Source organism: Dyella sp. CR10 (assembly GCF_055814425.1).
Window position 1 is genome coordinate 4,998,105 of the sequence record NZ_CP185986.1, and the last position, 57,671, is coordinate 5,055,775.

Annotated in this window: 45 protein-coding genes and 1 pseudogene (2 of these 46 cut by a window edge); 20 read left to right on the forward strand and 26 right to left on the reverse strand. The window is 66.4% G+C overall.

Going from position 1 to position 57,671, the window contains the following annotated elements:
* The 6 genes and pseudogenes from ACNR9O_RS22375 to ACNR9O_RS22400 form a co-directional block, all read left to right on the forward strand.
* Nucleotides 1-109: the 3' portion of a hypothetical protein gene (locus tag ACNR9O_RS22375; protein WP_473684576.1), read on the forward strand. 500 nt of this gene lie to the left of the window's left edge; only the last 109 of its 609 coding nucleotides appear in the window; its start codon lies off the left edge, out of view; it ends in the stop codon at nt 107-109.
* A gap of 29 nt (nt 110-138) precedes the next feature.
* A pseudogene (locus ACNR9O_RS22380) lies at nt 139-324 on the forward strand (helix-turn-helix transcriptional regulator); the annotation flags it as partial.
* 74 nt (nt 325-398) lie between these two features.
* Nucleotides 399-1,976, forward strand: coding sequence for an alpha/beta fold hydrolase (locus ACNR9O_RS22385; protein ID WP_473684572.1), 1,578 nt, complete (start codon nt 399-401; stop codon nt 1,974-1,976).
* Nucleotides 1,973-2,707: an ABC transporter ATP-binding protein gene (locus ACNR9O_RS22390; RefSeq protein ID WP_473684570.1), complete on the forward strand. Its 735-nt coding sequence runs from the start codon at nt 1,973-1,975 to the stop codon at nt 2,705-2,707. The genes ACNR9O_RS22385 and ACNR9O_RS22390 overlap by 4 nt, the downstream gene beginning before the upstream one ends.
* A complete protein-coding gene (locus ACNR9O_RS22395; RefSeq protein WP_473684568.1) occupies nt 2,704-3,909 on the forward strand; it encodes an ABC transporter permease in 1,206 nt (401 codons plus the stop codon). Before ACNR9O_RS22390 ends, ACNR9O_RS22395 begins: the two co-directional genes overlap by 4 nt.
* Nucleotides 3,910-3,953: 44 nt before the next feature.
* Nucleotides 3,954-5,666 carry a dipeptidyl-peptidase 3 family protein gene (locus ACNR9O_RS22400; protein WP_473684566.1) on the forward strand — a complete coding sequence of 571 codons (1,713 nt, stop codon included), beginning with the start codon at nt 3,954-3,956 and terminating at the stop codon, nt 5,664-5,666.
* A gap of 91 nt (nt 5,667-5,757) precedes the next feature.
* Here the strand turns inward: ACNR9O_RS22400 and ACNR9O_RS22405 are convergent, their stop codons facing one another.
* The 3 genes from ACNR9O_RS22405 to ACNR9O_RS22415 all read right to left on the reverse strand — a co-directional run bounded on the left by ACNR9O_RS22405 (nt 5,758) and on the right by ACNR9O_RS22415 (nt 7,286).
* The gene (locus ACNR9O_RS22405) at nt 5,758-6,366 is read right to left on the reverse strand and encodes a YdcF family protein (RefSeq protein ID WP_473684564.1); all 609 of its coding nucleotides are present in this window, start codon (nt 6,364-6,366) and stop codon (nt 5,758-5,760) included.
* Nucleotides 6,367-6,447: 81 nt separating this feature from the next.
* Entirely contained in the window at nt 6,448-7,044 is a 597-nt protein-coding gene (locus ACNR9O_RS22410; protein WP_473684562.1) for a GNAT family N-acetyltransferase, read from the reverse strand.
* A gap of 35 nt (nt 7,045-7,079) precedes the next feature.
* Nucleotides 7,080-7,286 carry a YdcH family protein gene (locus tag ACNR9O_RS22415; RefSeq protein ID WP_473684559.1) on the reverse strand — a complete coding sequence of 69 codons (207 nt, stop codon included), beginning with the start codon at nt 7,284-7,286 and terminating at the stop codon, nt 7,080-7,082.
* 115 nt (nt 7,287-7,401) lie between these two features.
* Between ACNR9O_RS22415 and ttcA the strand changes: the two genes are divergently transcribed.
* A complete protein-coding gene (gene ttcA, locus ACNR9O_RS22420) occupies nt 7,402-8,280 on the forward strand; it encodes a tRNA 2-thiocytidine(32) synthetase TtcA (protein ID WP_473684557.1) in 879 nt (292 codons plus the stop codon).
* Here ttcA and ACNR9O_RS22425 read toward each other — a convergent pair.
* Nucleotides 8,273-12,478, reverse strand: coding sequence for a cytochrome P450 (locus tag ACNR9O_RS22425; protein WP_473684555.1), 4,206 nt, complete (start codon nt 12,476-12,478; stop codon nt 8,273-8,275). The genes ttcA and ACNR9O_RS22425 overlap by 8 nt on opposite strands.
* A gap of 254 nt (nt 12,479-12,732) precedes the next feature.
* On the opposite strand from ACNR9O_RS22425, the gene ACNR9O_RS22430 reads away from it, so the two are divergent.
* Nucleotides 12,733-13,935: an amino acid aminotransferase gene (locus ACNR9O_RS22430; RefSeq protein WP_473700685.1), complete on the forward strand. Its 1,203-nt coding sequence runs from the start codon at nt 12,733-12,735 to the stop codon at nt 13,933-13,935.
* Between the two features lie 69 nt (nt 13,936-14,004).
* Here ACNR9O_RS22430 and ACNR9O_RS22435 read toward each other — a convergent pair whose 3' ends face one another.
* Nucleotides 14,005-17,043 (reverse strand): TonB-dependent receptor, encoded by a 3,039-nt coding sequence (locus ACNR9O_RS22435; protein ID WP_473684551.1) that lies wholly within the window; start codon nt 17,041-17,043, stop codon nt 14,005-14,007.
* 461 nt (nt 17,044-17,504) lie between these two features.
* On the opposite strand from ACNR9O_RS22435, the gene ACNR9O_RS22440 reads away from it, so the two are divergent.
* Together ACNR9O_RS22440 and ACNR9O_RS22445 are read left to right on the forward strand one after the other, a co-directional pair.
* Nucleotides 17,505-18,422 carry a recombination-associated protein RdgC gene (locus tag ACNR9O_RS22440; protein ID WP_473684549.1) on the forward strand — a complete coding sequence of 306 codons (918 nt, stop codon included), beginning with the start codon at nt 17,505-17,507 and terminating at the stop codon, nt 18,420-18,422.
* Between the two features lie 248 nt (nt 18,423-18,670).
* Nucleotides 18,671-19,441: a M48 family metallopeptidase gene (locus tag ACNR9O_RS22445; protein WP_473684547.1), complete on the forward strand. Its 771-nt coding sequence runs from the start codon at nt 18,671-18,673 to the stop codon at nt 19,439-19,441.
* A 47-nt stretch (nt 19,442-19,488) separates the two neighbouring features.
* Here the strand turns inward: ACNR9O_RS22445 and ACNR9O_RS22450 are convergent, their stop codons facing one another.
* From ACNR9O_RS22450 to ACNR9O_RS22470, 5 genes are all read right to left on the reverse strand, one after another.
* The gene (locus ACNR9O_RS22450) at nt 19,489-20,688 is read right to left on the reverse strand and encodes an MFS transporter (RefSeq protein ID WP_473684545.1); all 1,200 of its coding nucleotides are present in this window, start codon (nt 20,686-20,688) and stop codon (nt 19,489-19,491) included.
* A gap of 125 nt (nt 20,689-20,813) precedes the next feature.
* Nucleotides 20,814-21,245 (reverse strand): GFA family protein, encoded by a 432-nt coding sequence (locus ACNR9O_RS22455; protein WP_473684543.1) that lies wholly within the window; start codon nt 21,243-21,245, stop codon nt 20,814-20,816.
* A gap of 21 nt (nt 21,246-21,266) precedes the next feature.
* A complete protein-coding gene (locus tag ACNR9O_RS22460; protein WP_473684541.1) occupies nt 21,267-22,274 on the reverse strand; it encodes an alpha/beta fold hydrolase in 1,008 nt (335 codons plus the stop codon).
* 82 nt (nt 22,275-22,356) lie between these two features.
* Nucleotides 22,357-24,219, reverse strand: coding sequence for a M1 family metallopeptidase (locus tag ACNR9O_RS22465; RefSeq protein WP_473684539.1), 1,863 nt, complete (start codon nt 24,217-24,219; stop codon nt 22,357-22,359).
* 85 nt (nt 24,220-24,304) lie between these two features.
* The gene (locus tag ACNR9O_RS22470; protein WP_473684537.1) at nt 24,305-24,937 is read right to left on the reverse strand and encodes a glutathione S-transferase family protein; all 633 of its coding nucleotides are present in this window, start codon (nt 24,935-24,937) and stop codon (nt 24,305-24,307) included.
* A gap of 165 nt (nt 24,938-25,102) precedes the next feature.
* Here ACNR9O_RS22470 and ACNR9O_RS22475 point away from each other — a divergent pair, with 165 nt between their 5' ends.
* Nucleotides 25,103-25,843, forward strand: coding sequence for a hypothetical protein (locus ACNR9O_RS22475; protein ID WP_473684535.1), 741 nt, complete (start codon nt 25,103-25,105; stop codon nt 25,841-25,843).
* Between the two features lie 12 nt (nt 25,844-25,855).
* On the opposite strand, the gene pip is transcribed toward ACNR9O_RS22475, so the two are convergent.
* The gene (gene pip / locus ACNR9O_RS22480) at nt 25,856-26,812 is read right to left on the reverse strand and encodes a prolyl aminopeptidase (RefSeq protein ID WP_473684533.1); all 957 of its coding nucleotides are present in this window, start codon (nt 26,810-26,812) and stop codon (nt 25,856-25,858) included.
* A 49-nt stretch (nt 26,813-26,861) separates the two neighbouring features.
* Nucleotides 26,862-27,368 carry an Lrp/AsnC family transcriptional regulator gene (locus ACNR9O_RS22485; protein ID WP_473684531.1) on the reverse strand — a complete coding sequence of 169 codons (507 nt, stop codon included), beginning with the start codon at nt 27,366-27,368 and terminating at the stop codon, nt 26,862-26,864.
* A gap of 110 nt (nt 27,369-27,478) precedes the next feature.
* Here ACNR9O_RS22485 and ACNR9O_RS22490 point away from each other — a divergent pair, with 110 nt between their 5' ends.
* Entirely contained in the window at nt 27,479-28,408 is a 930-nt protein-coding gene (locus ACNR9O_RS22490; protein ID WP_473684529.1) for a DMT family transporter, read from the forward strand.
* A 10-nt stretch (nt 28,409-28,418) separates the two neighbouring features.
* The gene (locus tag ACNR9O_RS22495; RefSeq protein WP_473684527.1) at nt 28,419-28,715 is read left to right on the forward strand and encodes a cupin domain-containing protein; all 297 of its coding nucleotides are present in this window, start codon (nt 28,419-28,421) and stop codon (nt 28,713-28,715) included.
* A gap of 30 nt (nt 28,716-28,745) precedes the next feature.
* Here the strand turns inward: ACNR9O_RS22495 and ACNR9O_RS22500 are convergent, their stop codons facing one another.
* Nucleotides 28,746-29,183: a type II toxin-antitoxin system HicB family antitoxin gene (locus ACNR9O_RS22500; RefSeq protein WP_473684525.1), complete on the reverse strand. Its 438-nt coding sequence runs from the start codon at nt 29,181-29,183 to the stop codon at nt 28,746-28,748.
* A gap of 31 nt (nt 29,184-29,214) precedes the next feature.
* Nucleotides 29,215-29,391: a type II toxin-antitoxin system HicA family toxin gene (locus tag ACNR9O_RS22505; RefSeq protein ID WP_473684523.1), complete on the reverse strand. Its 177-nt coding sequence runs from the start codon at nt 29,389-29,391 to the stop codon at nt 29,215-29,217.
* Nucleotides 29,392-29,596: 205 nt separating this feature from the next.
* Here ACNR9O_RS22505 and ACNR9O_RS22510 point away from each other — a divergent pair, with 205 nt between their 5' ends.
* Nucleotides 29,597-30,283 (forward strand): glutathione S-transferase family protein, encoded by a 687-nt coding sequence (locus tag ACNR9O_RS22510; protein ID WP_473684521.1) that lies wholly within the window; start codon nt 29,597-29,599, stop codon nt 30,281-30,283.
* 44 nt (nt 30,284-30,327) lie between these two features.
* Here ACNR9O_RS22510 and ACNR9O_RS22515 read toward each other — a convergent pair whose 3' ends face one another.
* From ACNR9O_RS22515 to ACNR9O_RS22525, 3 genes are all read right to left on the reverse strand, one after another.
* A complete protein-coding gene (locus ACNR9O_RS22515; RefSeq protein WP_473684519.1) occupies nt 30,328-30,987 on the reverse strand; it encodes a Pr6Pr family membrane protein in 660 nt (219 codons plus the stop codon).
* 16 nt (nt 30,988-31,003) lie between these two features.
* Nucleotides 31,004-31,639: a TMEM175 family protein gene (locus tag ACNR9O_RS22520; protein ID WP_473684517.1), complete on the reverse strand. Its 636-nt coding sequence runs from the start codon at nt 31,637-31,639 to the stop codon at nt 31,004-31,006.
* Nucleotides 31,640-31,848: 209 nt separating this feature from the next.
* Nucleotides 31,849-32,844, reverse strand: coding sequence for a hypothetical protein (locus tag ACNR9O_RS22525; RefSeq protein WP_473684515.1), 996 nt, complete (start codon nt 32,842-32,844; stop codon nt 31,849-31,851).
* Nucleotides 32,845-33,035: 191 nt separating this feature from the next.
* Here ACNR9O_RS22525 and ACNR9O_RS22530 point away from each other — a divergent pair, with 191 nt between their 5' ends.
* A complete protein-coding gene (locus ACNR9O_RS22530; protein WP_473684513.1) occupies nt 33,036-33,470 on the forward strand; it encodes a hypothetical protein in 435 nt (144 codons plus the stop codon).
* A gap of 537 nt (nt 33,471-34,007) precedes the next feature.
* Nucleotides 34,008-35,030, forward strand: coding sequence for a sensor domain-containing diguanylate cyclase (locus ACNR9O_RS22535; protein WP_473684511.1), 1,023 nt, complete (start codon nt 34,008-34,010; stop codon nt 35,028-35,030).
* Nucleotides 35,031-35,071: 41 nt separating this feature from the next.
* On the opposite strand, the gene ubiE is transcribed toward ACNR9O_RS22535, so the two are convergent.
* The 4 genes from ubiE to ACNR9O_RS22555 form a co-directional block, all read right to left on the reverse strand.
* Complete coding sequence (gene ubiE / locus ACNR9O_RS22540) at nt 35,072-35,824, reverse strand: bifunctional demethylmenaquinone methyltransferase/2-methoxy-6-polyprenyl-1,4-benzoquinol methylase UbiE (protein ID WP_473684509.1); 753 nt, start codon at nt 35,822-35,824, stop codon at nt 35,072-35,074.
* 36 nt (nt 35,825-35,860) lie between these two features.
* Nucleotides 35,861-38,551, reverse strand: coding sequence for a glycerol-3-phosphate 1-O-acyltransferase PlsB (gene plsB, locus ACNR9O_RS22545; protein WP_473700686.1), 2,691 nt, complete (start codon nt 38,549-38,551; stop codon nt 35,861-35,863).
* 60 nt (nt 38,552-38,611) lie between these two features.
* Nucleotides 38,612-39,565 carry a hypothetical protein gene (locus ACNR9O_RS22550; RefSeq protein WP_473684505.1) on the reverse strand — a complete coding sequence of 318 codons (954 nt, stop codon included), beginning with the start codon at nt 39,563-39,565 and terminating at the stop codon, nt 38,612-38,614.
* Between the two features lie 315 nt (nt 39,566-39,880).
* On the reverse strand, nt 39,881-40,774 hold the full coding sequence (locus ACNR9O_RS22555; protein ID WP_473684503.1) for a 5'-nucleotidase, lipoprotein e(P4) family: 894 nt from the start codon (nt 40,772-40,774) through the stop codon (nt 39,881-39,883).
* Nucleotides 40,775-40,937: 163 nt separating this feature from the next.
* On the opposite strand from ACNR9O_RS22555, the gene ACNR9O_RS22560 reads away from it, so the two are divergent.
* The gene (locus ACNR9O_RS22560; RefSeq protein ID WP_473684501.1) at nt 40,938-41,969 is read left to right on the forward strand and encodes an AI-2E family transporter; all 1,032 of its coding nucleotides are present in this window, start codon (nt 40,938-40,940) and stop codon (nt 41,967-41,969) included.
* A gap of 82 nt (nt 41,970-42,051) precedes the next feature.
* On the opposite strand, the gene ACNR9O_RS22565 is transcribed toward ACNR9O_RS22560, so the two are convergent.
* From ACNR9O_RS22565 to ACNR9O_RS22585, 5 genes are all read right to left on the reverse strand, one after another.
* Nucleotides 42,052-42,960 (reverse strand): hypothetical protein, encoded by a 909-nt coding sequence (locus ACNR9O_RS22565; protein ID WP_473684499.1) that lies wholly within the window; start codon nt 42,958-42,960, stop codon nt 42,052-42,054.
* Between the two features lie 38 nt (nt 42,961-42,998).
* The gene (locus ACNR9O_RS22570) at nt 42,999-43,340 is read right to left on the reverse strand and encodes a hypothetical protein (protein WP_473684497.1); all 342 of its coding nucleotides are present in this window, start codon (nt 43,338-43,340) and stop codon (nt 42,999-43,001) included.
* 87 nt (nt 43,341-43,427) lie between these two features.
* Complete coding sequence (locus ACNR9O_RS22575; RefSeq protein ID WP_473684495.1) at nt 43,428-45,410, reverse strand: UvrD-helicase domain-containing protein; 1,983 nt, start codon at nt 45,408-45,410, stop codon at nt 43,428-43,430.
* Between the two features lie 64 nt (nt 45,411-45,474).
* A complete protein-coding gene (locus ACNR9O_RS22580) occupies nt 45,475-46,224 on the reverse strand; it encodes a phosphatase PAP2 family protein (RefSeq protein ID WP_473684493.1) in 750 nt (249 codons plus the stop codon).
* A 14-nt stretch (nt 46,225-46,238) separates the two neighbouring features.
* Nucleotides 46,239-48,530, reverse strand: a complete 2,292-nt coding sequence (locus ACNR9O_RS22585; protein WP_473684491.1) for a TonB-dependent receptor — start codon at nt 48,528-48,530, stop codon at nt 46,239-46,241.
* 393 nt (nt 48,531-48,923) lie between these two features.
* Here ACNR9O_RS22585 and gltB point away from each other — a divergent pair, with 393 nt between their 5' ends.
* From gltB to ACNR9O_RS22600, 3 genes are all read left to right on the forward strand, one after another.
* Entirely contained in the window at nt 48,924-53,375 is a 4,452-nt protein-coding gene (gene gltB / locus ACNR9O_RS22590; protein WP_473684489.1) for a glutamate synthase large subunit, read from the forward strand.
* Nucleotides 53,376-53,503: 128 nt separating this feature from the next.
* The gene (locus ACNR9O_RS22595) at nt 53,504-54,916 is read left to right on the forward strand and encodes an FAD-dependent oxidoreductase (RefSeq protein ID WP_473684487.1); all 1,413 of its coding nucleotides are present in this window, start codon (nt 53,504-53,506) and stop codon (nt 54,914-54,916) included.
* Nucleotides 54,917-55,296: 380 nt separating this feature from the next.
* On the forward strand, nt 55,297-57,671 hold the 5' portion of the coding sequence (locus ACNR9O_RS22600; RefSeq protein WP_473684485.1) for a TonB-dependent receptor plug domain-containing protein. The gene runs 400 nt beyond the window's last position; only the first 2,375 of its 2,775 coding nucleotides appear in the window; it begins with the start codon at nt 55,297-55,299; its stop codon lies off the right edge, out of view.

A 57,671-nucleotide genomic window follows, 5' to 3' on the forward strand; every position in this document is an offset into this window, starting at 1 on the left:
GGCCAAGGTGCTCGTGCTGGACGGCAGCGCGTTGTTGCTGGTGTTTCCCGCGCTGTGCGTGACCTACGGCCTCACCCTGGCGTGGGCCAAGCGTCGCTACGGCGACTGACAGACGCGGCGGAATCAGAGAATAGATCGATGGAGAACCGCGTACGCGAATTGCGCGCCGAGCACGGCTGGTCGCAGGCCGACCTGGCCACGCAGCTGGATGTCTCGCGCCAGACCGTCAACGCGATCGAAACCGGCAAGTACGACCCCAGCTTGCCGCTGGCCTTCAAGATCGCGCGGCTGTTCGGACAGCCGATCGAAGCGATCTTCCGGCCGGAAGGCGAGGCGGTCAGGGAATCGGCGGGGACAGCAGCGGCCGCAAGGCCCACTGAACGAGGGTAGACACGCACATGGCCATCAAGGGACGCACCGCGGTGCGCATCGCCGCCGTCACGCTGGGATTGGGCGCGCTGGCATGGAATCAGTTCCACGCGCGCGGCGACAGCGCCGACAGCGCCGCGGACGACACGCCGGCGGCCGCCTCGAGCGCGCCCGCCGTGCCGGCGAAACCGGAAACCTGGCAGTTGGGCTCGCTCACGCTCACTCCATGCGAGCTGGGCCAGCCCAACAGCGGACTCACCAGCGCCGCCTGGTGTGCGCCCTTCGAGGTGCCGGAGAACCGGGAGGATCCGCACAGCCGCAAGATCCGGCTGAAGCTCGGCATCATCCGCAGCAACGCGCAGGTCGCCAGCAAGGACATGCTCGTACTGCTCGCCGGCGGCCCCGGCCAGGCAGCCACCGAAAGCTGGCCGGGCGTGGCGCCGGCACTGCAGCCGTTGCTGGCGCATCGCCACGTGCTGCTGCTCGACCAGCGCGGCACCGGCGGTTCCAACCCGCTGAGCTGCAAGCCGGGCGAAGCGAAGGCCGGTGCCGACGAGGAGACCGGCTTCGACGCCGGCAAGCTGCGCGCCGAAGCGACCGATTGCCTCAAGCAGCTCGAAGGCAAGGCCGACCCGCGCTACTACACCACCACCGTCGCCGTGCAGGATCTGGAAGACGTGCGCCAGGCCCTGGGGGCGCCGACTTTCGATCTGGTCGGCGTCTCCTACGGCACGCGCATGGCGCAGCAGTACCTGATGCGCCACCCCGATGCGGTGCGCAGCGTGGTGCTCGATGGCGTGGTACCCAACGGCCTGGTGCTCGGCGAAGACTTCGCGCAGAACCTGGAAAGCGCGCTCAAGGCGCAATTCGCCCGCTGCGTCGCCGACAAGGCCTGCCACGAGCGCTTCGGCGATCCGTACCAGACCCTGTACCAGCTGCGCGACGCGCTGCGCGCCAATCCGCACAAGGTCAGCTTCCGCGACCCGCAGAACTACCAGACCGTGCAGCGCCTGCTGAGCGAATACTCGCTGGCCAGCGTGGTGCGCATGTTCGCCTACTCGCCGGTCACCGCCGCGCTGCTGCCGGTGTCCATCGATGCGGCGGCGCGCGGCGATGTGGGCCCGCTGCTGGGCCAGGCCAAGCTGCTCTCGGGCGATCTCTCCGACACCATGAACGGCGGCATGCAGTCCTCGGTGATCTGCAGCGAGGACGCCGATCTGTTCACGCCACGCCCGCAGGATGCGCACACCATGCTCGGCACGCGTATGGTCGACACCTTGCAGGCCGTGTGTTCGGTGTGGCCCAGGGGCACGCGACCGGCCGACTTCCACCAGCCGATCAAGAGCGACAAGCCCGCGCTGCTGTTCTCCGGCGAGTACGACCCGGTGACTCCGCCGACCTACGGCGAAGACGTGCTCAAAGGCCTTTCCCATGCGCGCCACTTCGTGCTCAGGGGCCAGGGCCACAACGTCATCGCCGCCGGTTGCGCGCCCGAGCTGGTCAAGCACTTCGTGGAAGACCTCGCGCCGGCCAAGCTCGACGCCAAGTGCCTGGACCGCCTGCATGCCACGCCGCAATTCATCGACTTCAACGGAGCCGCGCCATGATCGAAGTGAAGGACCTGCACAAGGCGTTCGGCGCGGTAAAGGCGGTGGACGGTGTCAACTTCGCTGCCCGCGACGGCCAGATCACGGGACTGCTCGGCCCTAACGGCGCGGGCAAGACCACCACGCTGCGCATGCTGTACACGCTGATGAAGCCTGACCAGGGCCGCATCCTGGTCGATGGCATCGACGCCGCCGAAGATCCGCTGGCAGTACGTCGCCAGCTCGGCGTGCTGCCAGATGCGCGCGGCCTGTACAAGCGACTGACGGCGCGCGAGAACATCGATTACTTCGCGCGCTTGCACGGTCTGCCGGAAAGCGAGCTGGCGCCGCGCCGAGAGGCGCTGGTGAAAGCGCTGGAAATGGAAGAGATCGGCGACCGCCGCACCGAAGGGTTCTCGCAGGGCCAGCGCGTGAAGACCGCGATCGCGCGCGCGCTGATCCACGACCCGCGCAACGTGATCCTCGACGAGCCGACCAATGGCCTGGACGTGATGGCCACCCGCGCGCTTCGCCAGTTCATGCTCAAGCTCAAGAGCGAGGGACGCTGCGTGCTGTTCTCCAGCCACATCATGCAAGAGGTGGCCGCGCTGTGCGATCGCATCGTGGTGATCGCGCACGGTCGCGTGGTCGCCGACGAATCCCCGCAGGCGCTGCGCGAGCAGACCGGCGAGAGCAATCTGGAGGATGCCTTCGTGAAAATCATCGGTAGCGAGGAGGGCCTCGCCGCATGAATCGGGTTGCCTATTCGGCGCGACGCGCCAACGCCTTCCTTACCGTCTTCCTGAAAGAAGTGCGCGAAAACCTGCGCGACCGCCGCACGCTGGTGAGCGCGCTGCTCACCGGTCCGCTGCTGGGGCCGCTGATCTTCATCATGCTGGTCAAGGTCTCGCTCAACCGCGAACTGGAGAAAGCCGAGCAGCCGCTCAAGGTCCCGGTGATCGGCGCCGAATACGCGCCCAATCTGGTCGATGCGCTGAAAGCCGGCGGCATCGTGCCGCAGGCAGGCATCGCCAATCCCGAGCTGGCCGTGCGCAAACAGGATGCCGATGTCGTGGTGCGCATCAGCGCCGATTATCCCGGCGCATGGCGCAAAGGCGAGCCAGTGCAGGTAGAGGTGATCTACGACTCCTCGCAGCGCGATACCAATACGCCGGTGGAGCGCGTGAGCAAGCTGGTGGAAGGCTACGCTCGCCAGCAGGGCGCGATGCGGCTGGTGGCGCGCGGCCTGTCGCCGGGCACGGCGTGGCCCATCGCGGTGGCCAAGCGCGACCAGGCCACGGCGCAGGCGCGCGGCGTGCTGATGTTCGGCATGCTGCCGTATTTCTTCATCATCACCATGTTCATGGGCGGTATGTATCTGGCGATCGACCTCACCGCGGGCGAGCGCGAGCGGCAATCGCTGGAGCCGCTGTTCGCGAACCCGGTGGCGCGCTGGAAGATCCTGGCCGGCAAGCTGGCGGCCATCTGTGCGTTCTCCGGCGTGAGCCTGGTCATCACCCTGGTGGCGTTCGCGCTGGTCGGACAGCTGGTGCCGACGGACAAGCTGGGCATGGAGCTGAACCTGGGCATGCATTTCGCCTCGCACGTGTTCCTGCTGATGCTCCCGCTGCTTCTGCTGCTGGCGGTACTGCAGTCGCTGGTGGCCGCGTTCGCCAAGAGTTACCGCGAAGCGCAGACCTATGTGTCGCTGCTGATGTTCGTGCCGGCGCTGCCCAGCCTGCTGCTGACCTTCATGCCCATCAAGGCGCAGGCATGGATGTACGCGGTGCCGGTGCTGGGTCAGCACCTGGGCGTGATGCGCCTGCTGCGCGGCGACAGCATCGAGCCGCGGCAGCTGTTGTTCTGTCTCGCCGGCACGCTGGCGGCGGCCTTGGTGACGTCGCTGATCACGGCGCAGCTGTATCGGTCCGAGCGGCTGGCCATCTCCGGCTGAGGCGTCGGCTACCATGGGATCTTCCGTACCTTGAGGAAGATCCCATGCGCCACCGCCTGCTCGCCCTGAGCCTCGTCGCCGCCCTGGCCGGCTGCGGCTCGTCCCACCAGGAAGCCGCCGCGCCGGCAGAACCAAAGCCCGCCGCGCCCGCCTCCGCGGCTCAGGCCGAGCCGGCGCCGCCATCCACCGATGCCGACCTGGCCAGGCAGCGCATGGGCGACTACGCGACGGTGAAGCTGAGCGCCGATCTTTCGGCATTCGACGACAAGCAAAAGCGCATGATCGCGCTGCTGGTGCAGGCGGCCGATGTCACCAACAGCCTGTACTGGCAGCAGTCCTGGGGCGACAAGACGGCGCTGATGCAGCGCATTCCCGACGAGGCCACGCGCCGCTACGCCGAGATCAACTACGGTCCGTGGGATCGCCTGCACGAGGACCAGCCCTTCGTCGCCGGCGTCGGCCCGCGTCCGCCGGGCGTGCAGTTCTATCCGGCCGACATGGGCAAGGACGAATTCGAGAAGGCCGACCTCAAGGACAAGACCTCGCTCTACACGCTGCTGCGCCGCGATGCGCAGGGCAAGCTGGTCACCGTGCCGTTCCACGAGGCCTACAAGGCCGACCTGGAAAAAGCCGCCGGCCTGCTGCGCGAGGCGGCGGAGCTGTCCGCCGACAAGGACTTCGCCAGCTATCTCAAGCTGCGCGCCGATGCACTGCTCAGCGACGAATACCGCAAGAGCGATTTCGCCTGGATGGCGATGAAGAAGAACCCGGTCGACATCGTGATCGGCCCGATCGAGACCTACGAAGACCAGCTGTTCGGCTACAAGGCCAGCTACGAAAGCTACGTGCTGGTGAAGGACCAGGCGTGGAGCGAAAAACTCGCGCGCTTCGTGAAGTACCTGCCGGAACTGCAGCGCGAACTGCCGGTGGACGCCAAGTACAAGGCCGAGAAGCCCGGTTCCGACGCGGATCTCAACGCCTACTTCGCGGTGTACTACGCCGGTGACGCCAACGTCGGCGCCAAGACCATCGCGATCAACCTGCCCAACGACGAAGAAGTGCAGCTGAAAAAGGGCACGCGCCGCCTGCAGCTGGAAAACGTCATGCAGGCCAAGTTCGACCAGATCATGCTGCCGATCGCCAAGACGCTGATCGCCGACGACCAGCAGTCGCATCTCACCTTCGACGCATTCTTCGAGAACACTATGTTCCACGAAGTGGCGCATGGCCTGGGGATCAAGAACACGCTCACCGGCAAGGGCCTGGTGCGCGGCGCGCTGAAGGACCAGGCATCCAGCTTCGAGGAAGGCAAGGCCGACATCCTTGGCCTGTACATGGTCTCCAAGCTGGCCGAGAAGGGCGAGCTGGACAAGGCGAAGCTGATGGATAACTACGTCACCTTCCTCGCCGGCATCCTGCGCTCGGTGCGCTTCGGCGCCAGCGATGCGCACGCCAAGGCGAACATGGTGCGCTTCAATTTCTTCAAGCAGCAGGGTGCGTTCACCCGCGACGCGACGACCGGCCGCTACCGCGTGGATTTCGACAAGATGACCGCGGCGATGAACGCACTGTCGGCCAAGCTGCTGACCATCCAGGGCGACGGCGACTACGAGGCGGCCAAGCAACTGACCGATGGCATGGGCAACGTCGATGCCGAGTTGACCGGCGATCTGAAGAAACTCGAAGGCGCCAAGATTCCGGTCGACATCGTGTTCGAGCAGGGGCTGGACGTGCTGGGGTTGTCCTCCACACCGTAATCCGGCGAGGTAGGCTGGGGTGAGCCGAAGGCGAACCCCAGCGGGCCTTGCGCGACGTCGCCACGTCGGGGTTCGCTTTGCTCATCCCCACCTACGCAAGCCGCGCGCCATACGCGACATACCCAAGCACCTCGCGCATGCTCGAATACACATCCCAGAAGAACAGCCGCCGCTGATAGGCGCCACCAGCATCGATCAGTCCTTCCTGCCGGATCGCCAGCCGCGCCCGCGGCAGATGGAAGTACTGCGACACCACCACCACGCTGTGCCCGTCGTGCGCCTCCAGCCAGGCATGCGCGTTGCGCGCGGAGGCGCGGGTGTTGACGCCGCGAGGGTCTTCGACGATCGCCGCGGCCGGTACGCCGCGTTCCACCAGCCATTGCTTCATGCCCGCGGCTTCGTTGCGCCCGTCGTCCTCGACGCCGCCGCTGACCATCAGCCGGCGGCAGCCGCCGTGGCGGTACAGCACGAGCGCCGCTTCCAGGCGGCTGCGCAGGCGGGGCAGCGGTTGATTGCCGGGGCCCACGGTCGTGCCGAGCACCAGCGCGAGATCGGCCGGAGCGGAGGGACGGGCCGACAGGCCCGCGATGACGACGGCGAGCGCGGCCAGGCACCAGCACAGCAGGCCGACGCCGCTCAGGCGCAAGGCGAAGCGAAGACGGCGGCGCCGCTGTGGCGAGACGGGGATGCGCATATCCATGCGGTGCGGCGTTCCTTTCGGATGGAAGGCCGCAAGTCTGCCCGGATGAAGTGGCGCGCCGCGGGCGCGCCGGTGGCGCCGTCAGGCCGTGCCGCTGAGGCGCTCCAGGCGCATCGCCAGCCAGCGCGAGACGTCCGGCCATTCCGTGGCGAGGATGCTGTAGCACACGGTATCGCGCAGCGACCCATCCGGCCGGCGCTTGTGGGCGCGCAGCACGCCTTCGCGGACAGCGCCCAGGCGCTCGATCGCGCGCTGCGAATCCTGGTTGCGGCCGTCGGTATGGAATTCCACCGCTACGCAGCCCAGCCCGTCGAACGCGTGCGCCAGCAACAGGCGTTTGCAGGCGGTATTGAGATGGCTTTTCTGCCAGCGTTTGGCGTACCAGGTATAGCCGATGGCGACACGCCGGGGATCGGCGACGACATCGTAGAAGCGGGTGGTGCCGACGATCTGGCCGCTGCTCTTCTCGCGCACCGCAAAGGGCAGCATCGCGCCCCGGGCCTGGCCGTCCAGCGCTGCCTGGATATAGGCCGCGGCCTGGCCGGGCGCTGGCGCGCTGGTAAACCAGAGGTTCCACAGCTCGCCGTCGGCGGCGGCGGCTTCCAGGTCGGGAGCATGTTCCGGGCGCAGCGGTTCCAGGACGACGTGGCCGTCCTCCAGGCGAGTGGGTTCCAGCATGGGCAGAGGCATCCGCAAAGATAGAGAGGACGCCGTCAGGCGTCGAGGTCGGGGATCAGCTTGCTTTCAAGGCGGGCGATCGCGTCTTTCAGGAGCAACTTGCGCTTCTTCATACGCGTCAGCTGCAGCTCGTCGCGGCCGGTGGCGTGGGACAGCGCCTCGATCGCGACGTCCAGGTCGCGGTGCTCCACACGCAGTTCGGCCAGCAAGTGGGCAATCTCGGCGGGATCCTGGACCTGCATGGGCGGCGGCTGCGGCTGAGGTAGGGCGATGATGGAGTGTAACTCCGCCGGGCCCCGGCCGGCGCGGGCCGTTACAATGAGCGGCCTTTTCGCCTTCCGGCACGGTTCCGAGCCCATGTCCGCCCAGCCTGACGCCAACCGCAAACAGCAACACGAGGCCGCCAGGCTGGCCAAGCGCCTGCGCCATCAGGTCGGCCAGGCCATCGCCGACTTCAACATGATCGAGGACGGCGACAAGGTCATGGTCTGCCTGTCCGGCGGCAAGGATTCCTACACCCTGCTGGACATCCTGCTTTCGCTGCAGGCCAAGGCGCCGGTGCGTTTCGAACTGATCGCGGTGAACCTGGACCAGAAGCAGCCGGGTTTTCCCGAGCACGTGCTGCCGGCATACCTCACCGCGCGTGGCGTACCGTTCCACATCATCGAGCAGGACACCTACAGCACCGTCACCCGCGTGATCCCCGAGGGCAAGACCATGTGCAGCCTGTGCTCGCGCCTGCGGCGCGGCGCGCTGTACGCCTGGGCGGCGGCAAACGGCATCACCAAGATCGCGCTGGGCCATCATCGCGACGACATCCTGGGCACGTTCTTCCTCAACCTGTTCCACCAGGGCAGCCTCAAGGCGATGCCGCCGAAGCTGCGCTCGGACGACGGCCGCCATGTGGTGATCCGCCCGCTGGCGTACTGCAAGGAAGACGATATTGCCGAGTACGCCGCGCAGCGCCAGTTCCCCATCATTCCGTGCAACTTGTGCGGTTCGCAGGAAAACCTGCAGCGCAAAGCGGTCAAGCGCATGCTGGAGGACTGGGAAAAACAGTTCCCCGGCCGCAGCGAAACCATGTTCCGCGCGCTCGGCTCGATAGCGCCTTCGCAGCTGGCCGACCGCAAGCTGTTCGACTTCGCTTCGCTTGGTGCGCGCGAAGGCGCGGCCCGCGCCGATGCGCACCAGTGGCTGGCCGGCTCGCCCGCCGCCGACGAGTCGGCAATCAATTGAAGCGGATGCCGAACTGTTCGAGGCGACGCGTCACCGTGCTCGTGTCCCAGCGCAGCCGTCCCGGTACCAGCTCGAAGCGATGCCGACACAACGCCAGCAGCGCGCTGCGCATCTGACATCGGGCCAGCGGCGCGCCCAGGCAGTAGTGCACGCCCTGGCCGAACGCGGTCAGCTGCCGGATCGGCCGCGAAAGATCCAAGCGATCAGGATGCGGAAACATCGCCGGGTCGCGATTGGCGGCGCCCAGGTCGAGCACCACCGGTTCGCCGCGGCGGATGAGGCGATCGCCTATCGAGAGATCGTCGGCGGCGACGCGGATGCTGATGCGAATGGGGCCGTCGTAGCGAAGCAATTCTTCGACGGCGGCATCCGCCAGCCCGGGTTGCTCGCGCAGGCGCTCGTATTGATCCGGATGCCGCAGCAAGGCGAGCACGCCGTTGGCGATGGCATAGGACAGTACTTCGGTACCCGCCAGCAGCAATAGCGAGGTGTTCGCCGCGAGTTCTTCGTCCGACAAGCGATCGCCATCGATCCGCAGTTCGAGCAGATGCCCCAGCAGATCGTCGCGTGCGCGCGCGCGGCGACGTTCGGCGACGTGGGCGCGCATGCGATCCATGATCGCGGCGGCCGCCTTTTCGGCCCTGGCGGGGTTATCGGCGAAGGCGGTCGCTTCGACGATCCGGAAGGCATCGCCGGCCAAGGGGTCCAGCGTTTCGGCGTCCGTGGCCGACAGGCCCAGCATGCCGAACATCACCTGCCTGGGCAGGCGCAGGGCGAAGTCCCGCATCAGGTCGGGCTGGTCGGCGTGGCGCAGGCGATCGACCAGGTGTTCGATGCGCTCGTCGATCGGTGCCTGCCAGCGCCGTACCGACGCGGCGTCGAACAGCGGATTCATCAGCTGACGCAGCCGCCGGTGGACCGTGCCGTCGATGAAAAGCATCGCCTGGTTGATGAAGTCGGCAGCCGGGCCCGGGCGTTGCCGGAGCAATTGGAAGATGCCGGTCACCGTGCCGCTCTTCGGTTGCGGCGAATCCACGCCGTCGAGCAGGTTTCTGCCATCCACCAGCAACCGCTTGTCGCGCAGCGCGGCGGACACGTCGGCATGTCGCGTCAGCCACCACACGACGGCGCCCGTCGATGCATCCACCATGCGATAGACCGGATCGCGCTCGCGCAATTGACGGAGTATGGGATACGGATCCTCGATGAATGCCTCATGCTCGGGATGGAAAGCGATGCCGTCGCGCAGGGAGGTAAATGCGCGTCCCGCTTTGCCCAACGTCGGCGCGCCGGCCAGTCGCGCCACTGGCAGTTCGTAGTGGACGGGTTGCAGATGGACGCGCATGGCTTCGGCCAGGGTTACCGCATGCGGCGCGAGCACCATCGCGTAGTGATCGCCAGCCACCTCGACGATCGACAGGCGTGAACAATGGCGATCCCAACCCAGGGCACTTTCGTCGAAACGATGCGCCAGTCTCCGGGCCGGATGCACGGACCCGTCAGGGAAACCCTCGCGCGCGCGGAGCAGCGTGACCGGTCCCGCATAGTGCCGTGGTTCGTACGCCACCATCGCCTCGAAGCTCGCCGCATGCGTGGCGACGATCGCATCGAGCGACGCATCGGCGAATGCGTGGCCTCGATCCGCACGCAGCTGGTGCCGAAGCGTCGCGCGTTGCGCGTCGACATCCAGCGAGGCCTGGGCCTCGGCGGCGCCGTCGGGGAGCGGCCGTCCGGCGAGCCGGTGCGCGATGTAGGCCAGCTCGTACATCGCCATGACGTCCGCCGGCGCGTCGGACGACGTACGTTCACCGACCAGCGTGGTGTCCAGGAGCAGCAATGCGGCCACGGTATCGCCGCGCTCCGTGAGCTGCCGGGCCATCTCGAACGCGACCAGCCCGCCGAACGAATGGCCGCCGAGGTGATAGGGGCCGCTCGGCTGGATCGCCTTCAGTTCGTCGATATAGCGTCGCGCCATTTCCTCGACCGAACCCAATGGCGGCTCGGTGCCGTCGATGCCGGCAGCCTGGAACGCGATACAGGGCTGGTTCCTGCCCAGTGCATCGGCCAGCGCGAGCAGGTACGCGACGCTGCCGAACAATCCTCCCACCAGGAACAGCGGTGCGCGCAGCGATAGCGGCTGCAGCGGTTTGGCGAGGCGCGGCTGCGCGGCATGGCGCCGATCGTGTTGTCCCGGCCCCGCGGGTGGTGCGCCTTCGATGTGATGCTGCAGCTCGGCCAGCGTGGCCGCGCGCATCACGTCCACCACGCTGAGTTCGCGGCCGAAGGCGTGTTCGATCGTGCTGGCCAGCTCCGCGGCCAGCAACGAATCCAGGCCGATCTCCGCCAGGCGCGTGTGCGGCGCCAGAGCGCCGGCCGGCATGGACGTCAGCTCGCCGACCAGGCGCCGCAGGGTCTCATCCATCGGCGCTGCCGGAAGCGGGGCTGGCGCGACATCCGCGATCGTCGGCGCGAGCATCGGGCTGCCCTGGAAGTAGGCATCGAGTTCTCCGGCCATGAGGCGCGCCTTGCAGGCCCGGCGAGCGAGCTTGCCGCTGGATGTCTTGTCGATGCTGCGCGGTTTGACCAAGGCCACGGTGGCGACGGCGAGCCCATGCGCATGCAGCACGCGCTCGTGCATGGCGCGCACGATGTCCTGCAGCGGCGTGTCATCGGCGGGCGCTGCAATCTCCGCCACGATCGCCAGGGTTTCCTCGCCGGACTGCTCGATGGAAAAGGCGATCACGGCGCCCGGGCGCACCGCCGCATGAGCCTGTTCGGCGGTGCGCTCGATGTCCTGCGGGTAGTGATTGGCGCCGCGCGCGATGATCAGGTCCTTGATGCGTCCGGTCACGTAGATATGGCCGTCCTCGATGAAGCCGAGATCGCCGCTACGCAGCCACGTGCCCTCCGCGCAACCGTCGATGGCCGCGCGGAACGGGCCTTCGTCCGCGTCGTCCATGCCCCAGTAGCCCTGCGCGACATGCGGGCCGTCGATCCATATTTCGCCGACCTCACCGGGCGCGCGCTCGCGCCGCGTGGCGGGATCGACGATGGCGATGCGTACGTCTTCGCACGGCACGCCGCTGGACACTATGGTGACGGTGCGCGGCGAGGGCGTTGCCGCAATCTCGATACGATCGCGCGACAATGCGTCCGCATCCGCGGACAGCGTGCGCCAGCCCTCGGCAAAGGGCGTCGAGCAGACGCCGACCACCGCTTCGGCCAGGCCATAGCCGGGCAGCAGTGCATCGCGGCGCAGGCCGCAAGGCGCGAAGGTCGCGACGAAGCGCTCCAGCGACGCGTGGTGCACCGGTTCGGCACCCACCAGACACAGGCGCAGGCAGTCGAGACGCCAGCCGTCGGCGTCGGCAGCGGCCTTGCGTGCAGCCAAGTCGAGGGCGAAGTTCGGTGCGCAGGTATGCGTGATGCGTTCGCGATGGATGGCTTCGAGCCAGATCGCGGGGTTCTTCAGGAAGTCCAGCGGCGATGCGAGCTGCACGGTGCAGCCGACGCTCACGGGCAGCATGACGCCGCACATCAGGCCCAGGTCGTGATACGTGGGCAGCCAGGAGAAGATCTTCGCGTCCTCCGCCAGCTCGCCCGCGCGCTGGAACATGCGCAGGTTCGCCATCAGGTTGCCGTGACTCACCATGACGCCCTTGGGTGTCGCGGTGGACCCGGAGGTGTACTGGATCAGCGCCAGGTCGTGCGCCGAGGGCGTCGAGCAGGAGCCGTCGTCGGCGTGGCCGGCATCCGCTGCGGCATCGATCCAAGCGGGCATCGCCAGCTCCGGCACCAGGCGGGACAAGTAGTCCTTGAATGCGAGGATCTGCCCACTGGTGATGACCAGCGCCGCGGCGGAGTTGACCGCCACCGCCTGGAGGCGTGGCAGCGTGCGCTGCAGGTTCGAGGGGTCGGGCGGGTAGGCCGGCACCGCGACGGCGCCGGCATACAGACAGGCGTAGAAAGCGACGACGAAATCCAATCCGGGCGTAAACAGCAGGAGGACGCGCTGGCCTTCGCCGCCATGGCGGCGAATCGTGCGAGCAACGGCTTTCGAGCGCGCCACGAGTTGCGCAGCGGTCATCTGCTGGCTCTTCTCTCCCGAGCCGCGGATGAAGCTGAACAACTCGTGGTCCGGTTGGCGATTCGCCTGGCGATCCAGGCAAGCGTGCAGCGAAAGAAAGCCCGCGCTCATGGCTACCCCCTGACGATCCTTCGAAGGGTGCGACGATAGTCCGCCGGTTGCGGAGGATTCGTGAGCGTCCGAAGCATGCCAGTAATGGGTGCAAACCTTGTCCCGCGTCGTCGCGACCTCAGGTTTTCGGACGGCCAAAGCGCTGCCGGCCCGGGCGCGCTGCTATAGTGGATCGGCTACACGCGGCAGCGCCGCTTTGCCCACACGGCCGACCCAGGCTGTCTCTCCCATCCAGCCCATCGCGAGTTCCTGCAGTGTCCCACTTTGCATCCGTTGAAATGACCCCGGGCGATCCGATCCTGGGACTTACCGAGGCCTATCTGGCCGATCCACGCCCCGGCAAGGTCAATCTTGGCGTGGGCATCTATTACGACGAGCAGGGACGCATTCCGCTGCTGCGCGCCGTGCACGAAGTGGAGCTGCGCCTCGCGCAAGAAGCGAAACCGCGCGGCTACCTGCCGATCGACGGCCTGCCGGCCTACACCCAGGCCACCCAGAAGCTGGTATTCGGCGCCGAGTCGCCGCTGCTGGCCGCCGGTCGCGCAGCGACCTCGCAGACCATCGGCGGTAGCGGCGCGCTGCGCGTGGGCGCGGATGTGCTGAAAAAGGCCCTGCCCAAGGCGAAGATCGCCATCAGCAATCCGAGCTGGGAAAACCATCGCGTGGTGTTCCTCGCGGCCGGCTTCGAGGTGGTGGAGTACACCTACTACGACGCGCAGACCCACGGGCTGGATTTCGCCGGCATGCTGGCGGACCTCGGCAAGCTGGAGCCGGGCACCGTGGTGCTGCTGCACGCGTGCTGCCACAACCCGACCGGCGTGGATCTCGATGCCTCGCAGTGGCAGCAGGTGGTGGACCTGGTGAAGGAGCGCAACTTGCTGCCCTTCATCGACATGGCCTACCAGGGCTTCGACCAGGGCATCGATGCGGATGCCACGGCGGTGCGTCTGTTCGCCGCGTCCGGCATCGCATCGTTCGTGGTGACCAGTTCGTACGCCAAGTCGTTCTCGCTGTACGGCGAGCGCGCCGGCGCGTTGACCTTCGTCGCTGCCGATCGCGACGAGGCGCTGCGCGTGCAGTCGCTGGCCAAGCGCACCATCCGCTCGATCTATTCCAGCCCGTCTACCCATGGCGGTGCGCTGGTGGCCGGCGTGCTCAACAGTCCCGAACTGCGCGCGATGTGGGAGCAGGAGCTGGGCGAGATGCGCGAGCGCATCCACGCGATGCGCGCCGGCATGGTGGAGAAGCTGGCGGCGCACGGCGCACCGCAGTTCGGCTTCATCCAGCGGCAGGCGGGCATGTTCTCCTACTCAGGCCTGAGCAAGGCGCAGGTGGATCGCCTGCGCGAGGAATACGCCATCTACGCGATCGGCACCGGCCGCATCTGCGTGGCGGCGCTCAATCGTTCCAACCTCGATACGGTGGCCGCCGCGGTGGCGGCGGTCAGCAAGAGCTGAGCATCCGGCATCGATACGTGAAAAAGGGCGGCCGCAAGGCCGCCCTTTTTCTTTTCGCCGCCATCGCGGTCAATAGTCGTAACTCACGCTCAGGCGTACGTAGCGCGGCAGCTGGCGCGAGGTTGGCGTGCCGTACAGCGGATTGGCCTTGTTCGGCGAAGATTCGCCGTTCGGGAAGATCGCCAGCACGCGCTGCTCGTTGAGCACATTGAACACATTCGCGCTGAAAGCCAGCTTGCTCGCCGCGAACGCGGGCCGGTAGCTGACGCCCAGGTCGAGCTGGCGGATCCACGGCAGGCGCCCCTGGCTGCCGGGCGGCGAGGGTTCGCCGAAGCAGAAGTGGTAGCTGTTGCCGTAGCCCGCCGGATCGGCCCGCTCCGGACCGTAGTAGCCCAGGCAAGGCTTGGGGGCGCCGGAGATCAGGCTGAGGTTGGCCGAGACCAGCCACTCGGGCGTGACCTGGTAATAGCCGAAGAACTTCAACTGGTGCTTGTGATCGTTGTTCTGCGCGCCGTTGCTGTAGTCCATGATCCACGCGTTGTCCCAATCCTGCGTGGTGGATACCGCGGTCTGACCGGTGCCGCGCGATTCGCGGTACAGATCCGAGCGCAGCTGGCCTTCGGTGTTGCCGTAGCTGCGCGAGAACACATAGGTGAGCTTGCTGTACCAGGTGCCGTCGAACGGATGCTCCAGGAAGGTCTCCAGGCCGTAGTACTTGCGCTTGAGGGTGGAGAAGCCGAATTCCGCATTGCTTAGCGGCACGCTCACGTAGCGGCCGGAGGTATCGACCAGGGTGAACGTGTTGGCCTTGCCCGGGTTGAACAGCCAGCAGCTCACCGGATTGCTGTCGGTGGTGACGTCGTAGCCGAGCGACTTGGCCTTGGCCAGCACGCGGTCGATGTCGCAGTAGTCGTCGATCGCACTGCGCAGGACGCGTTGGGTCAGCTTGGCGCCGTATACCCACTCGGAGCCGGCCGTCTTGGTGAAGCCGAGGATGAATTCGTCCTGGTATTCGGACTTCAGATCCTGCGTGCTCACCGTCTTCGGGTCAGGCAGGATGCCGAATGCGTTGTTCGCCGAGACCGGTTCGGACATCTGCGTCAGTCCGGTCGGCGTGCCGTCGGCGGCGATGCCGCTGTAGGTGAAGTACTGCGAGGTGCTCACGTACGCACCCGCCGCATTGAGCGAAGGGTTCAGCGGCAGGCCGAGGTAATAGCGGCCTGCGTTGGCATATACCTTGAAGCTGGCGTCGCCGTACACGTCCCACGACGCGCCCAGGCGCGGCGCCCATTGCGGCTTGTGCTGAGTGATGTAGGCCTGGCCGTCGGCGTTGTAGTTGCGGAACTGGTCATTGCGCAGGCCGATCGAGAGCAGCCAGCGCTCGCTCACCTGCCACTTGTCCTCGATGTACTGCGCACGCTGGCTGGAGCGCACCGTGGCCAGGCTGTTGGCCACGCTCTTGACCACGTAGTAGCCCTGCGCGCCATTCGGGAAACCGATCGTCGCCGGCACGCCGAGACCTGTGGAAAGCGGCGTGTTCGGGTCGGCCTGATCGTAACTCCAGTAATAGCCGGGGCCGGAGGTACGGGAACCCTGGTTGATCGCCTTGGCCGTCTGGTTGTCGATGCCCGCACTGATCGTGTGGTCGCCCAGTTTGTACGTCAGGTCGATGCGCGTGTTGTTAGTGCGGTTGCCGCGGCCGGGGTCGTACAGCGAGACGATGGTCTGGCGGTTGCCGCGGCCGACGCCGCCGTTGAGCGCGGGATTCTGGTTGGTAACGCCGTCCACGTAGATGAGCGACGGATCGTAGCCGCCCGGCACGTCGTAGTCGGAGGTCTTCATGCGCCCGTACTGCGCGGTGAGCGTGAGCGCATCGGTGAGGTAGCCGGTGTACTTGGCCGTATAGGCATCGCCGCCGCTCTTGATGTTGTCATCGGCGCCGATGCGCGCGCCCTGTGCGCGGTTGACATAGTCGTAGCGATAGACCGTGCCGGAGCTGTCGTACTTGTCGGAGACGCCGGTGACTTCGAGGATGTGGTTGTCGGTGATGTTCCAGTCCAGCTTGGCGTACCAGCGCGGGTCGTTCTGCCGATAGGCGACGTAGGGCTTGCCGGAAAGGAAGCCGCTGACCGGATTGACCGTGTTGCCTTCCTGCCGCTCGTACTCGCCGGCGACGAACAGGAACAGCTTGTCCTTCACCAACGGACCGCCGGCGTAGGCGCTGACCGTGGTGGTCCAGCTGCGGTCGGCGCTGTCCGGCGCGTAGAGACGGCCGGCGACGGGCGTGGCCGGCAGGCCGCTCTCGTAGAATCGGTCGCGCTGGCGCGCGCGGGCGAAGGCCGGCTCCCACAGCACCTGCGTGCCGAAGTGCCACTGATTGGTGCCGCGCTTGCCCACGACGTTGATCACGCCGCCGTCGGAGCGTCCGTACATCGCACTGTAGCCGCCGGTGTAGACCTCCTGCTGATCGATCGCGCCGTAGGGCAGGGTCAGGCCGCCGAAACCGCGCAGCGGATCGGTGGTGGCGAAACCGTTGACGTAGTACGCGTTCTCGCTCGCCGACGAGCCGCCGAAGCTCACCAGCGATTGCCGGGTAGGTCCGGTGAAACTGCCGCCGTTATTCACGACGCCGGGCGCGAGCAGTGCGATCGCTTCGGAACTGCGGCCCAGCGGTACCTTGGCGAGCTGGTCGGCGGTGACGACCGTGCGCGAATCGACGCTGGAGACGTCGATGGCCGGCAGCGCGTTCGCAGTGACGCTGACGCCGCCGAGGTTCTTCGCCGCGGCCGCGCCGACGAAGGACACCTCGGTGCCCGCGCCGACCCTGATGGCGATGCCGTCGCGCGTTTCCACTGCCTGGCCCTGGCGTTGCAGCGTTACCGTATACGTGCCCAGCGGCAGCTGCGCCGCGCTGTAGCGTCCCTTGTCGTCCAGCGGTATGTCGCGGGTCAGGCCGGTACTGCTCCTGATCGAGACGCTGTCGCCCTGGCCTGCCGCCACTTGGCCAAAGATGCTGCCGGTCGTGGCCTGCGCGAACGCGCCGCCTGCCAGGCCCAGGCCGATGGCCAGCGCCAGAAAATGTCTTGCCCCCAAGCTGCGATACGTCATCGATGCATGTCTCCCCGTTCGAGAAGGGCGCGCGCAGGCTTTCCGCGGGCGTGACGCGCCGCGGCAGATCCTGCGGTTCCCGCAAGTGCCTTGGTGTAGAGCTTCAATCCGATGGATGGTCGTCGCGACGCTGCCGGAAGCCGCTGGCGCGGCCGGAAATCGTCGCTTCAAAGCATGGCCGCGCTGTGCTCTCCCGTGATGTTGCGATGCGGCATGCGAGTCCGTTATAGCGAAAATATTTTTGGATGTATAGATGTCCAAACGCTTTGATATGCGCATTCGTGCGATCCGCCCGCATGCGTACGGGCCAGGACGCGATGCACCAAGGCAGTGCGGCCCAGGGGCATGTCGGTATGACCCAAAAGGCATGAGCCAGGGGCGGGGCGGCCTCATCCGGTATCATGGTCGTTTCGTGCGCCCCGGACCGGGGCCGCCAGACCGCCTGGAATCCGATCCTCTCTATGTTTTTCCGCAATCTGACGCTGTTCCGCTTTTCCCCCGCCGTTGCCGAAGACCTCAACCGACTGGACGACGCCCTGGCCGAGCACCGCCTGCGGCCCTGCGGGCCGTTGGAGATGGGTACCAAGGGCTTCGTGCCGCCGGTGGGGCGGGGCGACGAGGCGCCGCTCACCCATGCGGTGAACGCCTGCACCCTCGTCACCGTGGGTGGCGAGGACAAGCTGTTGCCGGCCGCGGTGGTCAATGACGAGCTGCAGCGCAAGGTGCAGAAGATCGCCGAGGAAGAAGGCCGCAAAGTCGGCGGCCGCGAGCGCAAGCGCCTGAAGGAAGACCTGCTCACGGAGCTGCTGCCGCGCGCCTTCGTGCGCAGCTCGCGCCTGTCGGCCTACGTGGACAAGCGCCACGGCTGGCTGGTGCTCGATACCTCCAGCCGCAAGTCCGCCGAGAACGCGCTGACCCAGATGCGCGAGGCGCTGGGCAGCTTCCCCGCCGTGCCGCTGGCGCCGGAGGAAGGCCCGCGCGTGCTGATGACCGACTGGCTGGCCACGGGCAATCTGCCCGCCGGCCTGACCCTCGGCGACGAGTGCGAGCTGCGCGACCCGGCCACCGCCACCGGCGCCATCGCGCGCTGCCGCCGCCAGGAGCTGGACAGCGAAGAGGTGAAGGAACACCTGCGCAACGGCAAGCAGGTGTTCCAGCTCGGTCTGGTATTCGACGATCGCATGAGCTTCGTGCTGGGCGAGGACCTGGTGATCCGCAAGCTCAAGTTCCTGGACGTCGTACTCGACGAACTCGGCGACAGCTACCAGGACTCGGCCGCCGAGATGGACGCCCGCTTCGCCCTGCTGACGCTGGAGCTGGAACGGCTCCTGGGCAAGCTCGAGGAATGGTTCGGCCTGCCGCGGCCGGCCGACGGCTGAGCTCGTTCCTGAACGACCGGTCCTGAACGGCGCCTCGAAACTTTCGAGGTGCCGCCTGCCAGGCGGCGCGGTTGAGCCATCCCGCCGTCGGGCCGGTTTTACCCGGCAGGTCCTGTCTCCCGACGCCTACACGCAAGGCGTCACCCGGCCGTCTTGCATAGCCTGCATGCTCTCCCCACATTGGCGGTCGGACAATGGCGGGCACAGGGACGCCGGAGCAAAGATAGGCCGTAGGCGGGGTAGTACCGATGACGCAGCATCTGGAAGGCGATTGGCTGGAACTCTCGACCACGAGCGGCGGGACCATCCGCGTGCTCAAGTCGGCGCACCCGCGTGCGCGCCGCCTGCGTCTGACCGTCACGCCGAAAGGCGCGCGCGTGTCGTATCCGCATGGCACGCATCCGGCGCAGGTGAGCGCGTTCCTGCGCAGCCACGTCGATTGGCTGGAGAAGAAGCTCGACGAGCTGCACCTGGTCACCAAGCCGCTGCCGCCGCTGCGCCTGGGCTATGCCACCGAATTTCCGTTGCGCGGCGAAACCACCTTGCTGGACTGGGCCGAGGGTCCGTATCCGAAGGTGGAGCCTTACGAGGGCGGCCTCACGCTGGTGATTCCGCGTCCCCACACCCGTGCTTTGCCGGTGGCGCGCGGCCTGCTCGCGTCGTATTTCGAAACGCTGATGCGCCGCGACGTTTCGCGCTGGATGGCCACCTACGTGCCGCAGCTCGGGCTCGCGCCCACCGCGCTGCGCATCCGTCCCATGAAAAGCCTGTGGGGCAGCCTGGACACGCGCGACCGCATCAATCTCGATCTCGCGCTTGCTCTCGCGCCGCCCGCGGCGTTGCGCTATGTGCTCGCGCATGAGCTTTGCCATCTGAGAGTGCGCAGCCATGCGCCGCGCTTCTGGGCACAAGTGGAAAACCTGTTTCCTGAGTGGCGCGAGCAGCGCGACTGGCTGCGACAGAACGGCGCCATGCTGAAGGCCGAACTGGATCGGCTGGTAGCCGACGTAGCGGATTGAAGCCAAGGCCGGAGCGAGCGCCGCGACGCCGGCACTTTCGTATACGGTCAGTAGGTTTCTTTCCCGTACCGCAAATACAGCCAGCCGGTGAGCGCGACCGCGATCACTGAAAAAGACGCGGCTACTGCGAACAAGGGACCATAGCGCCCGCCCGAGACCAGCCAGCCGCCAAGCGGCCCGGCCACGCCCAGCGCGAGATCCGTGAACACCGAGTACGCGCCCAGTGCCGAGCCGCGGTTGCTCAACGTCACGCGCTGCACCGCTTCCACGCCCAGCGCGGGGAAAATCAGCGAGAAACCCAGGCCGGTGAGCGCACCGCCGAACATTGCCATGCCCGAGCTGCCGGCGGCGGCGAGCACGATCAGACCGATGCATTCGACGGTGAACGAGAGCAGCGCCACGCGATAGCCGCCGAAGCGTGAGATCGCTCCGCCCAGCACCAGGCGCACGCCGACGAAGCAGGCGCCGAACACGCTCAATGTCGCGGCCGCGCCGCTCCAGCCCATCGCGGCGTAGTACAGCGTGACGAAGGTGGCCAGCGCGCCGAAGCCCACCGCGCCCAGGGCCAGGCCGATGCCGTACGGAAGCACGCGTCCGAATACGTGATGCATAGGCAGTCGCTCGCCCGGCTCCACTTTCGCGGCCGGTCGGCGCCAGCCCAGCAGCAGGCCCATCAACATCAGGAGCGCGCCCGCGACGCCGATCGCGACGAAGCCGAACGCGCCTGTCAGCTGCACGCCCAGTGGCGCGCCGGCGGCCAGCGCGCCGTATGTCGCCACGCCGTTCCACGAGATCACCTTGGCGGTATGCGCGGGGCCGACGCGCCCGATGCCCCACATGATGCAGCCGGTGCCCACGCAGCTTTCGCCGACGCCGAGCGCCAGACGCCCGAGCAGCAGCAGCGCGAACGACGCCAGCGGCCATGGGCGCAGCAGCGCGGCGACGATCATCAGCACCGCGCTGGCGCCGCAGGCGGCCATGCCGGTCATGGCTGCGCGCTTGGGGCCGGCCGTGTCCGACGTGCGCCCCGCGAAGCCGCGGCTCAGCAGAGTGGCGATGTATTGCGTGCTGATCACCACGCCCGCCAGCACCGCGCCATAGCCCAGATCGCCGTGCACGAACGGCGGCAGCACGGCCAGCTGCAGGCCGATCACCAGGTAGGCCAGGAAGGTGAAACAGACGATCTGGACGATGCGCCAGGTCAGCCGCAGGCCCTGGGGCTCGTCGCGGGAAACAGCGGTATGCATGGGATGTCTTCAGGCGGCCGCGGAAAGGACAGGGCGCGGCGCCGGCCATTGTCGCAGAGCAGCATCGGCGCCGCGACTGAAGAAAATGTCATGTGGCCCCGTGTCCCCGCGGGCCGGAGCGACACCTAGCTGTCGACGGCCGGGAAATCCACGTGGGCAATCCAGTTGCGCGCGCGCCGCGCGAGGCGGTCGCCGATGCTTTCGCCGTCGAGCGAACTGGAACTGCGTTGAAGCAAGGCCGGATCGACGTTCTCGAACGTGTTGACGTTGACGACCGCATAAAGCCGCCCTTCGATACGGCTGGTCACCAATACCGGAACGCCGCAAGTCATGCAGATCTGGAACGCGGCCGTCTCGGTGCCGAAGGCGTAGCGCGACACGCGCGACGGATCGGCTACGCGCACGCGCAGCCGTCCTTCGGGATAGGACGTCCACACGCCGCCGTGGCGCGTGCAGAACGTGCAGGTGCATGCGCGCGCCGGAATCCAGGCGGGATCGGGTTGCCAGTCCAGCGAGAAGGCGATGTTGCCGCAGTGACAGCGTCCTTCGATCAGCATGCGCAATTCCTTGGTCGACGATCAGCCGCCCAGCGGCAGATGCTGCACGGTGAACGCGCCGATGATCCGCGCCGTTTCCTCAGGCTTCTCCAGCACCGGCATGTGATTGCAGCCGTTGAGCGTGGAGGAGCTGATCGCGCTGGCGTGCGCGAGGCCATTGCGCAGGCTGTCCAGGGCGGAGACGTCGATGATCTTGTCGTCGTGGCACCACAGGCCGAGCACCGGCATGGACAGGCGATCCAGGCGGTTCTGCACGGAGAGGTACTGCGAAGGATCGCGCAGCTCGTTGAAGGTGCGGTCGAGGAAGGCCCGGTCGCGCTGGTTCTTCGCGACCAGCACGTCGATGAAGCGGCCGGGGATGTTCGGCATCTTCTGGAAGGCCAGCATCGTGGCGCGCTCGAAGCCGGTGCGATCGTCGTAGGTGAAGGGGTTCCTGCCGGTGAGCGCGTTGCGCGCAAAGTCGTTCTCGTTGGCCTTCAGGCCGAACGCATCGACCAGGGCCAGCGCGGCTACCTTGTCAGGATGGTCGGCCGCATACACGCCAGCGATCGCACCACCCATCGAGTGGCCCACCAGCACGAAGCGCGGCAGGCGCAGCGTGTCGACGAAGCCCTGCAGGCGCGCCGCCTGCGAATCGATGTTGTAGCTGGCGCCGTCCACGCGCGTGGAGTCGCCCCAACCCGGCAGGTCCGGCGCGATCACGTGGAAGTTGGGGGTGAGCAGGCGCAGCTGTTCCAGCCACACGTTGCGGTCGGCGGCGAAGCCGTGCAGCAGCACCAGCGTGGGACCCTGGCCGCCTTCGTAATAGACCCATTTGGTGTCGCCCACCTGTACGGAGTGCTTCTCCACGTGCGCGGCCATCGCCTTGCGGGCGATCTCGGCGCTGAGCAGCCATTGCGGCGCGAACAGGTAGCTGCCGCCCAGGCCGATGGCCAGCACCACCGCCACGATCGCGAGGAACTTCAGGCGGCGGAACAGCAGGCGCTGCCACAGAGGACGCTGACTGGCGGCGGGGGTGGGCTTGGTCATCGGGACGATCCGCGTCGGGGAAACAAAGGCATGTCGGGTCGTGCGGCGCGCCGATCAAGTCCGGCGCGCCGCACGACGGTGGTTACTTCTTCTTCGCCGGCTGCTTGGCCTTGTCGATGATCCGCTGGACGGCGTCCTGGGTCATCGGGTGATAGCCGGCCTTGGCCTTGGCGAAGACCTGCTCGGCGTAGGCGAGGCCTTCCGGCGTCTTCACGAAAGCGCGGTACAGCGGCGTGGTGAGGTACAGGCGGCCGATGCGAGTCATGTGCTCGGCGGCGGCGCTCCACACGTCCTTGTCGCCGCCGGCGATGGCGTGGCTGTACCAGCGCATGCCGATCTCCGCATTGGGGGTACCGGTGAGATGCCAGGCGGCATCGAGCTGCTTGAGCTTGTCCAGCGGCGCGACGTCGGGCATGCCGTCGAGGAAATACATCCATTCCTGCGTATTCCAGCCCTTCGCGTCGAGCTTGTCCGCCGCCAGCGAACCGGCGAGGAAGGCCGCGCGCTCCTTGTCGATAGCGTCGAAGCGCGGCGAAGCGGGCAGCGGCGCATTCTTCGGAATGCCCGGCTGGTAGACCCATGCCTTCACTTCGGCCCAGTCCATCTTGCCCGGGTTCTTATCGAACAGATTGGCCTTCAGGTAATCGAGCATCTGTTCGGTGTCGATGCTCTGGAAAGCGAAGTGCGCGAAATAGCCCTTCAGATAAGCATCGAAGGTGTCGCGGCCGAAGCGCTGCTCCAGCGTGCGCAGGAACCACGAGCCCTTGGTGTAGGCCACGTCGGACAGCGTGTCGTCGGCATCGACGCCGTGCGGCTCCGGCGCCAGCTTCTGCGAGTTCGCAGGCATCTCGCCGATGTGCTTCTGCAGGTCGCGTGCCGACAGCAGCGCTTCCTCATCGGCGAGCACCTTGCCGTACACCGCTTCGGTGATGCGGCCCTGCACGTAGGTAGTGAAGCCTTCGTTGAGCCAGATATCGCGCCACGCGGCGCTGGTCACCAGGTTGCCCGACCACGAATGCGCCAGCTCATGCGACACCAGCGATACCAGGCTCTTGTCGCCCACCAGCACGGTCGGCGTGGCGAAGGTCATGTTGGGGTTTTCCATGCCGCCGAAAGGAAACGACGGCGGCAGCACCAGCAAGTCGTAGCGGCCCCACGCGTACGGACCATAGAGCTTCTCGGTGGCCTGAATCAGCTTCTCGGTGTCCTCGAATTCCTTGGCCGCCTTGCCGACCACGCTGGGCTCGGCGTACACGGCCGAGCGCGGGCCGGTCTCCTTCACCGCGATGTCGCCGGCCGCGATGGCCAGCAGGTACGAGGGAATCGGGTGCGGCTGGTCGAAGCGGAAATCGCCGTCCAGCGCATGCTTGGCGTCATTGAGTGCGCTCATGGTCACGCGCACGTCCTTCGGCGCGGCGACGTGGGCACTGTAGGTGAAGCGGATCGCCGGCGAATCCTGCAGCGGCACCCACGAACGCGCATGGATCGACTCGGACTGCGAGAACATGAAAGGCAGCTTCTTGTCCGCCGTCTGCTCCGGCGTGAGCCACTGCAGGCCCGATGCGGTGGGTGCGGTGGTGTAGGCGATGCGCACCTGCGCCGGATGCTGCGGCGCCTGGATGGTGAGCTTGCTGCCCAGCTGCTTGTCGGCCGGCGCCAGCGCGTACTTCAACGCGGTGCTCTTGCCGGCGGCATCCAGCGCTTCGACCTTGGCGATCTTCAGGTCGCGCGTATCCAGCACCAGCGCCTGCGCCTTCGGGTCCTTCCAGTCCAGCTTCAGCGTGGCCTGGCCGTCGAGCTGCTTGTGCGGGAAGTCGATCTTCAAATCCAGATCCAGATGCGTGACGCGTACCTGGTCCGGCTGGGCGTAGGAATGGGGATCGGCGGCGTAGGCGGCCAGCGGCAGGGCGAAGGCGCCGATGGCGAAGGCGCAGAGGAGGCGCATGGGAAGCTCCGGTGAACGGGAGCGCCGAGTATGCCATCGGGCCGGAACGCTGGCCCGTGGCGGGGGTCATTGCCGCCGGGGCGCATTACCGCGGGGCGTGCGGGTCGACCGTGTAGGGGAACATCTGGGCCAGATGACCGGGCTGCGCCTGCACGCGCGCGACCCAGGCGCGGAAATGCGGATACGGCTCCAGCGCGAAGCCGGCTTCGTCGGCGCGGCTGGCATAGGCGAAGAGCGCGATGTCCGCGATGCCGTAGCGGTCGCCCGCGATGAATGCCCGTGTGGCCAGCTCCGCCTCCAGCGTCGACAGCGCGCGCAACCCTGCCTCGCGCTTGAGTTCCACCAGTGCCGACGCGCGTTTTGCCAACTGCCCGGTCAAGGTCCAGTAGCGCAGCGAACCGATCACCGACTCCACCCGCTCCTGTTCGAAGTTCAGCCATTGCAGCACCTTGGCGCGGCCGTAGGCATCGCCGGGCAGGTACGGCGTGCCCTCGGCGAGATAGGCGAGGATCGCGTTGGATTCGGCCAGCGTTCGTCCATCGTCCAGGGCAAGCGCGGGCACCGTGCCGGTGGGATTGATGCGCAGGTATTCGGGCCGCCGGCCTTCGCCTTCGAAAATGCTGACCGGGACGGTGCGATAAGGCAGGTCCAGATGGTGCAGCAACTGACGCACTTTCCAGCCGTTCTGCGAAGGCAGGTAGTCGTAGAGGGTGAACATCGAAACGGATTCCTTCAAAGCGCTGATGGCACGCAATATCGCGCGAACTCTCTGCGGTGCGCCCTCCGGTTCTTGCGATGGCGACGGCCGCCGTCAACCGATGCGCTGTTCGCGCGTCATCAGCGTTTGCCCACCCAGGGGTGACGAACGACCGGTCGCGCTCTCATGTCCCGACGCTCCCGCCGCCACGGCTTTCTGCTGCTGATCCTGCAACTGGCCATCGTCGGTGCCATCGCGATGCTTGCCGGTGGCCTGCATGCCGAAGATCCGGCCTCCGGTTATGCCGGCGCGTGGCGCCTTGACGACCGCAACAGCGACGGCGCCGATGCCATGCGCAAGCGTCTGCAGGAGGCCGGCCGTGGCGCAGTACCGGCGCCCGCTTCGTCGGCGCCTGCTCCCGCGCAGTCCACCGATAGCACGCACGGCGGGCCGGGTGGCCATCGCGGTGGCGGCATGGGTCGCATGGGCAGTGGCGGCATGGCCGGCGGCGGCATGCGTGGCGGCCACGGCGGCAAGGGCCAGCGCGGCGGCGATGCGAGCAAGAGCGACGACAAGGCCGAGGATTTCCGCGGCGACTATCCGTTGCCGCCCACGCTGGAACATGACAGCGTCCTGCTGGTGCAGCAGGACGCTCAGTCGATCCAGGTACGCTTCGCCAACGGCCAGAGCATGGACGTGGTGCTCGATGGTCAGCGCCGCCAGTCACTGGCCGGCACCGCCATGGTCAGCGGCCGCCGCGGCAGCGACGGCGTTCACCTATCCATTCAATACGCCGACGGCGCGCAGCTGGACGAACGCTGGGTGCTCGCGCCGGACGGCAAGCAACTCACCGTGCTGGGCGACTGGAAACTGCCGTCGCTGGCGCAGGCGGTGAGTTTCAGGCGCAGCTATGTGGGCTTGCCCTGAGTCATCCGGGTCTCAGGCCGCATACCGATCCGCCAGCCGATCCGTCGCCGTGACCAGCACATCCACGATCGCCGGTTCGTCTGCCGCGTGCCCCGCCGTCACCACGTGGAAATCCGCCTCCGGCCATGCGGCGGCGAGGTCATAGGCGTTTTTCACCGGGCAGATCAGGTCGTAGCGGCCATGCACGATGGTGGCGGGGATGCGGCGGATTTTCTCCACGTCGCGCAGCAGCTGGTCCGGTTCGAGGAAAGCGCCGTGGCGGAAGTAGTGCACTTCGGCGCGCGCCTTGCTGATGGCCGATTCCTGCGTGCCGGCGTCGGCCGGATCGTATGGCGTGTCCGCCAGCGCGATGCAGCTGCTTTCCCAGGCGTCCCACGCCAGTGCGGCGGCGAGGCGCACCTGCGGATCGGCATCGTCGAGGCGACGCCAGTAGGCTTCCACCATGTCGCCGCGCTCGGGCTCGGGAATGTGCGCGAGATAGCGGTTCCATTCGGCCGGGCGAATGTAAGACGCGCCGCCGCCGAGTTCGTTGAACCAGCGCAGCTCCTCGTCGCGGACCAGCCAGATGCCGCGCAGCACCAGGCCCAGCGCGCGCTCCGGGTGGGCCTGCGCATAGGCCAGCGCCAGCGTCGAGCCCCACGATCCGCCGAACACTACCCAGCGCTCGATGCCCAGCGCTTCGCGAATGGTTTCGATGTCCTGCACGAGATGCCAGGTCGTGTTGTCGCGCAGTTCGGCGAATGGCGTGGAGCGGCCGGCACCGCGCTGGTCGAACAGCACGATGCGATAGCGCTTCGGATCGAAGAAGCGGCGGTGGTACGGCGACACGCCCGCACCCGGTCCGCCATGCAGGAAGATCACCGGCAGCCCATCGGGGTTGCCGCACTCTTCCACATGCAGGTTATGCAGCGCATCGACCTGGATGCGCTGGGTCTTGTACGGCTCGATCTCGGGATACAGCTCGCGCATGCGATGGACTCCTCGGCAAGGGCGCGAGCATAACCCGCAAGGCGAGCGCTCAGCCCAGCGCGGCGACCGCCGCGTTGCGCATGGCCTGCGTGACCGGGCGATTGGCGTGCGAGGTCTGCAAGACCACCAGCGTGGTGGTGTTGATGCTCGAATGGATTTTCAGCAGGCGGTCCAGCACGTTTTCCAGGTGCGGCACGGACATCGCCACCACGCGCAGCAGGGCGGAGTCCTCGCCGGCCAGGCGACGGCAATCCAGCACTTCGGGGATGCCTGCGACCAGCGCGCCCACGCGCGCGCAGGTGCCGCCATCGCAGCGCAGGCGGATCATCGCCTCGATGTCGTAGCCCAGGCGGCGCGGGTCGACCTGGGCACGGTAGCCGGTGATCACGCCGGCCTCTTCCAGGCGCTTGACCCGCTCGGCGACGGCCGGCGCGGACAGTCGCACCTTGCGGCCGAGCTCGGCGTAGCCCAGGCGGGCGTCTTCCTGGAGGGCCTCCAGGATCTGCCAATCCTTGGTGTCCCAGGAGGGTTTCGATTCGAAGGTGAGAGCGTTCATTGGATGATTCGATCGTTGGCGAAACATGCCTATCGTACGCTGATTCATCATTCCGGGGCGGAATGGTCCGATCTACGATTTCCACCTGTTTCCTCCCAGGAATCTCCCCCATGAGCTCCCCGGAACGTCTCGACGGGCGTGCCCTCGCCTATATCGGCATCGCCCTGCTCACCTGGTCCTCGGCCTACGCCGCGATCGCTCATGCACTGGGCTCGTTCACCCCGGGCGAAGTGGCGTTTGCGCGTCTGGCCATCGGCTCGCTGTGCTTCGCTCTGCTGCTGCTGTTCAAGCGTGTGCCGCTGCCGGCGCGCAAGGACTGGCCGCAGCTGGCGGTGCTCGGCGTGATCGGCCTGACCGGCTATCACCTGTGCCTCAACGTGGCCGAGACCCGAGTCGCCAGCGGTACCGCGGCGATCATCATCTCGCTGGTGCCGGCCGCTACCGCGGCACTGTCCGCGATCTGGCTGCGCGAGCGTCTGTCGGTGCGCACCCTGACCGGGCTGGGCATCGCATTGTTCGGCGTGGTGATGGTGGTGCTGGCCAGCGGCAAGGGCGTGAAGTTCGAACCGATGGCCGCGCTGGTGCTGGTCAGCGTGCTGTGTTCGGCGGTGTTCTTCGTTGGCCAGAAGCCGCTGTTCGCGCGCAACAGCCTGCTCGGTGTCACGGGCTTCACCTTCTTCGCCGGCACACTCGGCGCGCTGCCGTTCGGCCTTGGGCTGCCGCAGGCGCTGATGCATGCATCGGCAGGCACCATCGGCTCGCTGCTGTGGCTGGGCATCGCGCCCACCTTCATCGGCTACATCGCGTGGAACGCCGCGCTGCAGCGCGCCTCCGCCTCGCAGGTGAGCAGCTTCATCTACTTCTCGCCGCCGATCGCGGTGCTGATCGGCTGGGTGTGGCTGGGCGAACGGCCGACGCTGTTGACGGTGGTGGGCGGTGCGATCACCGTGGGCGGTGTGATCCTGGCCAACGCGCGCAGGCGTCCGGCCGACAAGGTGACTTCCGCGGCGATGGCGACGGCGGCGGTCAAGCAAAGCTGATGAGGCAACGATGTCGCTGATCGCATTGACCGACACGGCCGGTGCCCTGCCGCAGGCGTGGACATCGCAGGTGCTGGCCCGCTTCGGCGGCGCCAACCTGAAGGTGCTGCGCATGGACGCGTCCGCGTATCCGGACGAATGCCACGACTATCCGGAAGGCCTGCTGGTGGTGGAAGGCGAGATGCTGCTGGAGATCGATGGCGCGATCGTGCGCGTCGGCGCAGGCGAGCTGTACGTGGTGCCTGCCGGCGTGCCGCATGCGGTGGCGGCGGGGAGCCGCGGGACGTTGGTGATTCTCGATACCTGATGTGAGATCAGGCGTGCCTTGCACGAGTCTTCAGGCCACCCGGCGCGTGTCGACGGGCGTGATGCAGACCTCCATCCGATAACCGAGCCGCGCCAAGGCTTCTTCGACTTGTTCCAGCTTGGATTTATGAGCAAGGCTCAGCAGGCGGTCGACCTGCGGCGCGTGCACGCCGAGCAGGCGGGCCAGTTCGGATTTGCGCATGCCTTTGGCGCGCATGGCTTCATACAGACCGATCTTTGCGACATCGAGCGCCGGCAAGGCTACCCAGTGCTCGCCTCTCTTTTTCATGGAAGGCTCCGGAATCGATCGACGGTCGTCGATGCAGCCTTGCAACGCGAGCGCCAGCGCGTCGATCGATTCGCGCAACGCCTCCGCCGGCGTCTCGCCGACGCTGTTGAATGTCGGCAGATCGCGGCAGGTGGCTGTATAGGCACCATCGGCAACGGTGAGTTTGATGGCGTACTGCATGGCTGGCTCCTGGGCATGCGCTCCGGCGGAATCAAAGGCCGAGGTCCTTCATGATCTTTCTTCGCAATGGCTCCGGCATCTCCTTGGAGCCGTGGCTGGGAACGACGGACGTTCTGCCGCGATGCCGCGCAAACAGGTGGCTTCCCCGTTGACGCTCGAACGTCACGCCCTTGGCCCTGAGCCAGCGGATGAACTCGCTGTACTTCATCGGCGTTCCCGCCATATCAACTAAGTTACAACATTTTTGTTGTATTCACCCGAGCGAAAAATCAGGCCAGGCCGCCGAGGTGAATCGGGTGACCCCGAGCGCTATGCAGGGAAGGGACTACGGCACGTCATTGCATGACTGCCAATCGATGCCGGGCCGGCTTACCCTTGGGGCCTGCACTCACGCCGCACGGGAGAGGCTCGGCATGTACACCCTCTACATCGCCAACAAGAACTACTCGTCCTGGTCCATGCGGACGTGGGTGCTGCTGCATGAGTTGGGCGTGCCCTTCGAGGAAGTGCTGGTGCGCTTCGAGGGCAACCACAACTGGGCGAACTTCCGTCGCTTCGCGCCCAATGGCAAAGTGCCGTGCCTGCACGACGGCGACACGGTGGTGTGGGATTCGCTGGGCATCGTCGAATACCTCGCCGAACGGCATCCCGGCGTGTGGCCCGATGATGCCGCCGCTCGCGCCTGGGCACGCTGCGCGGCGGCGGAGATGCACGCGGGCTTCGGCGCGTTGCGCGAGTACGCTTCGATGAGTTGCGGCATTCGCGTGCGCCTGTTCCACCAGCCGGAAGCGTTGAAGACGGATCTGGCGCGCCTGGACGAACTGTGGACGGAAGGCCTGGAGCGCTTCGGCGGTCCATTCCTGGCGGGTGCGCGCTTCACCGCCGTGGATGCGTTCTATGCGCCGGTGGCATACCGGATCCAGACCTACGGCCTGACCGTGCGACCCACCTGCGCCGCGTATGCGCAGCGATTGCGCGAACTACCTTCCTGCCAGCGCTGGTATGCCGAAGCGCTGCGCGAGCCTTGGCGCGATACCGATCACGAGGATCACACCCACCTCGCCGGCGAGTGGCTGGAAGACATGCGCGTGCCCGCCTGAGATCGGATGACTCGACGGCGATGCGCGCCGGTTGTCGCAAAGCGTCAGGCCAATTGCGTGGCTGTCTGCAGCGCGCGGCGCGCCTGCCAGCGCGCCAATCCCATTAGTACCAGCGCCACCGCGATGAAGAACAGCAGCACCAGCAACGCATCGCCCACGACGGCGGCATAACCGAGCGCCTTCACGTCCAGGAACGGGTAGGGGTACCAGCCGTTCATCGCGCCGCGCGTCAGCGCATAGGCGAAATACGCCGCGGGGTAGCCCAGCCATGCCGGAATCTGCCGCCATTGCAGCATCGCCTTCGGCACCGCGAACCACCAGTAGAGCAGGAACGCCACCGGCATCACGTCGTGCAGCGCCACATCGGCGAACAGCTGCCAACCCTGCGGATGCCACAGCTGGCGCAGCATGACGTTGTAGATCACACCGACGACCACGATGCTCATCGCAGCCGCCGTGCAGGTGCCGGGCCGATGAAAGAAACGCGTGATGCGACCGCGCGGTCCGACGGCGCCGGCAGTAAGCGCCAGCGCCACCAGAATATTGGTGAGGATGGTGTAGAAGCCGAGATAGATCCACACGCCCGCCAGCGCCCCATCTCCTTTCGCCTGCGCCAGTTCGATCGACTGCAGCAGCTGCAATACGAGCGCGAACCAGCCGAAAGCGGCGGCTGCGGTGGCGAACAGGCGAAAGCGTGCAGGCATGCGGACTCCTGGCGAATCAGGCGCCGGCCGCCACCTGCGCGCGCAGTGCGTGGCGCCGGCCTGCCGCAGCATACAACCGCACCAGGACAGGGATGCCGATCAGCAGGAAATTGTTCCAGCCCGGCACGAACCATGCGGCGAGCAGCGACAGGGCTGCCGCGCTCGGCATGCCCCAGGAGCGCCAGCGAGCGGCCTCCACTTCTTCCGGCGGTACGTCAGTGCGCAGGTACGGCGTCTGCAAGGCGAGGGTAAACAGCCAATGCTGCAGGAGACCTGCCAGCAGCAGTGTTCCGGAGTAGAACAACTCCGGCACGCGGGCCAGCGGATGCGCGCTCATCAGCGCCGTGACGAACGGCATGAACGCCACCACCATCAGCAAAAACATGTTCGGCCACATCATCTTCTGGCTGTAATCGGCCAGCATGCCGAACACGCGGTGATGCGCCATCCACAAGGCGCCGATCACCAGGAAGCTCAGCATGAAACCGAAGATGCTCGGCCGCAGCTCGGCCAGTGCCTGCCAGTACGCCGCATCGTCGCCGCTGCTCACGTGGGGTACGTGCACCTCGATGATCAGCAGGGTGATCGCGATGGCGAAGACGGCGTCGGAGAAGAAGGTGAGGCGTTCGAGTTGCGAGGTGTTTTTGCTCATGTGTTGCGGTTCCCCCTGGTGAGCCGCGGCATGCTGCTGGACGAGGCCGGGGCGGTCCAGGGGCGGCGGCAAAGTGACCTCACTTTGGAGATCGCGGCGACCGATCGCAAGAATTTGTTGGCAGGTGGCCCGGGCGAACGCATGGCGACTGGCGCGGCTGCCATTCCATGGACCGGGTCGTCACAGGACCGGCCGAAGCCCGGTCGGTCTCAAGGGATCAGGAACTTCTGGCAGTTCACCGGCTTGCCGCCAATGCTCGTGCATCCCAGTACGGGCGAAGACGCAACCACGGCCGTGCCGCGGCTCAACGCACCCACCCGGCGGGCGAAGTAAAGCGGGTCGTTGGCATTGGTCGGCCACGATTTCGGTCGGAAGTCATAAACGTGGATGCCATGGGGCGCCGCAATCTGATCGGCGGTGACCGGGATCGAGTTGCCATTGGAATCCCTGGTGTTTCCGAAGCGCGGGTCGGTGCTCCAGCCCTTCTCGCCGTACTCCAGGCTCAGCCTGCTGCCGTCGGCGAACGGGACCGCCACACGCAGGTCGACTCGGAAGCTCGGAGCGAAGGCTACGATGTCGCCGTGGCGTTCGATCTGCGCCTTGGCGCCGAACGCATCGCCGAGCTGCGCGCGCATGCTGCGGATATCGGCGACTGGGCTGTCGTTGACGTAATCGACCACGGCGTTATGCGTCGTTGAACCCGCATCCACGGCATGCCACGCGGTCACAGCGGGATCGGGATATGCCGCAAGAGCGGGGCGATCCGCTTTGAATCCGGTGACCCCAAGGGTCTTTTCGGACGACGCATCCGCACCTGGCCCGATCGCTTTTTCCCATCCCGCCGGCGTCATGTTGTAAAACGCGATGAGTGGCTGCGTCAGGCTGTCTACTCGACCATCATTGGCAATGGATGTCAGATAAAAGTCGTGCGCGCCCTGGCTTTGCGAGGGCGTGGGGTTGCCGGGATGCTTCGGGAGGGCGTCGACGCGAAATGCCTGAACGGTCTTGTTGGCGCCGTCGATGGAGAACCAGCTTTGTGCGAGGCCTACATCATTCTCATCAAGGATCTTCTGCCTGGCCTGCTGCGCCGTGCACCCGTCACATTGGGATAGATAGATGGTTTCCGAATCATCGGCGCGAGAGATGTCTGGTGTAGCGGCGAGTGCCAGGAAGCCTAGTGCGGCAATGCTTTGAACGCGTTTCATGGTCGTCCTTGTCCAACTAGATGGTTCCGTCAAACGAGTCTAAACGAAGCTCGAGAGGCTTGGGGAAATAGAGGCGAGCTGGCTTTTCGCAGAAGCTAAAGTGAATCTGACTCCATATCTTGGTGGTGGGTCGGGCCAGAGACGGGGTTCAAAATACAAAAGGGAGAGGCGAGCCCTCTTATTTGCCGCGTATGAACTACTACGAAAATGTCATTGCAGAGAGCATGGATGACGCAATAGCTCGCGTCAGGAATGGTGCACCTTCGGTGTTTTCACGTATTTCTGAGTGTTATCCGTTGTACGGGGCCAAGATAGATTGGCGTCGTTTGGCGAGCTGCTTCGAAGACAGGGCATCGAACCTCCATCGCCATCCGCAGAGGTTTGAAGAATTTTTCCATAACGTGATCTTGAGGTTTCGTTTGGAAGGCGACATCACTTACGTTGGGGATGGTCTGACCGACTTCTCTTTGCATGGGCCGATCGAGAAATTCGATCGGCTTTTGGGTGCGATCTTTGACGTACCTCAGCATCACTACTTTCTGGGCCGTGATCTCGATTGGTGCATGTGCTTCACGATGGAAGGCGATATGAATTTTGCGTTTCGCGATTTGGGAATGGGGAAGTGATGGCGAGCTGGGATGGTGGACGCTGCCATCAGCGCATCGCATCGTGAAGCAGGGTCGAGCGGATATGGATGCACCTTGGGAGGCATCTTGTGTATCTACCGGCCGCTCGAGGTGTGAGGCTTTGAGCGGGCATGAAGCTAAGAACAAAAGGCCAGAACTATCTGCAAGAAAGCCACGCGAGCCTGGTCTTGTCATTGTTCCAGGCTGCTGATGCAGCGATTCGAATCGCCATGTCTCGCTAGTTTGGGTGCGCGCCCCAACTGCCCCCGACGCTTCTTGGGCCTGAAATTCCTCACGTCCACCCGCACATGCGCCTGCGCCGCGCATCGCGTGCTCATGTCGATAAACGTCGGGTTGTGGGGGGCATCGCTAAGCCGTCGTCGTGCTTGCGCAGGACGCCGGCAAGCACCGATGTGAGCTGCATCGCGCTTGCCGACGTTGCGGAGCGCGGCGTCGCGTTCTATGGTCGATGCGACTCCTTCCCCGCTACTGAAATATCTTGCGATGGGATGCCATCGCCGTGACGCTGCCTTGCCTATGGGTTTCGTTTCTTCTGCTTTCGTCGATCTGCTCGCGGATTCCGTCAACGGCGCGCATTCGCTGGAAGAGCTGGTCCGTCCGCTGCTGGAGTTGCTGCAGGCCGTGACCGGGTTGGAGTCGACCTATCTCACGCGAATCGACACCGCGGCCGGTTTCCAGTACGTGGTATATGCGCGCAACACGCGCAAGTTGCAGATTCCCGAGGGGCTGGAAGTGCCCTGGGAAGGCACGCTGTGCAAGCGCGCCCTGGAAGAAGGGCGCCTGTACACCGACGACGTCGCCAACTGCTGGGCCGATTCGGAAGCGGCGCGCGCGCTGGGCATCGCCACCTATGCGAGCACGCCGGTGCGCATCGAGGATGGCATGCTGTACGGCACGCTGTGCGCCGCCAGCGACGAACGCAAGCCGCTGGCCGATGGCGCGGAGAAGATCCTGCACATGTTCTCGCGGCTGATCGGCCAGCAGATCGAGCGCGAGCGACTGATGCTGGCCTTGCGCCAAGCGAACGATTCGCTGGCGGTGAGTGCGCTGACCGATGCCACGACGCATCTTCCCAATCGGCGTGCGCTGATGGAGGAGATGCGGCGGCGGTTGGCGTTGCTCGAACGGGAAGGCGGTGCGCTGGCGGTGGTCTTCGTGGATCTGGATCGCTTCAAGGCGATCAACGACGGGCATGGTCACGAGGTCGGCGATCAGTTCCTGGCGGCGATCGGCGGGCGCTTGCAGGGTGCGCTGCGTGCGGGGGATTTCGTGGCGCGGCTAGGTGGCGATGAGTTCGTGGTGCTGTCACACATCCCGCACGAGGGTGACGCCGAGGCCGCAGGCGTAGCGTTGCGCGCGCGATTGCGGTCAGCGACGACCGGCCATTTCGGCCTGGCCGGCGCGGCGATCGATTACGCCGGCCCCAGCATCGGCATGGTCATGGCCTCGCCGGATGCGCGCGATGCGGAGGCCTTGCTGGCAAAGGCGGATGCGGCGATGTACGCGGACAAGCGTCTGCGCAAGGAAACCGTGCTGTAGTTCTGTAGGTTGGGTTCGCTCACCTCAACCTGCGGCGTGCCTTAGAGCTTGTACGCCTTGTGGATCGCCACGATGCCGTTGGTGAGGTTGCGCACCTCCACCTTGCCGAAACCGGCGCGCTCCATCATGCCCTTCAGCGTTTCCTGGTCGGGATGCTTGCGGATCGATTCGGCCAGGTACTGGTAGCTGTCGGCGTCGCCGGCGAACAGCTGGCCGAGCTTGGGCAGCACCTTGAAGGAGTGGAAGTCGTACAGCTTGCCGAACAGCTCGCTCTGCACCTTGGAGAACTCCAGCACCAGTGCGCGGCCGCCGGGCTTGAGCACACGGCAGATGTCGGCCAGGGCCTTGTCCTTGTCGGTGACGTTGCGCAGGCCGAAGGCCATGGTCACCGCGTCGAAGCTGTTGTCGGGGAAGGGCAGGCATTCGGCGTTGAGTTGCGCCCAGCGCAGGCCGCCGACCAGGCCGCGGTCGGTGAGGCGGTCGCGGCCGACGTTGAGCATGGCGGCGTTGATGTCGCCCACCACCACTTCGCCTTCCGCGCCGACGACCGGCTTGAGCAGTGCGGCGATGTCGCCGGTGCCGCCGGCCAGGTCCAGCACGCGGTCACCCTTGCGCACGCCGCTGATGGCGACGAAGTGGCGCTTCCACAGGCGATGGACGCCGAACGACATCAGGTCGTTCATCAGGTCGTAGCTGCTGGCGACCGAGGTGAACACGCGGCCGACGAGCTTCTGCTTGTCGCCGACGGGCACGTCGCGGAAGCCGAAATGGGTGGTCTGCTGCGGATCGCTCATGAGGTGTGGTTACCGTAAGGGGTCAGATGGTTGCGCTCAGGCGCGCGGCGGCGGTTCGTCGCTCGCCTCAGTCGCGACCGGGCGGATGGCTTCGCGATCGTGCGCGTGGTGTTCGGCCTCGACGTGGCGGCGGTGCAGATCTTCGGCGGAGGCGTCGTCCGGTACCGGCGCGGTGGCCGGCGGCGGCACGGCGGCGACTTCAGCCGCAATGTCCTTCTCGCCGGCGTCCTTGTCGTTGTCGCCGCCGGGCGTGATCTTGAGGATCGAGTGGCGAACTTCGCGAGCGAGGATCACGCGCGCGTCGCGCACCATGACTTCCAGCGCGGCGTTGTAATCGAGCTTGCCGTCCGCATCGGTCCAGATGATGCGGCTCTCGCGCAGCTTCTGGATGAAGCCGCGGAACAGGGCCTTGTCGAAGAACTCCGGCGCGGACAGCTCGTTGAGCAGCGCCAGGCGCTGCGCGGTGAGCGTGCAGGCGTTCTCCAGCTCGGCGGGGGTAAGCACGTGCGGACCATTCTTCACCAGCGCGGCGATGGTGATGTAGTAGCGCTCGAAGGCCTGGATCAGGCTACGCGCGATGACGCGCAGCTGGTGGGCGGCATCGTCCTGGCCGGGACCGCGCTCCAGCACGCGTCCTTCGCCGGTGGCTTCCAGCAGGCCGCGGCGTACGAAGAAATCGATGGTGGCCTGCATCTGCTGGGCGAAGCCGTCCTCATCCCACGGCAGGAACAGCTCGCCCTGGATGAAGGGATAGATCACGCGGCCCAAACGCAGCACCGAGGCGCGCGTCATGCGGCGATTGTTGAGGAAACAGCAGGCCACCCAGGCGGCGGTCGCCATCAGGTGCAGCACGTTGTTGCGGAAATAGCTCAGCAACACCGCCTGCTCGCCCTCGGTCGTCAGCACGTCGCCCAGCGGATGACGCACGCGGCGGATCCAGCCCATCTGCTCGCCGTAGGCGATGATGCCGGCCGGATCCATCGGGGTGAGGGTCATGCGGTCGGAGTAGGGCAGCTCTTCGAGCAGCGCCTTCATCAGCTCAAGCTGCGCGAGCAAGTCGTTCTCCGCCATCGCATGCTTGGGTGTGGCCAGGAGGGCCAGTGCGAGCAGGTTGATCGGATTGACGTCGGCGGCGCGGTTGATGTTGATCTGGATCTTGTCGGCCAGCTGGTCGATCACGCCGTTGAGCCACTCCGGTTTGGCATCCGGATCGGCACTGGCGGCACGCCAGTCGGGGCTGGCGGCATCGAGCAGCGGGTTGAGCTCGATCGGCTCGCCGAAGTTGAGCGCGACGTGGCCGTAGCGCTGGCGCAGCACCTTCAGGCCGCGCAGCAGGCCGAGCAGCGATTCCTTTTCCTTGGGCTTGCCGGAGAGCTCGCCGACGTAGCTCTTGCCTTCCATCAGCTTCTCGTAGCCGATGTACACCGGCTGGAACAGCACCGGGCGGCGCGGCGCGCGCAAGAAGGCGCGCACCGTCATCACCAGCATGCCGGCGCGGGGCGCCAGCAGGCGGCCGGTGCGGGAGCGGCCGCCTTCGATGAAGTATTCGATCGGCACGCCGCGGTCGATCAGCTGCGCGAGGTACTCGTTGAACACCACCGAGTACAGCGCGTTGCCCTTGAAGCTGCGGCGCAGGAAGAACGCGCCGCCGCGGCGCAGCAGCGGGCCGATTACCGGCAGGTTGAGGTTCACGCCGGCGGCGATGTGCGGCACCACCACGCCGGACTGGTGCAGCTGATAGCTCAGCAGCAGGTAGTCGGTATGGCTGCGATGGCAGGGCACGTACACCACTTCGTGGCCCGGCGCGGCGGCGCGGACCTTGTCGAAGTGATGCATGGCGATGCCGTCGTACAGCTTGTTCCAGAAGTTGGACAGCAGGAAAGAGACCGAGCGCACCACGGGGTGCGAGTAGTCGGCGGCGACTTCCATCGCCATGTCCTGCGCCTTGCGCCAGGCCTTGGCCTGGCTGATGTTCTCGCGCGCAGCGGTGGCGGCGATGGCTTCGCGCACGGGCTGGGCGTTGAGCACCGAATCGACCACGGTGCGGCGATGCGAGAGATCGGGTCCGATGACTGCCGCGCGGATGCGGCGGAAATGCGTACGCAGTACGCGGGCGATCTTGCGCGCGAAACGCTCCGGCTGGGCGATCTCGCCGGCCTCGGTCATCACTTCGCGCAGCGAGACGGGGTTGGAGAAATGCACCACCGTGTCGCGACCGTTGAGCAGCATGGCGAGCAGGCGGCGGAAGCGGCCGACCATCACCCAGTTCTCGGAGAACAGCACGCTGAACCAGCCTGACTCGCGATTGGGCGCGCGGCCGACGTAGATGGATACCGGCACGATCTGGATGTCGCGCTCCGGATCCGCCTCCAGCGTGCGCACCAGCTGGCCCAGGGTTTCGTTGGGCGCGCGGTGGCGGTTGCGGCCGAACAGCCAGCCGTCGCGGCGCACCAGCGCGAACATCGAACGCTTGCGGCGCGTGCCCTGCAGCGGCTGCATCGGGTTGGGCAGGCCGGCTTCGCGGCAGGCGCGGTCCAGGATCAGCGCATCGGAGAAGCCATCGCGCTCCACCACGTAGCACACGGGCACGCCCGGCTTGAGCAGGGTCGCGGGTTCGGCCGGGTCGCGCCGCAGGCGCACCCAGGGTTCGAGCAGATGCCCGGCCAGGTTGAACCACCAGGGGGCGCGGCTGCGGGCGGTGGATTCCGCGGTCGACATATTGAGCATCCGTGCATTGTACTTGGTGAGCCCGCCTGTTCCGGTAGGCGGGCGTGGACCAACAAGCTCTTAACGCTTGGCTGGCGCTGGCCCGGCGGGTGTGCTGCTTGCAGGGGCGGGCGTGCTGGCGGCGACAGCGGGTGCGTCGAGGCGCGCATGCGCATCGCGCACGTTGTGCAACAAGTCCTCGCTGTACCAGCGGCCGTTCTCCTGCACCAGCGTGGCCTCGGTGCTGAGGGGCTTGCCGAGCAGGGTGTAGTCGACCTTCACCCGCGCATGTCCGTTGACGTTTTCCAGTGGAGTGATCTTCGCCGAGGCGAGCATCTGGTCCACCGACAGGCCATAGAGCGCGAGCACGTCTTTCGCGCCGAGGAAGCCGACGCGGTATTTCTGCATGGCGGTATCGAAATCCATCGCATGCAGATGCTCGGCATCCTTCAGATCGAGCTTGCGGGCGGTAGCGACCAGCAGGCCGATCGCCTGTTTCGCCTTGGCCTGGTCGAACCAGTTCACCTGCTGCGCCCAGGGCACGATCACGTCGAGCACATCGTTGGTCTGCCGTTTCTGCGCGGCCGTCATGCCGTGGGTCTGATCGATGGCGGTGCGTGCGATGCCTTGCATGATGCCGATCATCACCGGCAGCTGGTCGCTGTACTGCTGTTGCAGCCGTGCCAGCTTGGGCCTGGCCTCGGCATAGAGCTTGTCTTCGGCGCCGGGCTCGGTGAACTCCTTGAGCTTGGCGTCGAAGTCGGCACGGTCCTGGGCGCTGGGCGTCTCGCCGGTGCCGTGCTGGCGCGGCCAGTCGGCGCGCAGGGTGGCGTAGTCGGCCGGCGGCAGGGCGTGCTTCCAGAGGCCGGCGAAGTCGGCGGCCTGGAGGTACTTCACCTGATCCTGTATCGCCGCTTCCGGCGTCGCGCCCCCGGACAGCTCGGGCGGCGGCGCCTGCTCCTTGTCGTGGCAGGCCGCGAGCGCGACCGCCACGAGCAGGCCGGGCAGGAGAAGGCGGAGGCGACGGAAACGCATCGGACGGATCTCGCGGGGTGGAGCGCCAGACGGCCAGGCGGAAGGGCGTGCACGGTAAGCGGGCCGGAGCGTAAGGGTGCCCGCCGAAGGGAGACAAGGGCCGGTTGGCCGGATCTCCACCTGCGCCACAAAAAGAAAACCCCGCGGGCGTTGGGCCTCGCGGGGTAATCCGGCAGAGCCGGAAGGGAAATGGCCTTGCCCGCAGAAATGTTTAGGTCAGCAGGTTCGGCGGAGCGATCTTAACCGCACCCTGAAAGCTAAGGCAATACCTGCGCTTGATTCTCTAACTCATTGATTCTTCGTGATCGCTCTGCGTCAATCAGCGCGCAAGGCATTGACTTTCAAGCGATGCCGCTCGTCGCGAGGCGCGCTCCAGTCGTTATCGAACAGGGCCGGTTCCCACGAGCCGTAGGTGGGGTTGGGCAGTACGAACCAGCGGGTACCGATCCAGCCCATGTAGGGCTCGACGGCCTTGCGGCGGCCATCGGCGTTATTGGCCAATACGGTCGCAAAATCGCCGATCTGGTCGCCAAATTGCATCAAGACGCGATATTTCCTGCTCACCAGCTGGCGCCGGCAGCCCTTCTCGGTACCCACCTGCTCACAGTCCTGCACGAAGGTGCCCAATCCCAGGAAGGCGTCCGGGCCGGATACCGGCAGGCCGGCCTTGCGCAGATTGCCCAGGGTCGCCTCGTCCAGATCCTTGGCGCGGTTGGAGATATAGATGACGGCCACGCCGTGCCTGGCGGCGAACTGGGTGAACTCGACCACGCCGGGCAGGGCGCGGGCCTTCTGCTCCTTGCACCAGGCGGCCCAGTCGGCTTCGTTGAACTCGCCGCCGCTCTTCACCAGGCGCGCCTGGTAGGGCGAGTTGTCCAGCACGGTTTCGTCGATGTCGAGCACGATGGCGGGCTTGAGGCCCTTGAGCGCCGCGACGCGGTCTTCCTTGGTCAGCGCGTCCCAGTTCTTGTCCTTCAGCGCGGCGGGCAGACGGGCCTGGGCGTCGCGGTAGGTCTGCAGATAGATAAGGTCGTGCTCGATCGCCGTCTGGGTCCACGCCACCGCGTTGAGATTGTCGTCGGCGGCGGGCCTGGCCGCTTCGGCCGCAGCCGTGGCGGGCGTTTCGGCCTTGGGCTTGGCGGGGTTGTGCGCCGAGCAGCCGGCGAGCAGGACGAGGGCGGCGAAGATCGCCGTCGGGCGTGTACGCATGGGGATCCCTGTAGATAAGCAGACGAACGGCATCGTCTCAGTGTACGACAGCCGGGTTTCCGGCCTGCTCTGCTGAACCCCCTGCACGGTTCGAACCTCCGGGGGTGGCGGGTGCCCTGGGCTGCTGACAGACTGCGGCTTCCCCGGACTGCACCCCCTCTTCATGGAAACGAGCCTGCCCCAACCCCGCCAGCCCAGCCTGCCGGTTCGCATAACCAGCTACGTGTTCGCGGGCCTGGCGCTGCTGCTGGTGCTGCTGCTGCATCTGTTGCCGGCGCTGTTCGCCGGGCTGCTGGTCTACGAGATCGTGCAGGCGACGGCGCCCCTGCTGGGCAAGCGCGTGCCCGGCGACCGTGCGCGCGTGCTGGTAGTGGCCTTGCTGGCGGTGATCGTGGTGGGCTTGCTGACGCTGCTGATCCTCGGCGCGCTGAGCTTCTTCCGCAACGAACTGGGCAATCCCGAGCTGCTGTGGCAGCAGCAGCTGATGCCGCTGGTGGAGAAGGCGCGCCAGCAGCTGCCTCCCGCGGTGGTCGGCTGGTTGCCGGACAGCGTGGACGAGCTGCGCGTCATGGCGCTGGAGCTGACCCGCAAGCACTCGGTGAGCCTGCAGTCGCTGGGCAAGGAAACCGCGCGCGTGCTGGTGCACATCATCATCGGCATGGTACTGGGTGCCATCGTGGCATTGAGCCGCACGCGCCCTGCCCACCAGATGGGCCCGCTCGCCTCCGCGCTCAGCCTGCGCTGCCAGCGCCTGGCCGAGGCGTTCCACAACATCGTGTTCGCGCAGATCAAGATCTCGCTGATCAACACGGTCGCCACCGCGGTATTCCTGCTCGGCGCGCTGCCGCTGATGGGCATCCACATTCCGCTGGCCAAGACGCTGGTGGTGATCACCTTCATCGTCGGCTTGCTGCCGGTGATCGGCAATCTCATCTCCAATACCGCCATCACCATCGCGGGCCTGTCGGTATCGCTGGGTGTGGGTGTAGCGGCGCTGGGTTTCCTGATCCTGATCCACAAGCTCGAGTATTTCCTCAACGCGCGCATCGTCGGCACGCAGATCCGCGCTCGCGCGTGGGAATTGCTGGTGGCGATGTTGCTGGTCGAAGCCGCGTTCGGTTTGCCGGGGCTGGTGGCGGCGCCGATCTACTACGCGTACCTGAAGAGCGAGCTGGAGGCGGAGCGGCTGATCTGAGCCGGCGGTACGTCAACAGGCCATGCGCAGTGGCGCATCGCATGCGCACGTCCACCGCATGCGCGGAGGATGGCGCCGGCGATCAGAACGCGCTCTGGCGCCTCGTCGCCACATATACGATCCACGCCCACAGGCAGAACATGCCGAAGCACGCCGCCAGGGCGAACACGGCCAGGCCGATCGCCAGGGGCGACTGGGACGCGAGGTCCCCCGAAAGGCCGCGCAGGGCGCCGAGATAAGCGCCATAGACGAGCAGCGCGGTGCTGAGCACCGCCGCAAGCATCACGCCGATCACGCGCCAGCCGCCCACGCGACTCAGCTCGCGGGGCAATCCAAGCCATGCGCCGAGGAAAGCGAGCACGGCCGGTATCGCGACGGCACCCAGGCAGGCACCAGCCGCGTGGGCATAGTCGCCGTCCGTGAACGTCGCCACATAGACCAGCATCACCGGTGCGCCCAGGGTGAGGAGCAGACCCGCCAGGATCCATGCAACCAGGCCGGCGGCGCGCCAGCGGACGCTGGCCGGCGGCATGGCCTGTGCGTCCTTGCCCATAGCGCCGGCGGCGACGATCCACGACACCCATGTGCCCAGCGCGTAGAGAAACGGATGAAACACCGCCAGTGCACCGACCATGACCGAGAAGTGCGCGCTGCCCCCCAGGATGTGCGCCAGGCCCATGGTCAGCGCGATCTGCAAGGCCTGCCAGCCGAGCACGCACAGCCCGAAGATCGCCAGCACCGCGAGCGGGCGCCGGAACGCCAGGCGGCCGTGCCGCTCGCCATGCGCCTGCACGATGAGGAAAGCGATGCCCGTGCGGAACACCAGGCTGCCTACCAGCGATGCATAGCTCACCGCCACGCTGGCGGTCTGGCCGCCGAGGTTCACGCCCCGCATGGCGATCGTGACCAGGAAAGGCACGATACCGGTAACCAGCACGGTGAGCGCGGCCAGCCAGGGCAGACTGGAGGAGCGGGAGGGTGGTAGGGACATGTGACTTCCTTGCCTCGATGCGGGATTCTGCGTTGCCGTCACAGGCAGGCTGTGGAGGCGTCCTTGAACGAATCGACCAGACCGATGATGCCAGAACGCTTGTAGAGATTGATGCTGCTTCCGCTGGGAGATGGCTGCACGTCGAGCATAAAGATGAGGCCGCCACCCATGTCGGGAAGAAGGATCTTGTAGCTGTTCCCCTCATCCACCATGGTCACGAGCGCGTTGACGCGAATCCATTTCGCATGCGCGCACCTGGCGTAATCCGCAGGTGCCTTGCGACTGGTCGCCGACAGTACGGGCTTGTTCTTGGAAAGAGAGTCGATACTGCCGCAGGCTGCCAGCAGAACGGCCAGAATCGCGATCAGCAATTTGCGCATGCGTAAGCTCCATGCCCCGGTGCGTAGATAACGAAGCGTAGCGCAGTTCCACGTCGTCGCCGCGCCTCTGTCGCGGTGCCTGCCGCGTCAGTTCCCGGCGAGCATAGCCGCGATCTTGGCCATGTGCGATTCGGCCGTCTCGCGCACCACTTCCTTGTCCGCCTCCGGATCCTTGCCCTGCCAATGCAGGTCGTCCTGCGGCAGTTCGTGCAGGAAGCGGCTGGGCTGGTTGCTGTGTACCTCGCCGTAGCGCTTGGTCTTGGACGACCACGACAGCGTAAGCATCTCCTTGGCGCGGGTGATGCCCACGTACATCAGGCGACGTTCCTCGTCGACGCGGCCTTCGTCCATGGCGCCGTCATGCGGTAGCGTGCCTTCCTCGCAGCCGACGATGAAGACGAAGCGGAACTCCAGGCCCTTGGCCGCATGCAGCGTCATCATGCGCAGCGCATTGCCGGGCTCGTCGCGGTCGGCGTGGCTGAGCAGTGCGAGCTGCGCGGCCAGATCGCCGGTGGTGTTGTCATTGCGCTGCATGGCGCGGAACCAGTCGCCGAGTTCGCGCAGATTGCCCAGGCGGCGTTCGCGCAGCGCTACGTCGGTGGTGCTGGCGACGATCTCGCTGGCGTAGCCGGTGCGCTTGAGCACGGTTTCCACCAGGTCCGCCGCGCTCTCGTGCAGCGAGGCGCTGCGCAGCTCGTCCATCAGCGTGGTGAAGCCGGCCAGCGCCGAAGCCGGGCGGGGCGAAAGCTGGCGCAGCACCGCATCGCTGCGCGCCGCATCGAGCAGGGATGCATTGCGCGTCTGCGCGATCTGGCCGAGCTTTTCCAGCGTGGTCGCGCCGATCTCGCGCTTGGGCACGTTCACCACGCGCAGGAAGGCGGCATCGTCGCTGGGATTGGTGAGCAGGCGCAGATAGCAGAGCAAGTCCTTCACCTCGGCGCGATCGAGGAAGCTCAGTGCGCCGGTGAGGTGATAGGGAATGCGCGCCAGGCGCAGCGCCTTCTCCAGCGGGCGGGCCTGAAAGTTGCCGCGATAGAGGATGGCCATCTCATGCCAGCGCGCCTTGTGCTTCTCGGCCAGCGTGGTGGCGATGGCGGCGACGCGTTCGGCTTCGTGCTCGTTGTCCTTGCACTCCAGCACGCGGATCGGCGCGCCTTCCGGGTGTTCGCTCCACAGTTTCTTTTCGTGCAGATGCGGATTGTTGGCGATCAGCTTGTTGGCGGCGCGCAGGATGCGGCGGCCGCAGCGGTAGTTCTGCTCGAGCTTGATCACGCGCAAGCTGGGCCAGTCCTTGCTGAGCTGGTCGATGTTCTCCGGATTGGCGCCGCGCCAGGCATAGATGGACTGGTCGTCATCGCCAACGCAGGTAAAACCGCCGCGGTCGCCGGCCAGCGCCTTGAGCAGGCGGTACTGCGCATCATTGGTGTCCTGGTACTCGTCCACCAGCAGGTAGCGCAGGCGTTCGCGCCAGGCGGCACGGCATTCGTCATCGCTTTCCAGGATGCGCAGCGGCAGGCGGATCAGATCGTCGAAATCCACCGCGTTGAACGCACTGAGACGCGCCTGGTAGAGCTGGTAGATCATCGCCGCGTCCATCTCGCGCGGGCTGCGCGCGGCGGCGAGTGCTTCTTCCGGCGACAGGCCGGCGTTTTTGGCGCGGCTGACCAGATTGCGAATGCCGAACAGCACATCGGGCTTGGCGCCCTTGGGCGCCAGTTCCTTGATGATCACTTCACTGTCGTCCGCATCGAGCACCGAAAAGCCTTTGCGCAGCCCCGCGCGCGCATGCTCGATCTGCAGGAATTTCAGGCCCAGCGCGTGGAAGGTGCACACGGTGAGCGCGTTGGCATCTTCGCTGCTGATCAGCTTGGCCACGCGCTCGCGCATTTCCTTCGCCGCCTTGTTGGTGAAGGTGATGGCCGCGATTTTGGACGGCGCCAGCTTCCGGCGCTGAATCAGATAGGCGATCTTCTGCGTGATCACGCTGGTCTTGCCGGAACCGGCGCCGGCAAGCACGAGAAGAGGGGTATCGCAGTGCTCGACTGCGGCCAATTGTTGCGGGTTGAGCATGGAAGGCGGCACGCGGAAGGCGGCCCGGGATAGTACCAAACCGGGCCCGCCTCCGTGCCGCGCTTCAGGGCGCGGCCGCCGCCTTCGCCGGTGTCGCGAACCCGGCCGTGTCCAGCTCCTTTGCCGCCTCATCCAGGTCGTGGCGCAGTGCCGGATTGGCGAGGAAGGCCGCCGCCAAGGCCTGGCCGAACACGCGCCCGGCGTAGATGTCCTGCGGCGTATGCACGCCGCGCACCACGCGGCGCCAGCCCACGTCATGGGCGTAGCCGGCCAGGGCGTCCGTGCGGGCCGGCAGGGCCTGGGCCAGCAGGATCGCGAACACGGTGGCGCGCGTGCTGTGACCGCTGGGATAGCCGTAGCTTTTCTTCTTCAGATTCTTTTCGTCGCCTTCCGGTTCCTTGCGGCAGGCGTCGAGCGGACAAGGGCGTTCACGCTGCCAGTGGTTCTTTGCTTCCTTCACCGCCTTGGCGGTCTCCTTCTGCACCTCGGCGAACAGCGCCGCGGTGCGCGGCAGCCTGGCGGCGTCGAAATCCGGGCCGAGCACCCGGGCGAAGGCGAAGACGTCGAACTCTTCCTCGGCATGCGACAGCGCGTTGTCGCTCTCGCTGCGCCCAGCATAGGCCTGATCAGTGACGGCACGGTCGGCGCGATCTTCAGGCGAGCCCGGCGGCGACGGCGGGGCGAGCACCGCCTGCAGCTGGTGCAGCTGGGTATCGGGGAGGTAGCGAGGCGCGCTGTCGGCCGGCGCCGCGAAAGCCGTCAGGAACAGCAATGTGCCAAGCGTGGCGCGAAGTATGGAGCGACGGTAAGTCATGGGCATTCTCCCGATCACAGAGCGAGGGATACGGAGGCGAACCAGCTGCGGCCGGGCAGCACCAGGTAGTACGGCGTGCTGCCCTTGATCGTGTCGATCACCTGCTTGTGTTCGTCGAACAGGTTGTCCACCTGCAGGCGGATCTTGTAGCTCTTGATGATCGAACCGGAGAGGTTCTGGCCATAGCCGAGGCTGAGCGCCGTGGTCCACCAGCCGGTGGTGTGGCCGCTGGCCGTGGCCGAGGCGGCGACGTCGGGGTTGAGGTCGCTGTTGTACACGCGCTGGCCACCCACGAACTTGCTGGTCAGCGAGCCGGAGAAGCCGCCGATGTCATACAGGAAGCCCAGCGCCGCGGTGCCCGACGGCACGGTGGGCATGCGCAGGTTCGAGCGCTTGAACTTCGCGTCGATCACCGAGCCATTGGCATACAGGCTCACGCCTTCGCCCAGGTAATAGGTGGCTTCGGCCTCGGCGCCTTTCATGGTGGCGCCCTTGGCGAGGGCGTAGATCGGATCGTGCGTCACCGGATCGGTGCCGATCAGCGGGAAGTTCTGGTAGTCGATGTAGAACACGTCCGCATCGGCGTTCAAGCGGTCGGTCTTGTACACCGTACCCGCCTGGTAGTTCATGGTCTTCTGCGGCTCGGTGCGACTTTCGCGCGGGTTGGGCACGTAGAACTGGTTGAGATTGGGCGTGAGGAAGCCCTGCGCCGCCTGCGCGTATACGCTCCACTCGCTGCTCAGCAGGTAATTGGCGGTAAGCGAGCCCAGCGGCTTGTCCCAGGTCTGCTGGTACTTCAGCGGCAGCTTGGTGGTCTGGTTGATTGGCGCATCGATGTAGCGCGTGGCGCGGTCGTATTTCACGCCGGGGGTCAGAGTGAAGGCGTCGGTCACGCGCCAGGCGTACTCGGCGTAGAGCTGCGTCGTGCGCAGGCGATCGACCATCGTGTACTTGTACGCGCTGCTGTCGAGCTTGCCCTTCTTCACGTCGTGGATGCCGCCCAGGCCGTAATCGAGCGCCACGCTGTAGCGGGTGTTGTCGATGTACTCGTACCAGCCGCCGAGCTTCAGCTGGCCGTGGTCGTCCGTACGCGTGGCTTCGAGCGTGTCGCCCCAGGCGCGGTAGTTGTTGATCTTGTTGTAGCCACCCATGTTGCTCTTCGACGCGCCGGTGCCGATGTACGGGCTCTCGTGGCTGTCGTTGTCGTAGGCGTAGGTGTAGAGCTTGTCATCCAGGTGCCAGGTATCGCTGAGCGCGCTGCTGAGGCCGATGTACTCCAGGTCCGTCTGCTTGGTCTGGTAGTTGTAGCAATAGCAGTCGGTACTGGCGCGGTTGGTGTTGAGGCCGAAGTTGCGGCCCAGCGTATCGATCTGCTGCTGGGTGAGGTCGGTCTTGTCCGGGTTGTTGAAGCGGATGTAGTTGTAGTTGCTCAGGAAGGTCAGTTCCGTTGCCTCGCCCAGCGGCTGGATGTATTTGATGTAGCCGGTCTTGCGGCTCATCGGCGATTCGGTGCGCGCTGTGTCGGTATCGTTGTACTGCGCGCTGGCGATCAGCTTGGCGCCGCCGAGGCTCTCCAGGCGGCCGCTGTTGAGTTCGAGGTGGGTGAGCGTGGTGTCGTAGCTGCCGTAGCTCACGGTGGGAATGAAGGAAAACTCGTCGCGCGCGTCCTTCGAGCGCAGCGCCACCGTGCCGCCGAACGTCGCCTGGCCGAGCTGGCTGGCACCGCCGGGGCCGCGGTCGACCGTGACCTGGCCGATCATCTTGGCCGGAAAGTAGCTGCTGGTGTGGTGGCTGAAGTCGTTGGTGTCGCCGAAGGGAATGCCGTCGTAGGTGACGTTGTACTGGTTGTCGTTGAAGCCGCGGATGGTCATCTGCTTGGCTTCGCCCAGGCCCGGGCCGCTGACGCCGATGGTGGACACGCCCGGCGCGATCGCGGCGATGGCCGCGTAATCGGCGGTGGGGGCGACGTGGTTGGCGATGTAGTCCAGCCCGATCACCGATTGCGGCTGGGTGATGTCCAGTTCGGCCTGGGTCGGCGCCTGCACGATGGCCGACGTCGACGTGTTGGCGCGCACTTCCACTTCTTCCAGCTGCTTGGCGCCGGGCTGTGCGGCGGCGGGGCGCTGGGGGTTGGTGTCGGCTGGCGTGTCCGTGGCCATGGCCGCGCCCGTCATGCAGAATCCGGCGGCCAGCAGCCACCGGGGCGCCGGCAGCAGATGCTGGCGTATGCCTGCCGCAAGGGCGCTCAACGAGGGGAGGTCCGTCCTGCCGCTACGGAAGAAGGGCTTGCGGTTCGGGATGTTCATGTCGAGCGCCGTGTTGAGAAGGGGTTAAAGCGGCGCATCGTGAGCTGCTTTTTTGACGGTTGCGTGGCGCTTGTGTGACGGCGGGCAAGAAACTGGTATGGCCGTTTGGACGCCTAAATGAATGTCATTGCGACGCGCGCGCGATGCCATGCGAGCCTTACATCGACCTTAGTTTTCCCCGCCACGGCCGAAGCCTGCGTCGCAGTTTCTTCCGAACTGGTATGGTCGCCTGGCGGGCCTGCCTGAAAAACGCGCGTCATTTGGCCGTCCGAATCGCTTTGACGCGACGCACCAACTGTGCTCTAGTCGAAGCCACAGCCGCGCACGGGGCAGTGGTGCATTTCGCACCGCTGGGCGTGCGTGTCCCGCAAATCCGTCGGCCGGGGAGGCAAGATGGTCCAGGCAGGTACACCGGCGCTGTACGACGCCGCGTTCGAACACGATAGCTGCGGCTTCGGTCTGGTCGCCCAGATCGACGGCCGCGCCAGCGCATGGGTGGTCGATACCGCCTTTGCCGCGCTGGCGAAACTTTCGCACCGCGGCGGCGTCAACGCCGACGGGATCAGCGGCGACGGCTGCGGCGTGCTGGTGCACAAACCGCAGATCTGGCTGGCGGCGCTGGCGGCGGAAGCGAAACTGTCGGTGGGCGAGCGTTTCGCGGCGGGGCTGGTGTTCCTCGATCCCAAGGACGAGCGCGGTGGCGAGCTGGCTTGCGCCACGCTGGAAGCGTTCGTGCGCGAGGAGGGCCTGCAGGTGGCCGGCTGGCGCGAGGTGACGGTCAATCCGGAGGCCTGCGGTCCGCTGGCGGCGGCGGCGCGTCCGCGCGTGCGGCAGATCTTTGTGGATGCGCAGGGGCTGGACGCCGACGCGTTCGAGCGCGCCTTGTTCCGCGCCCGCCGTCGCGCCGAGACGGCGCTGGCAGACGATACACATTTTTATGTGGTGACCCTGTCCGCCCAGGTGATCGGCTACAAGGCGATGGCCGCGCCGGGGCGCCTGCGCGAGGTCTATCCGGACCTGGCCCATCCGGCCCTGGTCTCCGACGCGGTGGTGTTCCACCAGCGCTTTTCGACCAACACCACGCCGCAGTGGAGATTGGCCCAACCCTTCCGGCTGCTCGCGCACAACGGCGAGATCAATACCATCCGCGCCAACCGGCGCTGGATGCAGGCGCGCGAGTCGATCCTGCGCTCGCCCCTGGTCGAGCTGTCGGACCTGGGCCCGCTGGTGCGCCAGACCGGCTCGGATTCGGAAAGCCTGGACAACGCGCTGGAAGTGCTCACCACCGGCGGCCTGGAGCTGATTGCCGCGATGCGTGTGCTGGTGCCGCCAGCCTTCGCCGCACGCGAAGGCATCGACGAAGACCTGGCCGCTTTCTACGAGTACTACGCGCTGCACAGCGAGCCCTGGGACGGCCCCGCCGGCCTGGTGATGTGCGACGGCCACTACGCCGCCTGCACGCTCGACCGCAACGGTCTGCGACCGGCGCGCTGGGCACTGTCGGAAGACAACCACCTGATCGTCGCCTCCGAAGCCGGCTTGTGGGACGTGCCGTCGGCCCGCGTGATCGCCAAGGGCCGCCTCGCGCCAGGAGAGATGATCGCGGTCGATTTCGCCAACAAGCGGCTATTGCGCGACGCGGACATCGACGACATCAACCGCCGTCGCGCGCCGTACCGCGACTGGCTGCGTGCCGGCGTGAGCTATCTCGAATCGGATCTGATCGACCCGTCCCTGGCCGCCGAGCCGCTGCCGGCCGACCAGCTGCGCTGCTACCAGAAGCTCTATGGCCTCTCGCGCGAAGAGCGCGAATCGGTGCTCAAGGCGCTGGCCGAGCTGGAGATGGAAGCGACCGGTTCGATGGGCGACGACACGCCGATCGCGGCGATGTCGCGCCAGGTGCGCCCGCTATTCGACCGTTTCCGCCAGGCCTTCGCCCAGGTCACCAACCCGCCGATCGATCCGCTGCGCGAAAAGCTGGTGATGTCGCTGGTGACGCAGATCGGCGCGGAGGGCAATCCGTTCGACCTGGGGCCGGAAAACGCGAAGCAGATCCTGATCAACTCGCCCATCCTGTCCCAGCGCAAGCTGCGCCAGCTGCTGGCGTTGCCGCAGTTTGCCGGCACGCCGCGCTTCGACCTGATGTATGCGCCGGAAGAGGGCCTGGAGAACGCGTTGCGCCGCTTGTGCCGCGAGGTGGCGCAGGCGGTGCGCGAGGGGTGCGCGCTGGTGTTCCTCAGCGACCGCTATCCGGAGCGCGGCCTGCTGCCGATCCATTCGCTGCTGGCCACTGGCGCGGTGCATGCGTACCTGATCGACGAAGGCCTGCGATGTCAATGCAACATCGTCGTCGAGACCGCCACGCCGCGTGACCCGCACCAGTTCGCCTGCCTGATCGGCTACGGCGCCACCGCGATTTATCCCTGGCTTGCCTACCAGAGCCTGTTCGAGCTGGGCCGCGAAGGCCACATCGCCAGCGATCGCATGGAAGTGGGCCGCAGCTACCGACGCGGCATCCGCAAGGGCCTGCTGAAGATCCTCTCCAAGATGGGCATCTCCACCGTGGCCGGCTACCGCGGCGCCCAATTGTTCGAAATCGTGGGGCTGGCGCCGGACGTGGTGGCGCTGTGCTTCCCCGGCACGCCGTCGCGCATCGGCGGCGCCGGCTTCGTCGAACTGGAGCAGGACCAGCGCCTGCTCGCCGCCGAAGCATGGAACGAAGCGCAGTCGCTGCGCGCCGGCGGCTTGTACAAGTACGTGCATGGCGGCGAGTACCACATGTACAACCCGGACGTGATCGCCAGCCTGCAGAAGGCGGTGCGCACGGGCGATGCCGCCGACTATCGCGTCTATACGGACTTCGTCGACCGCCGGCCGCCCTCGGCGCTGCGCGACCTGCTGCGTCCGCGGCCGCTGCGCGAAGCGGTGCCGCTGGACGAGGTCGAATCGATGCAGAGCATCCTGTCGCGCTTCGACTCCGCCGGCATGTCGCTGGGTGCGCTGTCGCCGGAGGCGCACGAGGCGCTGGCGATCGGCATGAATCGCCTGGGCGCGCGCAGCAATTCGGGCGAAGGCGGTGAAGATCCGGCGCGCTACGGCACCGAGAAGATGTCCAAGATCAAGCAGGTCGCGTCGGGGCGCTTCGGCGTCACGCCGTCCTACCTGGTCAATGCCGAGGTGCTGCAGATCAAGATCGCCCAGGGCGCCAAGCCGGGCGAAGGCGGCCAGCTGCCGGGCCACAAGGTGGACGCGACCATCGCGCGCCTGCGCTACGCCAAGCCGGGCATCGGCCTGATTTCGCCGCCGCCGCACCATGACATCTATTCGATCGAAGACCTCGCCGAGCTGATCCACGACCTCAAGGAGGTCAATCCCGCCGCGCTGGTCTCGGTCAAGCTGGTCAGCCACGCCGGCGTCGGCACCGTCGCCGCGGGCGTGGTGAAGGCCGGTGCGGACCTGATCACGGTCAGCGGCCACGACGGCGGCACCGGCGCCAGCCCGCTCACGTCCATCAAGTACGCCGGTACGCCGTGGGAACTGGGCCTGGCCGAAACGCAGCAGACCCTGCGCCGCAACGACCTGCGCGGTCGCGTGCGCCTGCAGACCGACGGCGGCCTGAAGACCGGCCTGGATGTGGTGAAAGCGGCGCTGCTGGGCGCCGAAAGCTTCGGCTTCGGCACCGGCCCGATGGTGGCGCTGGGCTGCAAGTACTTGCGTATCTGCCACCTCAACAACTGCGCCACCGGCGTGGCCACCCAGCATGCGGTGCTGCGCAAGGAGCACTTCATCGGCCTGCCGGAGATGGTGATGCATTACTTCCGCTTCGTCGCGGAAGACGTGCGCGAGCATCTGGCCCGGCTGGGCGCGCGCAGTCTCGCCGAGATCATCGGCCGCAGCGACCTGCTCGAGCAGCTGGAGGGTGCGACGCCGGTGCAGCACAAGCTGGACCTCGCGCCGCTGATCCATGGCGATGCGCTGGGCGCCGATGTCGATTTCGCCTGCGCCCTGCCGCGCAATCCGATGCGCGACGACGCGGCGCTGGCCACGCGCATCGAGCGCGACACCCGCGATGCGGTGGTCAACCGCAGCGGCGGCGAATTCCGCTATGCCATCGCCAATACCGACCGCGCGATCGGCGCGCGTCTCTCTGGCGACGTCGCCCGGCGCTGGGGCGATCACGGCATGGACGCGCACCCGATCGTGCTGCGCCTGGAAGGCGCGGCCGGTCAGAGCCTGGGCGCATGGAATGCCGGCGGCGTGCATATCGACCTGGTCGGCGAAGCCAACGACGGCGTCGGCAAGGGCATGGCCGGTGGCCGCATCGTGGTGCGGCCGCCGCTGGATTCGCCGTTCGCCAGCCAGGATGCGGCGATCATCGGCAACACCTGCCTGTATGGCGCGACCGACGGCGAGCTGTTCGCCGCGGGCCGCGCGGGCGAGCGCTTCGCCGTGCGCAACTCCGGCGCGCTGGCCGTGGTGGAAGGCGCCGGCGACCACTGCTGCGAATACATGACCGGCGGCGTGGTGGCGGTGCTGGGCAAGGTGGGCCTCAATTTCGGCGCGGGCATGACCGGCGGCTTCGCCTATGTGCTCGACCTGGAGCGCGACTTCGTGGACTGCTACAACCACGAGCTGGTGGACATCCTGCGCATCTCGCCGGAAGGCATGGAGCACTACATGCAGCACCTGCGCGGCCTGGTGTCGCGCCATGTGGAGCTGACGGGCAGCGAATGGGGCCGGCAGATCCTGCGCGACTTCCGCGGCCTGCAGTACAAGTTCTGGCTGGTGAAGCCGAAGGCGGCGAGCCTGGATGCGCTGGCGGAAGAACTGAGGAGCGCAGCGTGATGACGAAGACAACGCTGCGACCCGAAAGCGGGGCAGGGAAACACGGCGTGCGGATAGCGCGAAAACGCTCGATCCACACGGTTCTCTCCTGTTGATCCCTTCCATCTTCTTTCGACGCGTCCAGCCCCATGCCAGATAAGTCCTTTCAGTTCCTCCATGTCGAACGCCAGACGCCGCGCACCGTCCCGGTCGCGATCCGCGTGCTCGGCTACGGCGAGATCGCCGGCGACTTCGCCGGTCCCCAGGCGGCCATGCAGGCCGAGCGCTGCATCGATTGCGGCAATCCCTACTGCGAGCACGCCTGCCCGGTACACAACTACATTCCCAACTGGCTGAAGCTGGTGCAGGACGGCCGCATCCTCGAAGCCGCCACGCTGATGCACGAGACCAACCCGCTGCCGGAAATCTGCGGCCGCGTGTGTCCGCAGGATCGCCTGTGCGAGGGCTCGTGCACGCTGGAGCAGACCGCATTCGGCGCCGTGACCATCGGCAGCATCGAGCGCTGGGTTACCGACGAAGCGCTGCGCCAGGGCTGGCGGCCGGACCTGTCCAAGGTGCGCGAGACCGGCAAGCGCGTGGCCATCGTCGGCGCCGGCCCCGCCGGCCTGGCCTGCGCGGATCGCCTGCGCCGCGCCGGTATCGCTGCCGACGTCTACGACCGCCAGGAAGAGATCGGCGGCCTGCTCACCTTCGGCATCCCGCCGTTCAAGCTGGACAAGGGCGTGGTGCGCACGCGCCGCGATGTGCTCGAGGGTATGGGCGTGCGCTTCCTGCTCGGCCACGAAGTGGGGCGCGATGTCGAGTTCGGCCAGCTGCTGGACGATTACGACGCGGTGTTCGTCGGCACCGGCGCCTATACCTATGTCGATGCGGAACTGCCCGGCCGCCAGCTGCACGGCGTGCACGACGCGCTGCCGTTCCTGATCGCCAATACCGAGCGCCTGCTGCGCGACGAGGCGGTGCCCCATGCCTTCGATTTCCGCGGCAAGCACGTGGTCGTGCTCGGCGGCGGCGACACCGGCATGGACTGCAATCGCACCGCGATCCGCCTGGGCGCGGCTTCGGTCACCTGCGTGTATCGCCGCGACGAGGCGAACATGCCCGGCTCCGCGCGCGAGGTGAAGTACAGCCGGGAGGAAGGCGTGGAATTCCTGTTCCAGCGCCAGCCGCTGGAGATTCTGGGCGATGCGCAGGGCAAGGTGCGCGGCGTGCGCGTGATCGAGACCGCGCTGGTGAAGGATGGCCACGGCCGGGCGCGTCCGCAGAACGTGTCGGGTACCGAAACGGAGATTCCGGCCGACGTGGTGATCCAGTCCTTCGGCTTCCTGCCCAGTCCGCCCGACTGGCTGCGCTCGCATGGCGTGGCGCTGGATCGCTCCGGCCGCATCGTCACCGGTGCCGATGGCGCGCTGCCGAACCAGACCAGCCATCCGCGCATCTTCGCTGGCGGCGACAACGTGCGCGGCGCGGATCTGGTGGTCCGCGCGGTATACGATGGCCGCGAGGCGGCGGGGTCGATCGAGCGCGCCTTGCTGGCCTGAGCCGCAGCGTCTGGGCTTCGAAAGAAAGCGCCGCCCGAGAGGGCGGCGTTTTTCTTTGCGGCGATTTATTTCGAGTCGGCGTGATTATGGCAATTAGAACGTTCTAAATGCCTTGAGCATAATGCGCGGATATCCCCTGACCGTATTTGCCCTGATTATCTCTGGGCCATTTCGGCACGACTTATGCTAACTACGTTGCCGCGCAAAATATTGCGATATCAATGGTTTAGTTCTTTCTTCATGGAACTTGTGAAGCCAACCTTAAAGTGGAAGACTCTGTCGCGGACCCATTAAGCATGCGTCGAGAAATGGCGCATTCCCCCACCCGGCTAATGGGCTCGTTGGCGCAAAGCCATAACAAACAAAGAGAGGCCATCCCCATGAAGCGCAACCAGCTTGCACTGACCCTGGCCGGTTTGTTGTTCGCCCCGGTCGGAGCCGTTATCGCCCAGGATGCTTCCGCGCCGGCGTCCCCGCCGCCGCAGGAACAGCCCAAGCAACTGCAGACCATCACCGTGACCGGCTCGGCGGTGCCACGTATCGATGTAGAGACGCCGTCCCCGGTCACCGTCCTCACCGCACAGCAGATTCAGCGCAGCGGCATGACCACCGTTTCCGACGTGGTGCGCTCGATCTCCGCCGACAACAGCGGTTCGATCCCGAACGCGTTCTCCAACGGCTTCGCCGCCGGTTCGTCCGGCGTCGCGCTGCGCGGCCTGACCGTGAACTCCACCCTGGTGCTGGTCGATGGCCACCGCGCCACCAACTACCCGGTGGCGGATGACGGCCAGCGTTCGTTCGTCGACCTCAACACCATCCCGCTCGCGGCCGTCGACCGCATCGAAGTGCTGAAGGACGGCGCCTCTTCGCTGTATGGCGCCGATGCCATCGCCGGCGTGGTCAACATCATCCTCAAGCCCAACTACAAGGGCGTGGAAGGTACGGTCGACATCGGCACCTCGCAGCACGGTGGCGGCTTCACCCGCAAGGCGACGTTCCTTGCCGGCGGCGGCGATCTGGAAAAGGACGGCCATAACGGCTACATCGCCGTGCAGTATCAAAAAGACAACGCGATCTGGCTGCGCGACCGCGGCTTTCCGTTCAATACCCAGGACCTGACATCCATCGGCGGTCCCAACCTCAACGTCGGCCAGCCCGGCCAGCGCACCGGCTCGGTGTATGGCTCGGTGACGCCCGGTTCGCTCAGCCGGCCCGGCGATATCACCAGTGGCGTGCCCAATGCGGGCGCGCTGGCGCAACCGCTGCGTGCATGTGGCGCGAACTCGGCGCTGACGACCGACGACACGGGCAGCTACTGCCTGCAGAACTTCCAGTCGCTGTATGGCCAGGTGCAGCCGGCGATGGAGCAGGGCGGCATCTATGGCCGTTTCACCATCAAGCTCAACGACACCACCCGCGCTTACATGTCGGCCAGCTATTTCGAGGCCAAGACCTGGGCGCCGGGCCTGCCGCGCCAGGTGCAGAACAGTACGCCGCACAACACCAACAGCATCGCCCTGCCGCCGGGCAATCCGAGCAATCCGTTCCCGAACGACTATGCGTTGCTCAACTACGCGTTCGGCGACATGAACAACGGCTTCAACTACAACAATCACAACGCGCGCCTGGTCGGCGGCATTTCCGGCGCGTTCGGCGAGTGGAACTACGACGTCACCGCGACGATCAACCACGACTGGCTGGATACCAAGCAGTACGGGTTCATCAGCTACGCCGCCTTGCTGGATGCCATCAACAGCGGCAGCTACAACTTCGCCAATCCCGCGGCCAACAGCTCCCGCGTGCGCGCCGCGCTGGCGCCGGGCTACGACAAGACGTCCACCACCGACCTGGACGCGCTGGATATCGCGGTCAACCGCTCGCTGTGGGATATGGCTGGCGGTGCGCTGGGTTTCGCGTTCGGTGCGCAGTTCCGCCATGAATCGCAGGATGATCCCACGCTCAACCCGAACTTCGAGTTCCAGGGTCTGGGTAATGCGCAGACCAAGGGCAGTCGCAACGTGTCGGCGGGTTATGTCGAGTTCAATGCGCCGCTGCTGGAGACCCTCGAGGTGGATGTGTCCGGTCGACTGGACCATTACTCCGACGTGGGCACGCGCTTCACGCCCAAGGTCGGCGTCAAGTGGAAGCCGTTCGACTGGGTGGCGCTGCGCGGCACGTACTCCAAGGGTTTCCGCGCGCCGAGCTTCGCCGAGAACGGCTCCAGCTCCTCGCAGGGCTTCATCAACCACACGCCGCCGCCGGATTTCATCGCCGCGCACGGCGGTAGCGGCAATGGCTACGTCAACCAGTACGCGCTGTCGCTGGCCACGCTGGCCAACAAGGACATCAAGCCGGAGAAGGCGCGCAACTTCACGCTCGGCGTGCTGGTACAGCCGACCAGCTGGCTGAACCTGTCGGTCGACTACTACAACATCAAGAAGGAGAACGTGATCGGGCCGGCCGACGCGTCCTCGGCGCTGGCCAATTACTACGCGGGCCTGCCGCAGGCGCCGGGCGTCGTGGTGATCCCGGATACACCCGACCCGCTGCATCCGAACGCGCTGCCGCGGCCGGCGGAGATCGACAGCCTGTACATCAACGCCACCTCGCTGAAGACCACCGGCATCGACGTGGACGTGCAGGCCCACTTCGATTTCAACCACGACATGCACTACATGAGCCAGTTCAGCGGCACGCAGATCTTCAACTGGACGCTGACCCTGCCTGACGGCACCAAGGAGCAGTTCGTCGCCAC

Coding starts and splice junctions, on each gene's coding strand:
- ACNR9O_RS22465 (WP_473684539.1), bottom strand. CDS start 24,219: ATGCGCCTCCTCTGCGCCTTCGCCATCGGCGCCTTCGCCCTGCCGCTG.
- ACNR9O_RS22580 (WP_473684493.1), bottom strand. CDS start 46,224: ATGACTTACCGTCGCTCCATACTTCGCGCCACGCTTGGCACATTGCTG.
- ACNR9O_RS22490 (WP_473684529.1), top strand. CDS start 27,479: ATGAGCTCCCCGGAACGTCTCGACGGGCGTGCCCTCGCCTATATCGGC.
- plsB (WP_473700686.1), bottom strand. CDS start 38,551: ATGCTCAATATGTCGACCGCGGAATCCACCGCCCGCAGCCGCGCCCCC.
- ACNR9O_RS22410 (WP_473684562.1), bottom strand. CDS start 7,044: ATGCTGGAACCCACTCGCCTGGAGGACGGCCACGTCGTCCTGGAACCG.
- ACNR9O_RS22400 (WP_473684566.1), top strand. CDS start 3,954: ATGCGCCACCGCCTGCTCGCCCTGAGCCTCGTCGCCGCCCTGGCCGGC.
- ACNR9O_RS22440 (WP_473684549.1), top strand. CDS start 17,505: ATGTTTTTCCGCAATCTGACGCTGTTCCGCTTTTCCCCCGCCGTTGCC.
- ACNR9O_RS22425 (WP_473684555.1), bottom strand. CDS start 12,478: ATGAGCGCGGGCTTTCTTTCGCTGCACGCTTGCCTGGATCGCCAGGCG.
- ACNR9O_RS22575 (WP_473684495.1), bottom strand. CDS start 45,410: ATGCTCAACCCGCAACAATTGGCCGCAGTCGAGCACTGCGATACCCCT.
- ACNR9O_RS22535 (WP_473684511.1), top strand. CDS start 34,008: ATGGGTTTCGTTTCTTCTGCTTTCGTCGATCTGCTCGCGGATTCCGTC.
- gltB (WP_473684489.1), top strand. CDS start 48,924: ATGGTCCAGGCAGGTACACCGGCGCTGTACGACGCCGCGTTCGAACAC.
- ACNR9O_RS22550 (WP_473684505.1), bottom strand. CDS start 39,565: ATGCGTTTCCGTCGCCTCCGCCTTCTCCTGCCCGGCCTGCTCGTGGCG.
- ACNR9O_RS22515 (WP_473684519.1), bottom strand. CDS start 30,987: ATGCCTGCACGCTTTCGCCTGTTCGCCACCGCAGCCGCCGCTTTCGGC.
- ACNR9O_RS22565 (WP_473684499.1), bottom strand. CDS start 42,960: ATGTCCCTACCACCCTCCCGCTCCTCCAGTCTGCCCTGGCTGGCCGCG.
- ttcA (WP_473684557.1), top strand. CDS start 7,402: ATGTCCGCCCAGCCTGACGCCAACCGCAAACAGCAACACGAGGCCGCC.
- ACNR9O_RS22530 (WP_473684513.1), top strand. CDS start 33,036: ATGAACTACTACGAAAATGTCATTGCAGAGAGCATGGATGACGCAATA.
- ACNR9O_RS22390 (WP_473684570.1), top strand. CDS start 1,973: ATGATCGAAGTGAAGGACCTGCACAAGGCGTTCGGCGCGGTAAAGGCG.
- ACNR9O_RS22500 (WP_473684525.1), bottom strand. CDS start 29,183: ATGCAGTACGCCATCAAACTCACCGTTGCCGATGGTGCCTATACAGCC.
- ACNR9O_RS22510 (WP_473684521.1), top strand. CDS start 29,597: ATGTACACCCTCTACATCGCCAACAAGAACTACTCGTCCTGGTCCATG.
- ACNR9O_RS22415 (WP_473684559.1), bottom strand. CDS start 7,286: ATGCAGGTCCAGGATCCCGCCGAGATTGCCCACTTGCTGGCCGAACTG.
- ACNR9O_RS22485 (WP_473684531.1), bottom strand. CDS start 27,368: ATGAACGCTCTCACCTTCGAATCGAAACCCTCCTGGGACACCAAGGAT.
- ACNR9O_RS22505 (WP_473684523.1), bottom strand. CDS start 29,391: ATGAAGTACAGCGAGTTCATCCGCTGGCTCAGGGCCAAGGGCGTGACG.
- ACNR9O_RS22475 (WP_473684535.1), top strand. CDS start 25,103: ATGTCCCGACGCTCCCGCCGCCACGGCTTTCTGCTGCTGATCCTGCAA.
- ACNR9O_RS22585 (WP_473684491.1), bottom strand. CDS start 48,530: ATGAACATCCCGAACCGCAAGCCCTTCTTCCGTAGCGGCAGGACGGAC.
- ACNR9O_RS22470 (WP_473684537.1), bottom strand. CDS start 24,937: ATGTTCACCCTCTACGACTACCTGCCTTCGCAGAACGGCTGGAAAGTG.
- ACNR9O_RS22570 (WP_473684497.1), bottom strand. CDS start 43,340: ATGCGCAAATTGCTGATCGCGATTCTGGCCGTTCTGCTGGCAGCCTGC.
- ACNR9O_RS22435 (WP_473684551.1), bottom strand. CDS start 17,043: ATGACGTATCGCAGCTTGGGGGCAAGACATTTTCTGGCGCTGGCCATC.
- ACNR9O_RS22385 (WP_473684572.1), top strand. CDS start 399: ATGGCCATCAAGGGACGCACCGCGGTGCGCATCGCCGCCGTCACGCTG.
- ACNR9O_RS22455 (WP_473684543.1), bottom strand. CDS start 21,245: ATGCTGATCGAAGGACGCTGTCACTGCGGCAACATCGCCTTCTCGCTG.
- ACNR9O_RS22495 (WP_473684527.1), top strand. CDS start 28,419: ATGTCGCTGATCGCATTGACCGACACGGCCGGTGCCCTGCCGCAGGCG.
- ACNR9O_RS22560 (WP_473684501.1), top strand. CDS start 40,938: ATGGAAACGAGCCTGCCCCAACCCCGCCAGCCCAGCCTGCCGGTTCGC.
- ACNR9O_RS22520 (WP_473684517.1), bottom strand. CDS start 31,639: ATGAGCAAAAACACCTCGCAACTCGAACGCCTCACCTTCTTCTCCGAC.
- ACNR9O_RS22450 (WP_473684545.1), bottom strand. CDS start 20,688: ATGCATACCGCTGTTTCCCGCGACGAGCCCCAGGGCCTGCGGCTGACC.
- ACNR9O_RS22445 (WP_473684547.1), top strand. CDS start 18,671: ATGACGCAGCATCTGGAAGGCGATTGGCTGGAACTCTCGACCACGAGC.
- ACNR9O_RS22460 (WP_473684541.1), bottom strand. CDS start 22,274: ATGACCAAGCCCACCCCCGCCGCCAGTCAGCGTCCTCTGTGGCAGCGC.
- ubiE (WP_473684509.1), bottom strand. CDS start 35,824: ATGAGCGATCCGCAGCAGACCACCCATTTCGGCTTCCGCGACGTGCCC.
- ACNR9O_RS22395 (WP_473684568.1), top strand. CDS start 2,704: ATGAATCGGGTTGCCTATTCGGCGCGACGCGCCAACGCCTTCCTTACC.
- ACNR9O_RS22555 (WP_473684503.1), bottom strand. CDS start 40,774: ATGCGTACACGCCCGACGGCGATCTTCGCCGCCCTCGTCCTGCTCGCC.
- pip (WP_473684533.1), bottom strand. CDS start 26,812: ATGCGCGAGCTGTATCCCGAGATCGAGCCGTACAAGACCCAGCGCATC.
- ACNR9O_RS22595 (WP_473684487.1), top strand. CDS start 53,504: ATGCCAGATAAGTCCTTTCAGTTCCTCCATGTCGAACGCCAGACGCCG.
- ACNR9O_RS22405 (WP_473684564.1), bottom strand. CDS start 6,366: ATGGATATGCGCATCCCCGTCTCGCCACAGCGGCGCCGCCGTCTTCGC.
- ACNR9O_RS22525 (WP_473684515.1), bottom strand. CDS start 32,844: ATGAAACGCGTTCAAAGCATTGCCGCACTAGGCTTCCTGGCACTCGCC.